The sequence below is a fragment of the Hydrogenophaga pseudoflava genome (assembly GCF_031020795.1).
Taxonomy (GTDB): Bacteria; Pseudomonadota; Gammaproteobacteria; order Burkholderiales; family Burkholderiaceae_C; genus Hydrogenophaga; species Hydrogenophaga pseudoflava_A.
Window position 1 is genome coordinate 1 of the sequence record NZ_JAVHJP010000010.1, and the last position, 56,448, is coordinate 56,448.

The following is a 56,448-nucleotide window of genomic DNA, read 5'->3' on the forward strand; positions in this document are numbered from 1 at the left end:
CTTCTTCAGCACCTCGGCCGGCACGATCTTGATCGGGATGCGCGCCGTCTTGGCCTGGCTCTTCTGTTTGACCGTGGGATCGTAGGTCGGTGCAAGGGGGGTGCTCATCTGATGAACCGGTGAGTGACCAAAGGAGCGCTGTAGCGGCAAGTTCCATGCCGCCGCGCACCCGCCGGAAACCCTGTGCGCAGGTGCGACACCTGTCGCTTGTTCACCGGCAGATGCGACACCTGTCGCAGACAGGTGTCGCATCCACGTTGACTTGGCAGGCCGATACACCGCCCTGTCTCGCCCTGAAACGCCCTCAAACCGGGTTCCGGCACGGTCTCTTAAAGGGTATTCCCGCAGTTCTTCCGCAGATCCTGCTTTTGGCATGGCCTTTGCGCAGATGCACTTGCGAAACGCACCGCAGGTGTGGATCGACACCGGCCCCGGCGACCTCTTCGCCGGGGCGAGACACCCAGCCAGTCAAGGAGACACCACCATGAAACCTTCCGCAGAGCACCAGCTCTGGATGTACGAAAAGATGATCGAGATTCGGGAGTACGAAGAGACGATGGCCCGCATCTATCTCGAAGGAAAGCTGCCCCCACACATACAGAAAGGTCTGGCCTTCGACATCGGTGCGGGACCGGTGCCAGGCGAGATGCACCTGGCCGCGGGACAGGAGCCGGTGGCGGTGGGCGTGTGCGCCCATCTGCACGATGACGACACGGTGGTGGGCGCACACAGGCCGCACCACTTCGCGATCGCCAAAGGCGTTCCCCTCAAACCCATGACCGCCGAGATGTTCGGAAAGGACACCGGACTCGGTCGCGGCAAGGGCGGCCACATGCACCTGTTCGATCCGCTCCACAAGTTCAGCTGCAGCGGCATCATCGGCGCGAGCATGCCACCTGCCTGCGGGGCAGCCTTGGCTGCCAAGAAACGTGGCAAGAACTGGGTGGCCGTGGCCTTCTTCGGCGAGGGGGCCACCAACCAGGGCGCGTTCCACGAGTCCATGAACCTGGCCGCACTCTGGAAGCTGCCGGTGCTGTTCGTCTGCGAGGACAACAAGTACGCCATCTCGGTGGAGAAATCCGAATCGACCGCGGTGGCCTGGAACGCGGACCGCGCCGCCGCCTACGGGATGCCGGGCGTGCTGGTCGACCAGAACGACGCGGTGGCGGTGTACGAGGCGGCCGGTGTGGCCATCGAGCGGGCACGGCGCGGCGAAGGCCCGACCCTTCTGGAGGTCAAGACCGATCGCTACCTGGGCCACTTCCAGGGCGACCCGGAAACCTACCGGCCCAAGGGCGAGGTGGAAGCGTTGCGTTGCAACGACCCCATCCCGCGCCTGGGCGAACGCCTGCGGAGCACGGGCCTGCTCGACGACGCCCGGGACCAGGCGCTCCGCGCCCACGTCAGTGCCCGCATCACCGAGGCCTACGAGTACGGCCGCACCAGCCCCTATCCCCAACCCGAAGACGCCCTGCTGCACGTCTTCAACTGACGCAGCCATCGGAATCATCAGGAGACGACACATGAAAGCCAGGAAATTGACGATGGCCCAAGCCATCTCGGAGGCCATCGGCCAGGAAATGGAACGCGATGCGGAGGTCTTCGTCTTGGGCGAAGACGTGGGCAAGTACGGCGGCATCTTTGGCGCCACCGGCGGCCTGCTCGACAAGCACGGCAAGGACCGCATCATGGACACGCCAATCTCGGAGACCGCCTTCATCGGCACCGCGATCGGCGCTGCCGCAGAAGGCATGCGCCCAATCGCAGAGCTGATGTTCGTGGACTTCTTCGGCGTGTGCATGGACATGATCTACAACCACATGGCCAAGAACACCTACATGGCGGGCGGCAACATCAAGCTGCCCATGGTGCTCATGTCGGCAATCGGCGGCGGCTACAACGACGCGGCGCAGCACTCCCAGTGCCTGTACGCCACCTTCGCCCATATGCCCGGCATGAAGGTGGTGGTGCCCTCCAACGCCTACGACGCCAAGGGGCTGATGGCCCAGGCCATCCGTGACGACAACCCGGTGGTCTTCCTGTTCCACAAGGGCATCATGGGTCTGCCCTGGATGTCCTACTTCGAGGGCAGCACCAACGAGGTGCCCGAGTCGCCCTACACCATCCCGTTTGGTGAAGCCAAGGTCGTCCGCGAAGGCAGCGACCTGACCATCGTGACCCTGAGCCAGATGGTGCAGAAGTCGGTGCTGGCCGCGCAAGAGCTGGCCGAGGCGGGCATCGATGCCGAAGTGATCGACTTGCGCACCATCGTTCCGCTGGACAGGTCCGCGGTGTTGCGCTCGGTGCGCAAGACCGGCCGGCTGTTGATCGCCGATGAGGACTACCTCAGTTTTGGCCTGTCGGGCGAGATCGCCGCCCTGGTGGCCGAGAACCTGGACACGGTCCAGCTCAAGGCCTCCGTCAAACGCCTGGCTGTCCCCGATGTGCCCATCCCCTACAGCCGACCGCTGGAGCAATTCGTGATCCCCCAAGTCCACTCCATCGTTGCCGCCGCGCGTCAGCTGGTGGGCGCTTCACAACTCGAAGGAACCCTGGCATGAAAGACATCGTTCTCCCCCAAGACGCCTGGCAAGACGTCGAGCCCGGCACCGAGGCCTTGGTCGAAGAATGGCTGGTGAAAGCGGGTGACACCGTCAGCGCGGGCCAGGCGGTGGCCAGCGTGGTGGTGGTCAAGGCCAACCACGATGTGCTGGCACCGGAGGCCGGTGTCATCGAGCAGATCCTGGTTGCGGCCGAAGACACCTTCAAGCCTGGGCAGCCCCTGGCTGTGCTGCGGGTGGGCGCATGAACCCTGCGGTCGACCTCGCGCAGCCCTCGACGCCAGTGCTGCTTCCGCTCAAGGGATTGCGCGGGGCCATCGCGCGCAACATGAGCGCAGGCTGGCAGGCCCCCCGCGTGGCCATGGCGGCAGAGGTGGACATGACACGTTGCCTGGAACAGGTGGCGGGCCATGTGATGTCGGGCGACGCCGCCAAGCCCACCGTGACCGCATGGGTGCTGCGCGCTGTGGCGCAGGCACTGCGCCAGCACCCGGCGATGAACGCGCTGATGCGCGAGGGGGGCATCGAGAGGGTGTCATCGGTTCACCTCGGGCTGGCCGTGGCGATTCACGAGGGCTTGTCGGTGCCGGTGATCCGGGACGCCGAAGGCAAGTCGGTCATGGAACTGGCCAGCGAAGTCAGGGCAATGGCTGCTGGAGCCAAGGCGGGCATCTTGCCGCCGCGCGCATACCAGGGGGGCACCTTCACGGTCACCAACCTCGGCATGACGGGCATCGACTGGTTCACGCCCATCCTGAACCCGCCCCAGATCGGAATCATCGGGGTGAGCCGAGTGGCCAAGCGCCCGTTCGTCCGTGATGGGCAACTGGCGGTCGCTCCCATGACCACACTGACGCTGGTGTTCGACCACCGGGCGGTAGATGGCTACCCTGCCGCCCAGTTCCTTGCCTCGGTGCGGGAACGGCTCGAATCGGCTGAAGACCAGTGAGGTGCACCATGGCCGATCTGTCCGTCGCCGTCTGCGAACAGCTGTGGAACGAGGCGCAGCTACAGAGCCGCGTCACCGCGGCGGTGTTCCGGCTGTGGCGCTACCGCCAACCGGTCGTGGTGCTCGGGTGCTCCCAGCGGCGTCTACTGGCCGAGGTGGACGCGCACACCGGCCTGGAGGTCTTGCTGCGGGAATCGGGTGGCGGGGCGGTGTTGACCGGACCGTGGATGCTGGGTCTGTCGGTGGCCTTGCCGCCCGACCATCCGCTGGTCGGCACAAGTCCGGTGGGCAGCTACCGGTGGCTCGGAGAGACCATCGCACAGTCCTTGCAGGCCTGCGGCGTGCCGGCCGAAGCTGTTGCCCCCGAGGATCTGCGCGCCCGGGCCGCAGCCGGTGCTCCGGCGGGTCCCGATTGGGCCTGTTTCGGCGGCCTCTCACCCTGGGAGACCCTGTCCCGTGGTCGCAAGATCGCCGGGCTCGCCCAGGTTCGGCGCGCCCACGGCGTGCTGCTCGTCGGTGGAGTGCTGCTGGACCGGTCGCCCTGGACGCTGTTGTGCGACACGCTGGCGCGCCCGTCACACGACGCACAGAAGCTGGCCGACATCACCACCCACGGCCGCGCCGCGGGCGGAACCACCTTTGACCGGACGAACTTCGAGCGACGTCTGGAGCGCGCGCTTCAGACGTGTCTCCACCGGGAGATCTGTCCGGCCTGAACTTTCCCCACCCTCTTTTGGCACGCATCCCAGTGCCTCATTTGATCCAGAGCAACAGCAGAAGGAGACAAGCATGAACCACTCACCCAAAGAAGCTGCGCGCCACATGCGCGTGGTCGACAAAGTTGCCCCACTTGATCGTCGGGGCTTCCTGCGCGGCAGCGGCTTGGGGGCCATCGGCGTGACGGTCGTTCCGGTGACAGCCCTGGCAGGCCGATCCGCCTCGTCCGTGGAGCAGGCATTCCCCCGTTTGGGAGCTGCCGCCGGCCGCACCCTGGTGCGCATGGCCCGCGACATCTTTCCCCATGACCAGGTGCCGGACAAGTTCTACCTGCAGGCCGTGGCCCCGCACGACCTCGCCTCCGGACAGGATGCGGCGCTGAAGAAGCTGCTGGTCTCGGGTCTTTCGGACCTCGACGAACGTGCCCGCGCCCGATTTGGCAAGCCATATGCAGCGGTGCCCGCCGAGCCCGAACGCGTTGAACTGCTCAAGACCATCGAGACCACGCCGTTCTTCAAGGCGATCCACGGCGGTCTGGTGACTGGTCTTTACAACAACAAGGAGCTTTGGCCGTTGTTTGGCTACGAAGGGTCGTCCTGGCAAAAGGGCGGCTACGTCGATCGCGGCTTTGCCGACATCGACTGGCTCTGACTGCACCCCGGAAAAGGAGACAAATACCATGGCACAACAGGCGAAATTTGCACTCCATGACGACAGCGTCGTCGTGATCGTGGGCTCTGGTGCGGGCGGCGGCACCCTGGCCAACGAGCTGGCACAGCGCGGCGTGAAATGTGTGGTGCTGGAGGCCGGGAAGCACTACACACAAGAAGACTTCGAGAACGACGAGTGGGCGATGTTCAACAAGATCTCGTGGCTGGACAAGCGCATTTCGGCCGGTGGTTGGCACCACACGCAGACCTACCCCAACCTGCCGGCCTGGATCGTCAAGGGGGTGGGTGGCTCCACCGTGCATTGGTCGGGTGTGGCGCTGCGCTTCCAGGCCCATGATTTCCGCACCCGAACCACTTATGGCGAGATCAGTGGCGCGAACGTGCTGGATTGGCCCATCTCACTCAAGGAGCTGGAGCCCTACTACGATCTGGCTGAGAAGAAGATGGGCGTGGCCGGGAGCAAGGCCAGCGGCCTGCCGCCCATGCCTCCCAACAACCACCACAAGGTGATCGAGGCGGGTGCCCGGAAGATCGGCTACCAGCAGATCATCCGGCCGACAGCCGCCAATCCGGTCCCCTACGACGGCCGGCCGGGCTGCATGCAGATCGGCTTTTGCATGCAAGGCTGCAAGATCGGTGCGAAATGGTCCACGCTTTACACCGAGGTGCCCCGCGCGCAGGAAACCGGCCGGGTGGAACTGCGCTCCCAATGCATGGTGTTGCAGATCCAGCACGACAAATCCGGAAAGGCCAATGGCGTGCTCTATGTCGACCGCCAAGGGCGCAGGCAATTGCAGAAAGCGCGGGTCGTCTGCGTGGCGGGCAACTCGATCGAATCGCCACGGCTGCTTCTGAACTCGGCATCCAGCCTGTTCCCTGACGGTCTGGCCAACTCTTCCGGACAGGTCGGCCGCAACTACATGAACCACGCCACCGCTGCTGCGCTGTCCATCCACCGCAAACCTGTCTACATGTACCGGGGTTTCGATATCGCGGCGGTGATTGCCGACGAAGTGGCGCTCAACACCAGGCGAGGCTTCGTTGGCGGCTACTACCTCGAAGGACTTGCCCTGCACCTGCCGTACACGGCGGCATTTATGAGGCCCGGTGGCTGGGGCCGCGACTTCACTTCGGCCATCGACATGTACGACCACATGAGCTGCGTATGGGTCTGCGGCGAGGACCTGGCCCGCGAGCAAAACAACATCACCCTGCATGGCGCCGAAAAGGACCAGTACGGCCTGCCCGTGCCCATCGTGACCAAGACCTACCACGAAAACGACGAAAAAATTGCTGCACACGGCCTTGTGCAATGGCGCAAGGTGTCCGAAGCCGTGGGGGCCACGCGGGTCATCGACATGCCCGCATATCCCGCCAGCCACAACCTGGGCACCAACCGCATGAGCGCCCACGCGCGCGATGGCGTGGTGAACCGCTGGGGCCAGGCCCACGATGTCAAGAACCTGTTCATCTCGGATGGCAGCCAGTTCACCTCCAGTTCGGCCGCCAACCCGACGCTGACCATCGTGGCCCTTGCCATCAGGCAGGCGGAGCACATCGCCGGCGCCATGCAGCGGCGGGAGCTCTGAGCGACGGCCTGCGGTGGGAGAAGGATCGGTGAACCTGGCTTGGCGCTCCTACGGTAATGCGTCATCGGTACAGCCGCCTGTGGTGCTGCTGCACGGCCTGTTTGGCAGCGCGGTGCAGTGGCACCACATGGCCCTGCCGTTGTCTGCGCAACGGCAGGTGTTCACGGTGGACTGGCCCAACCATGGCCGTTCGCCCCATGTGGACAGGATGGATTACCCGCTGATGGCCGATGCACTGCGGTCCTTGTTCGACGAACTGCACATTGACCGTGCCCATGTCGTCGGTCACAGCATGGGTGGCAAAGCAGGCATGGTGTTCGCGTGCCAGTTTGGACAACGCGTGGAGAGCCTGGTGGTGCTGGACATCGCGCCGGTCACCTACACCGACCGCTTCACGCCTCTTGTCTACGCTGCACTGCGCTTGAACCTGCAGCAGATTCAGCGGCGCGAGGACGCCGACATCCATCTCGCCCGCCACGTGCGTTCCGGCCGTTTGCGTGCCATGCTGTTGCAGAACCTCGCTCGCAGGGACACATCCTGGGTCTGGCGCAATCACTGGGCGGGCATTGCCGCTTCCATGAAAGATCTGCTGGCCTTTCCCGCCACCCTGCGCAGCACGCCGTCAGTCACCCCCACGCTGTTCGTCCGCGGTTCGGCGTCCGGCTACCTGACGGCGGCACATCGACCACTGGTCACAGCCATGTTTCCTGCATCCAGGCATGCCGAGATAGCAGACGCTGGGCACTGGATTCACGCCGACCAACCGGCTGCACTGCTGCATTTGCTGCAAACATGGCTCCAGCAGCAGGCCGCTCAGCGATCAAGGATGTGCTGCGCTGCGGCGTGAAGAGATGTCCCCCCACCCGCTCCCGAAACGGTCACGTTCCCGACCTTCAGACCTATCATTGAGAAAGTGGAGACCACGGTGTCGCGGTGACCCAGCGGCAGCGACTGCCAGTCTCCCCACACAGAGACAGATGCGACCGCATTTGTGCGGGCGTCAGGAGACAAAGATGGCATTCAGCAGCCACTGGAGCGCACCCGGCCATGAGGCAGCCTCGGACTTGCCTTGGCGCGCAGACGACGTGATCGAACGCTCAAGGCGGCGGTCGATGGACGTGTACCGGCTCGATCCGGGACGCGCTGACCCGCCGCGCATCCTCACCGCGACGGCCCTGCAAGACCACCGCGTGCCCATGGAGGACCTACTCGATGTCGCCCGCAGCGGTATGGAGTCGCTGTTCCTGCAGATCCGCGACGCGGGATATGTGGTCCTGCTCGCGGATGCCCATGGCGTCGCCGTCGACTTCATCAACAACCCGTTGCTGGACCGCGAGCTTCGGCATGCCGGCCTGTACCTCGGCAGTTGCTGGTCCGAGGACAAAGAAGGCACCTGTGCCGTGGCGCTGGCGAACCTGGAGCATCGGCCCATCACGGTCCACCACGAAGAACATTTCCGCGCGCCCAACCGAGCCCTGACCTGCAGCGCTGCGCCTGTTCTGGGCGCAGACGGCAGGGTGCTGGCGGTGCTGGATGCATCCGCCTTGTATTCGCCGGACGACAAGCGCAGCCAGCATCTGGTGCTGCAAATGGTCAGATCGACCGCACGCATGGTCGAGAACGCCCAGTTTCTGAAACAGTTCGACCGCAACCTGGTGCTGCGGCTGGCGGGCCGGCGCGAGTTTCTTGAAGTGGCCACGGAGGGGTTGATGGCGCTGGATGAGAGGGGGATGATCGTTGCGACCAATCTGGCCTTCCAGCATTCCGTGGGGCGCACACCGGCCATGTTGACCGGCGCCCATGTGGAGGAAATTTTCGACGTGAAACTCGAGCGATTGCTTGGCGCTGCACAAGCCCACCCGGAGCCCCTGGCATTGCGTCTGCTGCATTCGGGCGAGCAGTGCTTTGGCCTGGTTCGGGGGCCACGAACATTCAGTTCCGGGATCGCACTTCAGCGACCGGTGATCCACCCCCCCAATGGAAGTGGTCTGCGCAAACTCGCTGGCAACGATGCCAACATGGCGCGCAACGTCCAGCAGGCCCTTCGTGTCGTTGACAAAGGCCTGGCGATCTTGCTTCAAGGGGAATCCGGCACTGGCAAAGAGGCCTTTGCCAAGGCGATCCATGAGGCCAGCGCGCGACGCTCCAAGGCTTTTGTCGCGGTGAATTGCGCCGCCATTCCGGACACCCTGATCGAAAGCGAGCTCTTCGGTTACAAGGAGGGCGCGTTCACCGGGGCACGCAGCAAGGGGGCGCGGGGAAAGATCCAGCAGGCCCACGGCGGCACGCTGTTTCTTGACGAAATCGGGGACATGCCGTTGGCGATGCAAACCCGCTTGCTGCGTGTGCTCGCCGAGCGCGAAGTCACGCCGCTCGGTTCGGAAACCCCGGTGCCCGTGGACATCCAGTTCGTCTGCGCCACGCACAGGGACCTCAACGGACTGGTCACCGACGGGCAGTTCCGCCTGGATCTCTTCTATCGCCTCAATGGCGTCACGTTGGTGCTGCCCTCCCTGCGCGAGCGCACGGACAGGGAAGACTTGATCTGCGAGCTTCTGCAGGAGGAAGGTCAGCTGCTCTATGCCCGTGCCAGTGTGGCCTCCCCCCAGGCATTGACCGCATTGCAGACCTACCACTGGCCAGGAAACATCCGTCAACTAAAGAACACACTCCGCGCCGCCCTGGCTTTGAGTGGTGGCGATTCCATCGAACTGGAACATCTCCCGCTTGAAATTCAGGGAGCGATGCGCGCCAGTTTGCCTCCATCCCGCATGTCAACGATCGACCTGCCGATGGCATCTGTCGACACCGCTGCGCGTTCGGAGCGGGATGTTCTGCTGCGGGTGCTGCGGGAGCACCAATGGAACATCACCGATGCGGCACGCAGCCTTGGCACATGCCGAGCGACTGTCTACCGCCGAATGCAAAAGCTGGGGATCGTCAGCCCCAACAGACAAGCCTGATGCACGCGACACCCACCTTTTGAGTGGCCTTTTGGCGTGCGACCGTTCCGGGCGACTGTCTGCCTCCGGCACTGGACTGAACCATCGAAGCCTTGGCTGCTGGAGCGGCGAAGGTCGGTCTCGGGCGCCAATTCAATCGAGGGCGGGGGCCGGCTCTGCCAGCAACTCCTTCAGACAGAGGTCGATCTGGGCGATCGCATCTGCGTCAGTGCCGAACAGGGCGAGGTGGCCGTCAAAGCTGGCGATAGGCCTGAATTCGCTGTTCGGAATCAGCTGCTGCTCAGCCTGGCAGTCAGACGGCGGGAAAAACATGTCGGTCGCGATGGGCATCACATAGGTTCTTGCACGGATACGCCCAAGGGCCGCGGCCTTGTCCCCGTTGGTGTGTCGACTGATGTCTCCGCGCTGCCATTTCCAGGCCATGCACAGCAAGTTGTTGGGATCCATCGGAGCGAAATAGCCGGTCATGAAACCGTCCACGAAAGCCTGCATGGACTCGAAGCCCAGCACCCGGTGGCGTCCACCCCGAAAGAACTCGGTGCTCCAGCCCATCACGGTCCACAGCTTGGCGTGGCGCTTGAGGCCGGCTGCGACATCGGCCGACGACCGATAGCGGCCTTCTTGGAATCCGGGGTCGGTGGTGATGGCCTCGACCAGTGTTTCGGTGAAGAGGAAGTCGTGCTCGGTGTTGCAGGCGGTACCTGCGATGGGGGCGGCACGTTCCACCATGTCGGGATGGCGCACGGCCCATTCGTAGGTTTGCTGCGCTCCCATGGAGCCTCCGGTGACCAGTGCCAGGCGCTGTATGCCGAAGTGCCGAGTCAACAGGCGGTGCTGGGCGCGCACGTCGTCGCCAATGCGCACCCTGGGAAAATTCGGCCCGGCCTGTGCACCGGTGGTGTTGTGGGGTGACACCGAAAGGCCGCTGCCAATCTGGTTGACAACGATGATGAAGTACTTGGCCGGGTCCAGTGCACGACCGGGGCCGATGTAGACCTGCTCCATGATCTTGCTGGTTCCCGAGTACCAGGTGGGCACCAGGATGGCGTTGTCCTTCGCTTCGTTGAGCTGGCCATGGGTGGACACGGCCAGTTCGCAGTGCTCCAGAACGCCGCCCTCTTCGAGGTCCAGGCGTCCGATGTCGATCAGCTGAAACGGGCCGTGGTTCTCTTGTGTGTAGTAGGTGTTCATGCTTGTCTCCGTGTTTGTCGTGAGGATGGGGCGGCCAGGAGTGACCGCCCCGGTTTTCAGCGGATGTCGAAGCCGGGATAGCCGGTTCGCGCCAGTTCATCGCATTTGGCGTGGTAGTGGCCCACTCCACCGATGTACGACAGCAGGCGGCGCGGCTTGCCATCCACGTTCGACCCCATGTACCAGGAGTCGGTCTTGACCACAAGCGTCTTGGCCGCGGTTTCATCGTGGTGCTGCACCCAGGCGTCCTCGAAGTCCTTGCTCGCTTCCACCACGGTCTTGCCTTGCTTGCGCAGGTGAGCAATGCAATCACTGATCCAGTCCACCTGCTGCTGCAGGCAGGTGGTCATGTTGCACAGCGCGGCAGACGGTGCGAGCGGCGCGCCAGTGGTGAACAGGTTGGGATAGCCATGCACTTGCAGGCCCATGGCGGTGCGAATCTCCTGTGACCACTGCTCCTTCAGAGAGCGGCCACCGCGGCCGCGGATGTCGATGCGACTGAGCGCGCCGGAACCGGCGTCAAAGCCGACAGCCAACACGATGATGTCCACCTCGTGCACCTTTCCGTCCGCGGTCTGTATGCCTTCGGGCACGATGCGTTCGATCGGGGTCTGCTGGCAGTCCACCGTCTCGACGTTGGGCTGCAGGTACACCTCCAGGTACCTGTTTTCCAGTGGTACGCGGTGGGTGCCAAAGCCGTAGTCCTTTGCAGACGGGATCAACAGCTTGCACAGCTGCGGGTTGTGTTGGAGGCGTTCGCGCATCTTGACCCGGACGAACTCCGAAACTTCTTCGCTCACCTGTTCGTCGAAGAACATTTCGGGGAACGAGGCCAGCCACAGTGCCAGCGAGCCGTCGTTCCACAGTTTTTCCAGCACGGCGGTGCGCTCGTCATGGGTTTTGTCGGCCCACGGACCGGCATCGAAGTCGTAGTCGAAGCCGGCAAAGGTCTCGCGCACGCGCTTCTTGAGTTGGTGGAACTGTGAACCCCACTTGGCCCATTCCTCGGCGCTGTACTTGGGGTTCTTCATCGGGATCACGTACTGGGGCGTGCGCACGAAGACCTTCATCGACCCGACCTCGGGCGCGATGGTCTGGATCACCTGGATGCCCGTGGCGCCTGTGCCCACCACAGCCACGCGCTTGCCCCTGAAGTCCACGGGGGTCTTGGGCCACAGGCCGGTGTGATAGATCTGGCCCTTGAAGCTGGCCTGGCCCGGAAAGCGGTCCGACAGAGGTGCTGAAAGCATGCCGCAGCAGGCAATCAGGAACTGTGCCTGGATCCTCTCTCCCTTGTCGGTGGTGATGTTCCAGCGGTTTTCCGCTTCGTCGAAATGGGCCGAGGCGATGCGGGTGCTGAACTGGATGTCCTTTTTCAAGTCCAGCTTGTCGGCCACATGGTTCAGCCAGCGCTCCGTTTCCGGTTGTGCAGGGAACCGCTCCGAGGGTTGCCATGACTTGTACAGCTCCTCCGAGAACCAGTACTGGTAGATCTCTGCCTGAGAGTCGAAGCGCGCGCCGGGGTAGCGGTTCCAGTACCAGGTGCCTCCCACGCCGGAAGCGGTGTCGTACGCCCGCACCGACATGCCCATTTCGCGAAGGCGGTGCAGTTGGTACAGGCCGGCCACGCCGGCTCCGATGACGACCGCGTCGTAGGCTGCAACGGCGGATTTCGACTGGCCTTGCCCGGCCTTTTCCAAAGTGATGGTGCCCATCTTGTCTCCTGTGACGTTCATGTTGGCCGGCAGTGCTGGCCGGCGGGTCCGGTACCCAAGCCTCAAAGAGCTTGTGTGATACCGAGAACGAATCTTGGAGACACCCGTTTCCCGGGTCTTGTCGATTTCAGGCGATTCTTTGTACCTGACGGTGAACCGGACGCAAGGTCTTTCGATGAGCGTCGGCTAGTCAGCCTTTTTCAGGCGTGCTGGTGTGACGCCAAGCCGGGCGCGGAAGACGCGTGTCATGTGCGCCTGATCTGAAAACCCGCATGCAAACGCCACTTCCTTGATGGCCATTAGTCCTTGGGACAGAAGACGACGGGCGCGTTCAACTCTTCGATCCATGACGTACGCATGAGCCGAGCGCCCGGTGCTGGTCTTGAAGTGTTTGGTGAAGGTCCACACGCCGAGTTCTGCCACCTGGGCCAATTGCTCGATGGTGATGTTCTCGTGCAGATGCACTTCAATGTACTCATCCAGTCGGCGCAAGCGACCTGGCGGGAGCGCTCCGGCCACGAAGCAGTCCTTGTAAGTCACGGCTGCATAACGACGCAGGAGATGCACCGTGAGTTGCATCGCCAAGGCCTCCGCGTACAAAGCCCCACCCAGTCCGCGCTGCTGCGCCTCCTGGGTGATGGCGTCGGTGATGTTGGTCACGAGGGGGTCCTGCGCGCGCAGCAGGTCCAGGAGTCGGACCTCGGCCACCGGCCGCTCCATGACATCCGAGGCCACCCTGCACATGAGGGCTTCCGACAAATAGGTGTGAGACACGTCGATGCACTGCGTCCAGTACCAGTGTGACGGCTCCGAGTGTGTCAGCAATGAAAAGACGCCGGGTTCACATGCGGCCTTGCTCCACTTGCCGTCCAGACAACGCTCCATGGGCGTCTGACCAGATCGATAGCGGACGATCATGACGTGATCCATCGGCGGGATCGGCACGTCCAGACCTGTGTACCGGTACGAACGGTGGGAAACCCCCTTCCAGCCGAGACCATCGCTCGCAGACATGACTCTGCCAGGCACCCAATTGGGCAGGTCCGGAGGGGATATCAACACTGGCATTTCGATATGGTTCAGGATTGCCTGCACCAAACATACCAGTGGAATCCTCAATAGGGTAAACCACTACGAAGCGGATCACCTGTGGTCGTCAGAACCGCCCTCTCCGCTTCGCCGATGGCTCATGGCACAACGATTGGCAGGCCAATCAGGTTCTGGAGGTCCTCATGCGCCATCCCATCGACAGCATCCACCAGTTTCAGTCCACGGGGAGTGCAGTCGAAGGTGGCCAGGTCTGTGTAGACACGCTTGACGCAGGCCAGTCCCGTGAGCGGATAGGCGCACCGCTCGACCAGCTTGCTGGCCCCTTGCTTGGTGAGAAGATCCATCATCACCCAGGTCTGCTTGGCGCCGATGGCCAGGTCCATCGCGCCGCCCACGGCTGGAATGGCACCCGGCTCGCCGGTGCTCCAGTTTGCGAGATCGCCGGTCGCCGAGACCTGGAAGGCGCCCAGCACGCAAATGTCGAGGTGGCCGCCGCGCATCATCGCGAAGCTGTCGGCATGGTGGAAGTAGGCGCCGCCGGGCAGCAGCGTGACCGGCTGCTTGCCGGCGTTGATGAGGTCGTAGTCCTCGTGGCCGGCAGCCGGTGCCGGCCCCATGCCGAGGATGCCGTTTTCGCTGTGCAGCACCACCTCCATCCCGGCCGGGATGTGGTTGGCCACCAGCGTCGGCATGCCGATGCCAAGGTTGACGTAGGCGCCGTCGTGGATGTCGCGGGCGACGCGCCGCGCGAGTTCGTTCTTGCTGCGGGGCTGGTAGGGTGTGCTCATGGGTGACCTGCTCAGGCAGCCTGCTTGAATCCGCCGGCCTGCGTGGCCACGCGTTCCACGCGCACGATGCGGCTCACGTGGATCCCGGGCGTGACGATGGCTTCGGGGTCGAGTTCGCCAAGCGCCACGATCTCGTGCACCGTGGCCACCGTGCGGCGGGCCGCCGTGGCCATCACCGGCCCGAAGTTGCGCGCGGCCTTGCGGTACGTGAGATTGCCCCAGCGGTCGCCGCGCTCCGCTTTCACCAGCGCAAGGTCGCCACGGATCGGCAACTCCAGCACGTAGTGCCGCCCGTCGATCACGCGCGTTTCCTTGCCGGCCGCGAGCTCGGTGCCATAACCGGTGGGCGTGAAGAAGGCGCCAATACCGGCCCCGGCGGCGCGCAGGCGCTCGGCGAGGTTGCCCTGCGGCACCAGTTCGAGTTCGATGCGGCCCGTCCGGTACAGCTCGTCGAACACCTGCGAATCGGCCTGGCGCGGAAAGCTGCAGACGATCTTGCGCACGCGGCCGGTCTTCAGCAGACGGGCCAGGCCCGTATCGCCGTTGCCGGCGTTGTTGTTGACGACGGTCAGGTCCCGGGCCCCCTGTTCGATCAGACCGTCGATCAGCTCGTTGGGGATGCCGGCGGTGCCGAAGCCGCCGACCAGCACCGTGGCGCCGTCGGGCGTGCCGGCCAGCGCTTCGGCGATGGAAGAAGCAATCTTGTCGATCATGGTGCCTCGTGGCGATGGAGAACGAAGTCGAAGCGCAGTTCGCGCCGGCCTTCTGCAGAGCCGGGCCAGGACGAGACGAGCGACGGGCGCACGCCGAACACCGGGTCGGATTCGAGGTGCGGATCGCCAGCGCGGAAGACGTGCGTGATCAGCGTGTCATGGCCGGGCGCGACGATGCGCACGTGCAGGTGCGCCGGCCGCCATGCCGACCGCCGCGATGCGTCGAGCAGGCGCCCGACGGGGCCGTCCGTCGGAATGGGGTACGGCACCGGCACGACGGACGTGAACCAGAACCGGCCCTGCGCATCGGTGCGCAGCACGCCCCGACCCTGCGCCGCCGGCAGGCCGGGGCGCTGCACGTCGTACAGGCCGTCGTCGTCCGACTGCCATACGTCGACCTCGGCGTCGGCGACCGGATCGCCGTCGCTGTTGCGCACCGATCCGAACACGGTGCACGGTTCTCCGCGCGCGCCGTTCGCGATGTCGCCACCGTTGGCGATGCGGGATGCCCCTTCCACGTGGAAGGGGCCGAACACCGTGGACTCGGTGCACCCGGCGGGCCGCTCGCTCTGCACGGCCACGACCTGCATCGACGCGCCGAGCACGTCGCTCAGCAGGATGAACTCCTGGCGCTTGTCGTCGCAGGTCTGGCCGACCGCGGTCAGGAACTCGATGCCCTGCATCCACTCGCGCTCGGTCAGCCCGGTCTCGCGGATGAAGCCGTGCAGGTGGCGAACCAGCGACGCGAGGATCTCGCGCAGGCGCGGGTCGGGCGTCGCCGCGAAGCTGTCGGCGACCTGTTGCAAGAGTGCATCGGAACCGGGGTTGTTCATCGTTGTGACTCCAATGTTGTATCGGGGTGGTGCGGCGAGGCGCGTTCGAAGTCGAGCTGGCTTCGCGCGCTGCGCAGCGGCCCGACCATGGCCTTCAGGTCCAGGTGGATGGGGTGCGTCTGGTAGGCGTCCAGATGGGCCCTGCTGGCGAACACCATCACGGCCCCGACGTCCCAGGCGTCGGCCGCGTCCACGACGTTGCGGCCGGTGTCCAGCGACAGCAGCCCGGGTATGCGCCCGCGCGTGGCCTCGACAGCCGCCACCACGGCCTGCGCCTGCGCCAGCCGCGCGGCTTCGTCCGTACCGTTGAGCCGCCAGGCCACGATGTGCACGATCGCCGTCATGGGTGCACCTTCAGCCGGCGCATGATCGGGAAAAGTGTCCAGCCCCAGCGTTGCTGGGCCCATCCCCACAGGCCCTGCTTGAAGAAGATGGTCACGACGATCGCCAGCGCGCCCAGCCCGAGCAGGTACCAGGTGCCATAGTCGCTGAACAGCTTGTTCAGCGCCCAGAAGATCAGCGCGCCGACGATCGGCCCCTCGATGCGGCCGATGCCGCCGATCACGACCATGAAGATCGCGAACGCCGTCCAGTTGACGCTGAAGGCGGCGTCCGGGCTGATGCGCAGGTTGCCGACGAAGTACAGCGCGCCCGCCAGCCCGGCGCCGAGCGCGGCCACCACGTACACCGCGAGCTTCATGCGCTGGACCGCGATACCCTGGCTTTCGGCCGCGACCTCGTTGTCGCGGATCGCCAGCAGTGCCAGCCCGCGCTTGCTGCGCAGGAAGAGGTACACCAGCGCCACCGACGCGACGACGCAGGCCAGTGCGGTCCAGAAAGTGACGCTCTCTCGCGTGGCCTTGTCGATGCCGCGCAGCGCGGTCAGGCTGGTGCCCGAGCCGCCGCCGACGAAACTGGCGTTGGCGAAGCTCAGCCGGAAGACCTCGGCGATCACCCAGGTGCCGATCGCGAAATAGCCGCCTTGCAGCCGGAACGCGATGCGCGACACCGGCACCGCGACCAGCCCGGCCGCCAGCGCCGCCAGCGGAATCGCGACGAACGGGTTCACGCCGGCGAAGTTGCCCAGCATCAGCATCACGTAGCCGCCGAAGCCGAAGAAGGCCTGTTGCCCGATGCTGACCATGCCGCCGTAGCCGGCCAGCAGGTTCCACATCATCGCGAAGATGAAGTAACAGGCAATCTCGACGAATTCGCGCAGCCAGCTCGATTCGGCCCAGAAGGGCATGCTCGCCGCCACGGCCACCAGCACCACGCTGGTCAGTGCGGCAGCGCGGCTGGCCGACCCGGAGCGGACGACCTCGTAGTGCATGTGTGCCATCTTCATCTCAGCCTCGGGTCTTCGGGAACAGGCCTTGCGGGCGCACCAGCAGCACCGCCAGGAACATCAGGTGGCCGAACCAGATCCCCCAGCCGGGGTCGATGCGGAACCCGATCTGCTGCGTCAGCCCCAGCACCATCGCGCCGACGAAGGTGCCCCAGAACGAGCCCATGCCGCCGATGATCACGGCCTCGAACGCGAACAGCAGCAGGAGCGGTCCATCGGCCGGCGAGACGGTCGTGCGCGTCGCCTGCAGCAGACCAGCCAGCGCGATGACGAGGAAGGCAATGCCGGTGGCCAGCGCGCAGACCTTGCGAGCGTCCAGGCCCATCAGTTCGGCGATCTCGCGGTCGTCCGACACGGCGCGAAACGCCCGCCCGACGGCGGTGCGCTGGAACAGCTGCTGCAGTGCCACCGTGCAGCCCACCGCGAGGCCGAAGATCACCAGCGGCAGCACGCCCAGCGACAGATCGCCCGGCAGCTGAACGCTCTGCAGGTTCAACCCGCCGGATTCGAGGGAACGCGGGTCGGCCGAGAACAGCTCGAGCAAGGCGTTCTGGATCACGATCGACAGGCCGAAGGTCACCACCAGCGACGGCAGCGGGTCCTTGCCCAGCGTGCCGTTGAGCACCCAACGCTGCACCGCATAGCCAAAGCCGAACGACAGGGGCAGCAGCACCAGCGCCACCCCCAGCGGCGACCAGGCCAGCGCCGCCGTGGCGGCGATGGCGCCGAAGGCCGCCAGCACGACGAAGTCACCGTGCGCCGTGTTGGTCAGCCGCATCACGCCGAACATCAGCGACAGGCCGAGTGCGAACAGGCAGTACAGGCCGCCGAGCAGCAGGCCTTGCAGCAGCACCTCGATCATGCGGTCACCTCCTCGGCCGGGGCATCGAGGCCGAAGTAGGCCTGCGAAATCTGCCCGGGCGTCAGCGCATCGCTGGCGCCTTCAAGCGAGACGCGGCCTTCCTGCAGACAGTACAGGCGCTGCGACACCCGCTGCGCGACCATCACGTCCTGCTCCACGATCACCACGCTCATGCCTTCGGCGGTGATGGCCGGCATCGCGTCGTAGATCTCCTTGATCACGATCGGCGCCAGGCCCAGGCTCAGCTCGTCGCACAACAGCACGCGCGGGTTGCTCATCAGCGCGCGGCCGATGGCCACCATCTGCTGCTGCCCGCCGGACAGCGCGGTACCGGGCTGGTGCCTCTTCTGCTCCAGCACCGGGAACATGCTGTACAGGCGCCGCAGCGACCACGGGCCGGTGCGGCCAGCGAAGGCGCCCATCAGCAGGTTCTCCTCGACCGACAGCGATGGAAAGAGCCGCCGCCCCTCCGGCACCATCGCCAGGCCCATCTTGACGATCTGGCCCGGCGCAAGGCCGCCGATGGCCTGGCCTTCGAACTGCACAGCGTCGCGCGCGACCTTCACGAGGCCAGTCAGGCTCTTCAGCAGGGTACTCTTTCCCGCGCCGTTGGCGCCGATCACGGCGACGAGTTCACCTTCGCCCAGCCGGAAGTCGATGCCGAACAGCGCCTGCGCGTCGCCGTAGTGCGCCTGCAGCGCACGCGTCTCAACCAGGCTCATGCTTCCATCCCCATGTAGACGCGGCGGACCACGGGATCGTTCATCACCGCGTGCGGCTCGCCTTCGGCCAGCTGCTGGCCGAAGTTGATGACGAACAACCGGTCGGCGATGGACAGCAGCGCGTGCACCACGTGCTCGATCCAGATCATCGTCACGCCGCTGGCCTTGATGCGGCGCAGTTCGTCGACCAGCTCGCGCGCCTCGGGTTCGGTCAGCCCGCCGGCGATCTCGTCCAGCAGCAGCAGCTTTGGCCGCGTGGCGAGCGCCCGGGCCAGCTCCAGGCGCTTGCGGTTCAGCAAGGTCAGCTTGCCGGCCGGCGTGTTGGCGTGCGGCATGAGGCCGGTCTGCTCCAGCACCTCGCACGCGGTGTCCCAGGCCTCGGCCTCGGACTGCCGGGCGCCGAAGCAAGCGGCCGTCACCAGGTTCTCGAACACCGACAGGTTGCCGAAGGGCTGCGGTACCTGGTAGCTGCGCCCGATGCCGGCCTGGCAGCGCTGGTGCGGCTTGCGGCGCGTCACGTCCTGGCCTTCGTACTCGATGCGGCCCTGGTCGGGCCGCACGTCGCCGGAGATGAGATTGAACAGCGTCGTCTTGCCGGCCCCGTTGGGGCCCAGGATGCCCAGCGTCTCGCCCTCACCAACCGCCAGCGAGATGCCGTCGGTCACCCTGACGGCCCCGTAGGACTTGCTGACGTTGTGCAGCACCAGCAGCGGCATGGCGGTCTCAGATCGGCTTGAGTGCGCCGCCGGTCGGGACGCTTGGTGCCGCCTCGTTGTTGACGACGACCAGTTCGACCTTGTTCTTCGTGCCCTTGACCCATTGGCCCAGCACCAGCGGCGTCTTGCTGACGTTCTTCATCGGGCCTGCACCGCCCCACTTCACCGGGCCCACCACCGTATCGAGCTTCGTGGCAGCGACGGCGTCTCGCACATCGGAAGCCTTCAGCGACCGGGTGCGCCTCAGCGCATCGGCGGCGACCTCGAACAGCGCGTGGGCGAAGCCGATCGGCTGCGTCCACTGCTTCTTCGTGCCCGCTTCATAGGCCTCGGCCAGCGCCTTGGCGCTCTGCCTGGTCAGGGACGAGCTGAAAGGGTGCGACGGGGTCCACCACACTTCGGTGGTCAGGCCGTAGCCGAGCTCGCCCAGCGCCTCGATGGCCCCGGGGAACAGCAGCGCCTTGCCCAGCGTGATGACCTTGGGCTTGAATCCCTGTTGACGGGCCTGGGTCAGGAACGTCTTGGCGTCCGGCGGGATCACGACGCCGGTGACGATCTCCACGCCGTCGCGCTTGAAGGCGGCGATCTGCGCGCTGAAGTCCTGCGTGCCGTTCTGGAAACGGCCGGGGTCGGTGAGGCTGTAGCCCATGCCGGCCAGTGGCTTGGGGAAGCCCAGCTCCTTGTCGCCCCAGGCGTTGCCGTCCCCGTCGTTCGGGAACAGGCCGCCCACCTTCTTGTTCGTCGCCACGCTCTTCCAGCCGTTGGTGAAGTTCGCGATGACGTCTTCCAGGCCCCAGAACAGGTGATAGGTGTAGCTGAAGCCTTTGGCCGGGTCGCCCTTTCGGCCGAAAAACCACGGTTGCCACGGCACGACGGAACTGATGCAGGGCACCTCGTTGAGCTCGCAGGCATCGCTCACCGGATTGGCCGTCTCCGGCGTGCCAGCCGTCAGCACCAGCGCGACCTTGTCCTTCAGGATCAGGTCGTTGGCCACCTCACCGGCGCGATTGGGGTTCGACTGGCTGTCCTTCAGCACGATCTGCACGTCGACCTTCTTCCCGCCGATGATCAGGCCATCCTTGAACGCGGCCTTCATCTGCTCGATGACCCACTTGTCCGCTTCACCGAAGGGGGCCAGCGGGCCGGTCTGCGGCGACACGTAGCCGATCTTCAGCGTGTCGGCGGCCAAGGCGCGCGACGTGGCTGCTGCGGTGGCCAGCGCGGCGGTGGCCTGGACGAAGGTGCGGCGATTGAGCGTCATGGTTGTCTCCTGGTTATCGGTCGGCGAAATTCAGGCGTCGGGCGGTGTGCCGTCGAAGGCGCGCTGCAGCAGTTGGCGCAAGGCATCGCGCTCCAGCGGGCGCGGGTTCGGGTACGGCGTGGCGGCCGCGAGGTCCGCCGCGCGGTCCAGGCCTTCGGCCGACATGCCGATGGCCGCGAGCGAGGTCGGGGCGTTGTGGCGGCGCGCGAGCTCGAACACCGCGCGCGGCGCGCTCGTCCCGCCCAATGCGCGCGACACGCGGGCCATGGCCTCGGGCGCCGCGGCGGCGTTGTAGGCCAGCGCGTGCGGAAGGATCACCGTGTGCACCTCGGCGTGTGGCAGGTTGAAGCTGCCGCCCAGCGTGTGGCACAGCTTGTGATGCAGGCCCATCGCCACACTGCCGAGCACCGAGCCGCACAGCCAGGCGCCATACAGCGCATCACCCCGCGCCGCCAGGTCCTGCGGGTCGGCCTGCAGCGGGGCCAGGGCGGCCGCGCTGGCTCGGATGCCCTCCTCGGCCATCAGTGCGACCACCGGGTTGCCATCGTGCGCGTACAGGCCTTCGGCCGCATGGGCGATCGCGTTGAGCGCGCTGGTGACAGTCAAGCCGTAGGGCAGCGTGAGCGTCAGCTCCGGGTCGTAGATGACCGTACGGGGCCGCACGCGGTCGTCGCGGCCGGTCTTCTTGACGCCGGCCTCGGTGATGCCCCAGATGCTGGTCATCTCGCTGCCGGCGTAGGTGGTGGGCACGGCCAGGATCGGCAGCGCGCTCTCCAGCGCGATGGCCTTGCCCAGGCCGGTGGTCGAGCCGCCGCCGATGGCCACCGCACAATCGGCACCCAGGCGTTCTGCCTCCTCGCGCGCCGCGCGCGCCGTCTCCACGGGCACATGCATCACGGCGCGGGCAAAGATGCCGGCCGCGCGCTTGCCCAGCAGCCCGGCCACGTGTTCGGCCGAAGCCACCTGCTCGGGGGTGGCCAGCACCAGGGCGCGGCGCGCCCCGAGGCGGTCGATCTCGGCGGCCAGCGAACCCAAAGCACCGGCACCGAACACCACGCGCGTCGGCGCCGCCTGGTAGGTGAAGGTTTTCATGCGGCGGGGCGCGGATACCACGGCGGGATCTGCGCGTCGACGTTGACCCAAACGCTCTTGACCTGCGTGTACTCGCGCATCGCGTCGAAGCCCATCTCGCGGCCGTAGCCGCTCTGTCCCACGCCGCCGAATGGCGAGCCGGGATTGACGCGCTTGTACGAATTGATCCAGACCATGCCGGCGTGCAGGTCGCGGGCGAAGCGGTGCGCGCGCTGCAGGTTCGACGTCCACAGACCCGATCCCAGACCATAGTCGGTGCCGTTGGCGATCTCCAGGGCTTCGGCGTCGTCCTTGAAGGTCAGCACGGTGACGAAGGGCCCGAAGACCTCTTCCTGCGCCACGCGGTCGCGCCAGCTGCGGGCCTTCACGATGGTCGGCTCGACGTAACAGCCGCGCGCCAGTTCGGCCGCGACGGGTGCGCGGCCGCCGGCCACGATCTCGCCACCCTGCTCTGCGGCCACCTGCGCATAGGACAGCACGCGGTCGCGGTGCAGCGCGCTCGTCAGCGGGCCCATCTCGGTGGCCGCGTCGAGCGGGTTGCCCAGCCGGATGCTGCGCGCCAGCGTGGTGAAGCGTTCGAGGAACTCGTCGGCTATTGCGGAGTGCAGCATCAGCCGGCTGCCGGCGATGCAGGCCTGGCCCTGGTTGTGGAAGATGGCCCACGCGCTGCCATTGACCGCGGCCGTCAGGTTGGCGTCCTCGAACACGATGTTCGGGCCCTTGCCGCCCAGCTCCAGCTGCACCTTCTTGAGGTTGCCGGCGCTGGCCTGCACGATGCGCTTGCCGGTGGCGGTGCTGCCGGTGAACGCGACCTTCGCGATGCCTGGGTGCTCGGCGATGTACTGGCCGGCCACGCTGCCCAGGCCCGGCACGATGTTGACCACGCCTTCGGGGATGCCGGCCTCGGCCATCAGCTCGGCGATCTTCAGGCTGGTCAGCGGCGTGATCTCCGCCGGCTTCATCACGATGGTGTTGCCGGCGGCCAGCGCCGGCGCCATCTTCCAGCTGGTGAACATCAGCGGGAAGTTCCACGGCACGACTTGGCCGACCACACCCACCGGCTCGCGCAAGGTGTAGTTCAGGAAGCCCGCCTCGACCGGAATCGTCTCGCCCTGGAACTTGTCGGCCATGCCGCCGAAGTAACGGTAGCAGGCCGCCGTGCGCGGCACGTCCAGCGCGCGGCTGTCCTTGATCGGATGGCCGGTGTCCAGGGACTCCAGCCGTGCCAGCTCCTCGGCGTTGGCCTCGATCAGGTCGGCCAGCTTGAGCAGGATGCGGCCGCGGTCTGCGGCCGCCATGCGGCTCCACTTCGGAAAGGCACGCTGCGCAGCCGCCACAGCCAGGTCCACGTCGGCCCGGCCCGCCATCGCCACGTCGGCGATCGGCGTGTTGTCGTGCGGGTTCAGCGTCGGCTGCGTCTCGCCCGAAAGCGCATCGACAAATTGCCCGCCGATGAAGAGTTGGTGCCGGATGGGCGTGCGCAGCCCTGCCGCGGCCTGGATGTCCGCGAGATTCATGGAGAACTCCGAAGGGAAGAGAGAGAGTGGCACGGCGATGGCCGCGCCGCGGAAGCTCAGAACTTGACCGGCACTTCGGGTGCTTCGCCCTTCTGGATCTCGTAGACCAGATTCGGGCTGCCGTTCTCCCACACCAGCAGCATGCTGCGCTTGGGGCTGTAGCCCTGGTGGCGGCAGTAGGCGGGCATGGCGGCCATGTCACCCGCCTTCATGATCACGCGGGCCAGCGGCTTGCCGGTGGTCTTGTCCGCGCAGTCCCAGTGGATCTCGTCGCACATCTGGAAGAACCACTCCACGCGATCGTTGGCGTGGATGATCGGCAGGATGTGCTCTTCGGTGGTGGGGCACATGTAGCTGTGCTTCACGACGCTGGTGAACGAGGGGTTCCACGTCACCTGGCTGCGCGAGAGGAAGGCGAACAGGTTGAAGGCGTGCACCTCGTTCTCGAAGCCGGGCTCGGGGTGCAGTTCGGGCGCGTCCTGCGGCACGTCGGCGAAGGCGCGGTTGACCGGCGCTCCTCGCTCGTCGGTGCGCAGCGCAAGGTCGCCCTTCAAGCCGACACAACGCGTGGCCAGTTCCCGTGCGCGCGTGATGGCCGGCCCGTTGTGTCCGCTCTTGCGGCCATAAGGGGTTCCGGTTTCCTGCGGAGCGGCGAACGGATCGAAGCCCTCATTGGTCCAGTCGTCCAGCATCTGCTCGAAGGTGCTGCGAATCTGGTCGGTCGGGAAGTTCTCGATGAGGTCCACGCCGGCGGCCTTCATCGTCGCGTTGTAGGTCCCCGCGTAGAGGTCGACGGACTTGTAGTGGTTGGTGGTGCCGAACACCGCGTCGAAGTTCACGCCGCCGTAGAAGAAGCCCCAGGCCACGTCGCGCATCAGGGCGCGCAGGAAATTGCCGATGTCCATGGTGTGCGACAGCGGCCGGCCGTCCCGCGTGGTCCAGCGGATGTGCGCGAAGTACTCGTCGCGCGCGAAGCTGAAGCTGCCGAGAGAGAAGTCCCGGTAGCCCAGCGTGGCGTCGGGTTGGGACGCAATGACAGTGGCGAGTTCGGTAGGTGCGTTCATTGGGATCTCCTGGTTCGCTCTGGTTTACTTCGTCTGGCAGATATCGGCCCACTTTTCCACCGACAGCTGTCCCTTGCACGTCTGGAGCACGAGGACGCCGGGTTGGGCCGCGCGGAATTGATAGGCCGAGTTCTTGGGCAACATGCCCTGGTGGCCTCGCCTGAGCTTCATCCACCCCATCCGCGCGCCACGCGGCTCGCCCTCGACCAGCACCGCGCCGTCGTGATCCGCGTCGGGCACCTGCTGCGCGGCATCGAGCTTGACCAGATGCACTTCAACCTCGCCGTCCATGCACAGGGCGAACTCGTCGTGCGCACAGGTGTACCACGGCGAGTCACTCTCTGCGCGCGCCACTTCAAGGACATAGATCTGGTTCTGTCCGAACACCACGCGCTCGTACGGCTTGCTGCCGGCGGCGATCTCGAAGCAGTTCGAGAAGGCGTAGTTCTTGACGTCGTCGTCGATGACTTCGACACGCCCTTTTTCGAAACTTGAAAGCGAGCCGAATTTTGTCTGGTAGGCCACGGTCATGGGATGTCTCCTGTGGTTCGTCTTGCAGCGGGTGCTGCGATGCAGGCGAACTTTAGGCAATGAAGCCGCTGGCCGGTAGGCGCTCGCCGACAATCGGATTGTTCGGTGTTGCAGAACAATCCCCCGGGTAAACCCGAGGACATTCAGACCGCGACCAGCTCGGCCGGCAGCAGGCCCCTGGCGATCAGCGCCGCATCCCAAGGGGGTATCTGCGAGAAAGCGGCAGCAATGTGCTGCACGAACAGCCTGAGCTTCAAGGATCTGCGCGAGGTGGCCGCGTACACCGCACTCAGCGAGAACGACGACAGCTGGTACGACGGCAGCACCACCTTCAGGTCGCCGTTCAATATGTCGGCCCCGGCCACCAGCGTAGGCAGGCAGACGATGCCCGCGTGCTCAAGTGCGTACTCGCGCAGCAGGTGCACGCTGTTGGTCAGGAGCGCCGCGGAAAGATACATCGTGAGTTCTTCGCCGCCCTGATGGAAAGTCCAGCGGTCGCGGGTCGGATAACCGGAGTACAGGCCTAGCGTGTGGTTGTGAAGATCCCTGGGCTCCTTGGGCGTGCCATGCGCGCGCAGGTACTTGGGCGTGGCGCAGAAGACGCGCCGCACGGGAAACAGCGGCCGCGAGACCAGTTCCGTCGAGGTGGCCGGAAATATCTGCAGCGCGCAATCGACGCCCGCCTTGACCGGGTCCACCACCGCGTCGCTGACGATCAGTTCAAGCCGGATGTCCGGGTAGCCGGTCTGGAATTCGCGCAGCAGCGAAGCGAAATGCCCCAGCACCAGCCCGGTCAACGCATGGACTCGCAACGCACCGGCCGGCTTGGCGCGCACGTCGCGCATCTGGTCGACGACGTCGTTGGCGCGTCCGACCAGATCGGCGCAATCGTGCAGGAAGGCTTGCCCCAGCTCGCTCAGACGCACGACCCGCGTGCTGCGGTGGAACAGCGGGGCGCCCAGGTAGTCCTCCAGCTGCTTGATCCGGGTCGTGACCACCGACTTGGCTACGCGCAGCTGACGCGCAGCCTCAGCAAAGCTCTGCGTCTGGGCCACACGGACGAAAGTCTCGATGTTTTGAAGGCGATCCATCAGGCCACCAGGCTCGCGCCAGCGTTCAGCGCGAGAAGCAGGGTCCATTCAAGTCTGTTGAAGCGCATCTCCACGGGTCCTTGATTCTTCGATGGGACTGGACCGTCGAACGGGCCTGCTGGAAGAACAGCGTGACAATGATAGGTCGAACAGTTGCGAGGCGCCCTCGTCGGGTCGTCGCCGATCGCTACCTGCCCAAAGATAGTTGTCGCAGGCCAGACAGGCACCCATAGTGGCGCGATGAATACCGATTCGCCAAACAAAGTCCCCGCCACAAGCGATCCGCGCGCCCTGCGCGATGCCTTCGCCACGTTCACCACCGGCGTCACGATCGTGACCACCCGCAACACCGAAGGTGCGCCATTCGGTGTCACCGTGAACAGCTTCAACTCCGTCTCGCTCGATCCGCCGCTGGTGCTGTGGAGCCTGGCCAAGACATCGCGCAGTCTTGAAGCTTTCCAGAGCGCCGAGCACTGGGCCGTGCACATCTTGTCTGCCGAGCAGGAGGCGCTGTCGACGCGTTTTGCCCGGTCCAGCGAGAACAAGTTCGAAGGCATCGAACTGGAGTCCGGCATCCAGGGCACGCCTCTGCTCCCCCTCTGCACAACGCGGCTGCAATGTCGCACCGCCTTCCGCTACGAAGGCGGAGACCACATCATCTTCGTTGGCCAGATCGTCGCCTTCGACCGCTCGGACCGTGCCCCCCTGGTCTTTCATGGTGGCAAGTACGCGGTAGCGACCCGCAAGACGCCACCGCTCACACTGGCCCCTCGGGAAGGCGCACCCATCGACACCCGTTTCGGCGAAGAATTCTTCGGCTACCTCCTGTGGCGCGCCAGTCAGCAGTTTCATCTGCGCATGCAGCCCACGCTGACGGCGCGCGAGCTGACGCAAGAGGAGTTGTTCGTGCTCATACCCCTCTTTCACAAGGACGGCCGCAGCGCCGACGCATTCTGCTCAACGCTGGCCGACCTCGGCCTCGGCGCGGCGACGTCCGCCATCGACCGCCTGGCCGACCGTGGGTTGATTCGCGTCGAGACCGAGACCCGACGGCTGTTTCTCACCGCACGTGGCCGCGACGAGGTTCTTCAGGTCTTCGCAATGACCAAAGCGATCGAGTCGGAATGCCTCGGCCAGTTGGGCGACTGGGACAGCGTGTCGCTGAAGAACCTGCTCAAGCAGTTCATCGTGCTGACCAATCCCGGTCTGCCCCACCCCTGGGACGCGGAAGAGACCGAGCCGCAGGCGTGAATCAGTTGACGTAGCCCAGCGCCCGCGCCTTCTCCAGCGCACCCAGGCGCCGGCGCACGCCGAGCTTGTCGTAGATCTGCTGCATGTACCACTTGACCGAACCTTCGGTCAGGCCCAGTCGATCACCGATTTCCTTGTTGAGCAAGTTGCGCGAGACAAAGCGCAGGATGTCCACCTCGCGTGCGGTCAACGGCTCGATCGGCGCCGCGCTGTCCCGGATGTCGCGGCCCGACAGTTCGATCGCCGACGCGGCAAGCGACCTCCGGTTGGGCTGCGAGTTCGGCACCGGAGCGCCCAGGGCCTGGCACAGGCGCCGGCGCAGGTCGCCAATGGCCACATCGGTCTCGTCCTCGGCGTCGAGCGCCTTGAGCACCAGGGAGCGGATGGGCTCGCCTTCGATGACGAAGGGGAACACCATGCCGCCGATGGCCGCCTGGCCAAGGGCCTGCCGGATGGTGCGCAAGGCCCCTCGCCCGTCGCCGCCGGCGTATTGGGCCCGCGCGGCCAGGATGCCCAGTCGCACCTGGGAGGCCACCGCACCGCGCGATTCCGCGAAGACCAGCCAGGCGCGCATCAGCCTCAGCGCCTCAGCGTGGCGCCCAGAGGCCATGGCGAGCCGCGCCCACGCCATCGCCATCACTTCGTGCCTCGTGGTCACCGCGTTGCCGGGACGCAGCAGTGCGATGTCTTGTGGCAGCCCTGTGTCCGAAGCGACCCGCTGAGCACCCAGTATGTCGCCGGCCACCACGGCCTGGCGAATGCGCTCGTGCACGACATGCCAGCGCAGGCGCTCGTACCCGCCCGCCTGCGCCTGCCCCAAGCCCTCACGCAGCAGCGCCTGCGCCTTGGCCTGGTCGCCATCGTGGGCACACAGGCGAGCCCGGGTCACATACGAGGCGACCAGATCGTCGATCAGGCCGACACCATGGCCCATGGGCTCGGCCCGCTCGTAACAATCGCGCGCCTCGGGCAGGTCGTAGCGCTCCTGCAGCGCCTCGGCCAGCAGTGCCAAGGGCATCGCGGCCATGTCCTGGTCTCCCATCACCGCGACGCGCGTGACCAGGGCGAGCGATGCTCGATACTGTTCGATCGCGGCATCGATCTCGCCGCGCTGCAACAGCGCGGGGCCGAGAATGCAGCCGTGCCAGATCAGCGTGGGTTCGTTCGCCGAACGCAAGATCATCGCGCGCGATCCGACGCTCAATGCCTCGCAATCGCCCAGGCGGTATTGCTCGCGCCTGGCCAGAAGCAAGGCCATTTGCGCCGTGCCTTCCAGGTAGTAGTCCGCCGATTCGGCTGCCTGCTGCTGCAACTCGGCGGTCAGCCGCTCGATGCCCGGGATGTCGTCGCTGAACTGCGCAAGCGTCAGCTTGCGATGCAGCAACAAGTACTGCCACTGGCGCAAGCGCAGCGGATCGACCGACGGATCCTGCGCCATGAGCGACAACTGCGCCGTCACCCCTTCGATCAGCAGCCGGGCTTCGTTGAAACGGCGCTCGCACAGCAGATAGAGCGCGCGCCACAACTGTACGCCCGGGTATTCGTTCAGCACTTCGGCCGGCAATGCCTCTGCCCAGGCCACGCTGGCCGAGTAGATGCCGCGGCGGTTGGTCGTGCTCCAGAAGCGGTCAAGCATGCCTGCGGCCAGGTGGTGGTCCTCGCTGCTCAGGGCATGCCGGATGGCCTCGACGACCAGTCCGTTGTCCGAATACCAGATGCTGGCGCGCCGATGCAGCTCGCGTTCAAGCCCGGGCTCACGCTCGCGCAGTTGGCGCTGCAGGAATCCTGCGAACAGGTGATGAAAACGGTACCAGTGCCGTTCTTCATCGAGCGAGAAGATGAACAGGCTGGACGCTTCCAGCTCATCGACCATTGCACGACCGTCATCACCTTGCGTCAACGCATTGCACAAGGCCGGACAGAAGCGGGTGAGAACGCAGATGCGCAGCAGGAAGGACTGCACCGCCGGATCAAGACGGCCAAACACGTCTTCGGACATGAAGGCCGCCACGTCGCGCTGATCGCCGGTAAGACGGTCAACGAAGCTGCTCTCATCCTCCGCACGCTGAAGCGCGATCGACATCATCTGCAGGCCGGCGGCCCAGCCTTCGGTGCGCTCATGCGTCAATTGGGCCAGCCGCTCCGAGACCATGCGACCACTGTCTTGCGAGAGCAGCCTGCGTGTGTCCTCCAGCGTGAAACGCATTGCATTGGCGTCGACCTCCGAGACCCGTCCCAGTGCTCGCAGCCGCGCCAGAGGAAACCCTGGGGCGCTGCGGCTGCCGACGATCCAGCGGACATTGTCTGGCCCCTCTTTCACCAGCATCGCGAGCAAGCGTTCCGCGGCCGACCCGTGAATGGCGTGCAGATCGTCAAGGAAGACATACACCGGTTCGGCGTGCGCACGCAGTGCGTGGTCGAACATGGCTGTGACACGACCGAACCAACGGCTCTCGATCACACTGCCACCGGATTCGATCAGCTCCGGCACGCCCACACCACGGGCGATCAGGACCGCACGCAGGTGACCTACCAGTTCGGCGACCGATCCGTCGAACTCGTTCAGGCTGAGCCATACCGCCGTGCGTGACCGCTGCGTCAGGCTCCAATAGCACTCCACCATCAGCGTGGACTTGCCATAGCCCGCTGGCGCCTTGATCAGCACCAGCCGCCGCGCCTCGATATCCCGCAGCACGGTCTGGCTGGCGCTGCGGGAGATCAACTCGCCTTCACGGCGTGGCGGAAAAAGTCGCGTTTCGAGCACATCCATAGTTGTCTCCAGGGGCACGTGCGATTCGCCGGTGACGTCTCTCGCATCAGCGACGACGTCGATCTCGTTTTGATTTTTGTCAACCTCGCTTGATTATTATTGGTAACGAATCTCGGGTTTGCCATGCTCGTATTCCCTCACCCCATCGGTCTGGAGGGCATGCTGCGGACGTACTTCGTGCTGCACTGGTTCAACCCGGCCGGTCAAACCCGCGGGGAGACACTGCTGAACCGTTCACAAAGCCTGTGCTGGGGTGGGAGCCTGATAAGCGCTCCGGGCAGCCCGCACCTGCTCGTGGTGGGTCTGCGCCCATTGAAGCAAGCCGTGCAACGGCACCAGGAAGGATTTGCCCAGGGCAGTGAGCTCGTAGTCGACACGGGGCGGAACCGTGGGGTGCACGATTCTCAGCACCAGTCCGTCCTGTTCAAGCCTGCGAAGCGTTTGGGCGAGCATCCGTTGAGAAATGTCCTGCACTTTGGAGCGCAGGACGGTGAACCTCAGCGTTCCCCATTCTTCGAGGGTGAAGAGGACGAGCAGGGTCCACCGGTCTCCGGTGCGCTCAAGCACATCGCGAATCGGGCAGCGTTCGGCGTAGGGGTCTTTGGACTTGTGCAGGCTCATACCGGTTCCTCTGTTCAATGGTTACTCGCAGGTAACCTGGTGACGTTCAGCTCCCTTCTTGCGCTCCGTGGACAGGATGATGCAACATTTGGGAACCAACTTACAAGTTGGAATCAACTCTCAAATAGTAACTATCAATACGGCCTGCTCGGCGGGTCGACCATGGAGTGATACATGTCTCAAAAGCTTCTCGTGACGGGTGCATCAGGTCAGTTGGGTCAGCGGGTCCTTCACCATCTCCTGAACACCATTGGTGTTCAGCCAGCAGACATCGTGGCGACCACCCGCAAACCGGAGTCGCTGGCTGCTCTGGCAGCCAGGGGAGTCTCGGTGCGCGCCGCCAACTTTGACGACGCCCAGTCGCTGGAACAGGCGTTTGCAGGCGTCGACCGGTTGCTGCTCGTCAGCACGGACGCACTGGATCGCCCAGGCCTGCGGCTCACGCAACATCGCAATGCGGTGAATGCGGCGAAAAAAGCCGGCGTGAACCACGTGGTCTATACCTCGATGCCGAACCCCGAGACCTCATTGGTCCTGTTTGCTCCGGACCACGCCGGAACGGAAGCAGCACTCGCTGCCAGCAGCCTCCCCGGCTGGACGGTGCTGCGGAATCACTGGTACTTCGAAAACCTGTTCCAGAGCTTGCCATCCGTTCTTGCCGCAGGCGGGCAATGGTTCAGCGCCGCTGGTGACGGAAAGCTGGCGAACATCTCCCGCGACGACCTTGCCCGCGCCGCAGCGGTCGTCCTGGCGGGTTCTGCAGGGGGCAAGAACGTGTACACCCTCAGCGGAGAAGAGGCCCTGACGACCGCCGAACAGGCAAAAGCGATCGGCGCTTCGATCGGCCGGAACATCGCCGTCATTCCGGTGCCGGTTGAAGGACTGGTGCAGGGAATGATGGGCGCTGGCTTGCCAGAGCCGATCGCCAGGCTGTTCGCATCGTTCGATGCCAACACCGCCGCAGGCCAGGTCGGGAACGTGACAGAGGACTACCGCCGCATCACCGGCCTTGCACCACAGACCTTCGCGGAGTGGCTGGCAGCGAACAAGCCCGCGCTTGCAGGCTGATGCTCGCCGGCAGTGGGCCAGCTTCCGCGGGTCCACTGCCCTGCCTTCCAGGCCAAGCATGGCGACGTCGCCGTGCAGACCATGGGTGATGCGTGCGGGCGCCGGACTCAGCCGTCCTGCTTCAGGCTGGCCTTGGCCGCCGCGACGGCCTGGCGCCGGCCGTTTTCGATGGCCAGCCGGGCCGCCGCCTCGGGGCCGGGGGCGGGCGGGAATGCCGCCAGGATCTCGTCAAAGATTTCAGCAAGCTCGTCGCGGAACTCGCCATGGGTCAGGATGTAGGCCTCGTTCGCGGCGATGCCCTGCAGGGCGCGCCGGCCGATCACGATCGGATCGACCCCGGCGTCGAACAGGTTGACCGGCGGGGCCCCGAACGGCGTGGCTCCTTGCGCGCCAGCCGCCACCGGCGACAGCTCGGCGCCGGTCTGGATCATCCCGGTCTTGACCAGGCCCGGGCACAGCACCGACACGCCCACGCCGCTGCCGGCCAGCGCGATGCGCAAGGAATCGCTGAAGCCGCGTGCGGCGAACTTGCTCGTCGCATAGATGCCGCCGGGGGCAGGCATCGGAATCAGTCCGGCCATCGACGAGGTGTTGAGGATGTGCGCCCCCTCGCCGTGCGCACGCAGCTTCGGCAGGAAGCTCTTGACGCCGTTGATCAGGCCGAACAGGTTGACACCCAGCACCCAGTCCCACTCTTCGTAGCCGGCCTCGTGCATCGGCGTGATGCCGCCGACACCGGCGTTGTTGCACAGCACGTGCACCTTGCCGAACACCTCGACCACCTCATCGGCGGCGCGGGCCATCTGCGCCCGGTCGGTGACGTCCACCTCCATCAGGTGGTAGCGCCCCGCGGCCGGACCGAGCCCGGCTGCGGCGGCTTCCAGCGCAGCGCGGCGCACGTCGGCCAGCACCACTTTCATGCCGGCTTCCAGAAAGGCCTGCGCCAGCCCCAGGCCGATGCCGCTGGCGGCGCCGGTGATGAAAGCCACTCTGCCTTGCATATTTCTCATTCGAAACTTCCTTGTGTAGGGATCATCGGGTGGATCGTCCTTGAGGCCCGCGTTGCGCGCGATTCAACGCACGTTCGCGGGCCGGGTCGGGTGTGGCCCGAGCAGGGACTGTTGCTGCCATGGTGAAGGGCTTGAACGTCGGGTGCACCTATCCAAAGGCAGGTGGCGACGGCACGCTTGCCGCCTAAGGTCTTGTTCATGAGGAGACTTCACATGAACCACATCGAAGGCGCCGTGCGGGTCTTGGCCCTGAGCTTCGCACTGTGCGGTCCGGCGGCGGCCCAGTCGGCCGGCCAGTGGCGGTCCGCCGAAGCCATCTACGGCAAGGTCTGCGCCCGCTGTCACGAAACGCACGTGGCGCCGCGCCTGCTCGGGCGCAAGTTGCCGGCGGCGTACGTGCGCCAGACCGTGCTGACGGGTATGCGGGCCATGCCGGCGTTCCGGCCCACCGATTTCAGCGAAGAAGAGTTGGCGGCGCTGGGCCGGCTGGTGGAGCAGCAGCCCGCGCCCTGGACCGGGCGCGACCATCTTCCCGCCAAAGAGCGGGCCGTATCGGGAGCGCAGCCGTGACACTGACACGCCGCCACTGTTTGCTCGCCGGTGCCGCCATCGCGCTGCCCCTGCCCTGGCTGCCGTCCTCGGCCATCGCCGCCACCCGCTTGCGCTGGGTCGCCCACAGCTGTGCGCCGGCGGCGGCGTTTGCCCGGGGCATCGCGGCCACGGCCGGCCCCGTCCGCGCGCTGACGCTTCCCGGGCTGGACGGCCATGCAGCCTGGCGCCTGGACGCCTCGGTCGATCGGCTGCACGGCGCTCGCGGCGACGTGCTGCTGGGTTTGCTGCCACTGGCGCAGGCCTGGCGCTTTGAAGCCGCCGTGCTGGAGCTGGCCGGCGCCTGGCTGAGCCGCGACGAGCACGTGCTGCCAAGCAGCGAGGCGAGCGGGCCGGCCCGGCTCGGCGCCAACCTCGCTCAGCTCGCCCTGCACCCGGGCGAACCGCGCGCCGCACAGCCGGGCGCCGACCTGTTCATACCCCACCCGCCGCAAAGCCGCTTCCTGAGCTTTGCTGTCCGAATCTGACCCAACGCATAGAGCCTGCACCATGCCACTGCAACCTGCCGTTCTGCCCCCCGGCGTTTCCAAGGCCCGTTTCCAACAAGCCTTGGCCGAGTACCGCGCCGCCCTCGGCGCCGACCGGGTGATCGTCGAGATCGAACGCCTGCTGTCGTACACCAAGGTCATGCTGACCGAGGACGAAGGACTGCACCAGCCGTCCGGCGTGTTGATCGCCACCACCGTCGAAGAAATCCAGAAGGTGCTGGCGATCTGCAACCGCTACGGCATCCCGGTCTGGACCATCTCCACCGGCCGCAACTTCGGCTACGGCTCGGCCGCGCCGGCGACACCGGGACAAATGGTGCTGGATCTGCGGCGCATGAACCGCATCCTGGAGGTCGATGCCGAGATGGGCACCGCCTTGGTCGAACCCGGCGTGACCTACCAGCAGTTGCAGGACTACCTGGATGAACACCAGTTGCCCTACTGGCTCAACTTTCCCGGCCCCGGGCCGATCGTCGGGCCGGTGGGCAACACGCTGGACCGCGGCGTGGGCAACAACCGCTATGGTGAGCAGATGGCCCACTTCTGCGGCATGGAAGTCGTGCTGGCCGACGGCCAGGTGGTGCGCACCGGCATGGGCGGCGTGAAGGGCAGCAACACCTGGCAGAGCTACCGGTGGGGCTACGGCCCCTGGCTGGACGGGCTGTTCTCGCAGTCGAACCTGGGCGTGGTCACCAAGATGGGCTTCTGGCTGATGGCCAAGCCCGAGACCCACCTGACCATCGTCACCGCATTGCCCGACGAGGACAGCTTCGCCAAGGCCGTCGATGTGATGCGGCGCCTGCGGCTGCAGAGCGTGATCGACAACGGCGTTGCCGGGGGCGCGCTCTACGGACTGTCGATGACCACGCGCCGCAGCGAGATCCACCAGGGCAAGGGCGCCATCCCCGACAACGTGATGGCCGACTTCCTGGTCAAGCACCACGCCGCGCCGTACGTGATCGTCAGCACCTTGTACGGCAGCGCGGAACAGGTGGAAGCGAATCTGTCCGTCGCGCGGCGCGCCTATGCCGGGCTCGGCGCCTTCGTCACCTCGCGCGAGCTGGGCGAACGCATGCCGCCGGATCTCAAGCACCTCATCCATACGCAGACCGGCCAGCTCAACCTCGACGAATTCGGCGTCTACAACTACCGCGGCGGGGGCGGTTCGGTGTGGTTTGCCCCGGTGGTGCAGGCCAAGGGCAGCGAGGTGATCAAGAACATCCGCCTGTGCACCGACGTGTACCGCTCGTTCGGCTTCGACTATGCCGGCGGATTCCTGATGGGGTACAGCGGCCGCCACTTCGACCACATCACCGAGCTGACGTTCGACCGCACCGATTCCGAAGAGATGCAGCGCGCGCACGCCTGCTTCGGCAAGCTGATCGAGGTGAATGCCGCGCATGGTTACGCGCCCTACCGCGTCAACACCGCCTTCATGCAGCAGGTGTCGCAGGTCTACGGCCCGGCCCAGCGGGCCCTTCAGCGCAAGCTGAAGCGCGCACTCGACCCGCGCGGCATCCTGGCGCCGGGCAAGTCAGGCATCACCGTCACCTGACTGCCCCTTCGCACCAGGCTCTGGGCTCCGTGCCCGCCACCCGGCCCGCATTCTGGCGGGCGCCACTGGCCAGGGCGCTGGCCTGCTGGCGTGTGCGCTGCACCGCCGGGCTTCTCATCAGAAATCTTCAGGGATTCATCATGGCCGCAGCGGGAAGCGGCTCCGCCGCGTCCGCCGGGCGACTGGCAGGCTTGAGAAGAAAGTGCGCCAGCGCGGGCAGCAACACCAGCGCGCCGAGCATGTTCCAGACGAACATGAAGGCCAGCAGCACCCCCATGTCGGCCTGGAACTTGATCGGCGAGAACACCCAGGTGGCCACCGCGATGCCCAGCGTGATGCCGGTCAGCACCACCACCCGTCCGGTGAACAGCAGGGCGCTGTAATAGGCTTGCGAGAGCGACTGGCCGCTGCGCAGACGCGCCAGGGTGACGGTCAGCACATACAGCGCGTAGTCCACGCCGATGCCCACACCGAGTGCGATCACCGGCAGGGTGGCGACCTTCACGCCGATGTTCAGCGCCACCATCAACGCCTCGCACAGGACGGATGTCAACACCAGGGGCACGACGGCGCACACCACGGCGCGCCAGGACCGGAAGGTGACGAAGGCCAGCGCGATCACCGCGACGTAAACCAGCAGCAGCATCTGCCGGTTGGCCTGCTCGACCACGATGTTGGTGGCGGCCTCGATGCCGGCATTGCCGGCGGCCTGCTGGAACTTGACCTCGGCGCCGTCGTACTGGGCGGCAAAATCCTCGACGGTGCGCACCACGGCCTTGAGCGTGTCCGCCTTGTGGTCCTTCAGGAACACGTAGACGCTCAGCAGGTCACAGTCCTGATTGAAGAGCTCGCGCGGCGCACGCGAAATGATGGAGCCGATCATGTCCTGGCTGCGCGGCAGGCCGAACCACTTGAAGCTGCCTTCGTTCATGAAGGCAGCCGCGCCCTGGGCCATGCTGGCCAGCGAGCGCGTGCCTTCGATGCCGGGCAGCTGCTGCAGGCGCCACTCCAGCGCATCGACCTTCAACAGCGTGTCGTAGGCGCCGCACTGCTGCTTGGGCGTGCGCACCATCGCCACGAAAACGTCGCTGCTGGCCGCGTAGTGGGCCGTGATGTACGCGTTGTCGAGGTTGTAGCGCGAGTCGGCCCGCAGCTCGGGCGCGCCGGCATCGAGGTCGCCGATCTTCAGCTGCTGGCTGCCGATGAAGCCCGCCACCCCCAGCAGCAGGCCACCGACGATGGCGGCGCTTGCCCAGCGGCGCTGCGTGAAGCGGTCCAGCAGCGCCCACAGCCACGGCTTGCGGGACACATCAGCGGCTTCGGCGCGCAGGCTGCGTTCGGCGGCCTTGGGGCTCACGCCGATGAACGACAGCACGATCGGCAGCAACACCAGATTGGTGAAGATCAGCACGGCCACGCCGATGCTGGCCGTGACGGCCAGGTCCTGGATCACGCGGATCTGGATCACCATCAGCACCGCGAAACCGACCGCGTCGGCCAGCAAGGCCGTCAGGCCGGCCAGGAACAGCCGCCGGAAGGTGTAGCGCGCGGCCACCAGCCGATGGGTGCCGCGGCCGATGTCCTGCATGATGCCGTTCATCTTCTGGGCGCCGTGGCTCATGCCGATGGCGAACACGAGGAACGGCACCAGCACGGAGTAAGGATCGAGCTCGTAGCCGAGCAGCGCGAGCAGGCCGAACAGCCACACCACGGCGATCACCGAGCTGACCATCACCGCCAGGCTGCTGCGGAGGCACCGGGTGTACCAGAACAGCACCCCGCTGCAAATGGCCAGCGCCAGCGCGAAGAACAGCAGCACCTGGTGCAGGCCATCGATCAGATCGCCAACCACCTTGGCGAAGCCGGTGATGCGGATGTCGATGGCGTCCGAGGTGTATTTGGCCCGCACCGCTTCGAGCTGCTCGGACAGGCGGTGGTAGTCCAGCCGCTGGCCGGTGTCATCGCGTTCGAGCAGCGGCACCAGGACGATGCTCGACTGGAAGTCTTGCGCCACCAGCGTGCCGATTTCGCCCGACCGGGCCACGTTGGCCTGGACCTGGCGCAAGCTGTCCGCGGAGCCATCGTAGTTGTCCGGGATCACCGGGCCGCCGTCCAGGCCCTCCTCGGTGACGCCGATCCAGCGCGTGGCCGGCGTCCACAGCGACTTCATGAAGGGCCGCTCGACGCCGGGCAGCAGGAACACTTCGTCGTTGATCTTGCGCAGCGTCTCCAGGTAGGCGGCGTCGAACACCGTGCCCTTCTTGGCGACCACCGCGATGCGCACCGAATTGCCCAGGCCCGCCAGCTCGCTGCGGTTGGCCAGGTAGTTGGCGATGTACGGGTGCTTCGTGGGGATCATCTTCTCGAAGCTCGCGCCCAGGCGCAGCCCGGTCGCCTGCCAGGCCAGCAACACCGAGACGATCGCGCACAGGACGATCACGATGATCCGGTGGTTGAACAGCGCCCGCTCCACGCGCGAGCCCGACTGCTGGTCGAAGTCGGCAAGGTCGCGAACGACGGGATGTTCGGCCAAAGATGTATCCATGCTCATTTCACGGTTCCCGCCGTCACAGGCGCGGCCTTGTCCAATGCGATGCCCGCAAGCCCGCGCACGCCACCGACCACCAGCCGGCCATCGCTGGCCTGCGCCACACCGGCGAGGGGCGCTCCCCCCGGCACCGCCAAGGCCTCGAAGTGTTTCCCGGCATCCCGGCTCAGCAGCACACGGCCAGCTTCATCCGTCAGCACCAGCGCACCGTCGGCCAGCCGCGCGCCCGCAGTCAGCGTCGCCGGCCCGGCGGTCGCGATGCGCTGCCAGGTCTTGCCGCTGTCCCCGGACCCGAAAGCGTTGCCGCGCAGGCCGAAGACGATGAGCTCTCCCGCCGAACCGGTCAGGGCCCCGAAGAAGGTTCCCTTGTAAGGCGAGGGCAGGCGCGCGAAGCGCTGTCCGCCATCGTCAGAGCGCAACACCGTGCCCTGCTCCCCGACGATGAACCATTCATTGCCGCGCGCGGCGATGGCATAGAGGTGCATGCCGCGCGGGTTGTCGATCACGTCCATGCGCGACTCCCAGTTGCGCCCGCCGTCGCGCGTGGCCAGGGCCAAGCCGTAGGCGCCAACCACCAGCCCGTTTTTCGAGTCGGCAAAGCGCACGTCGAACAGCGGCTTGTCCGGCCCATCGGCGACCAGCCGCTCGGCGGCCTGCTTGCGCTGGGCCGCGTCCGGCTGGCCGGCGCTTTCAGCGGTGGCGGCGGCCGCGAGCGCGATCTGCGCGGCGCGCTGGCCATCAAGCTGCAAGGTCCATTGCTCGCCGCCGTCCTGCGTGTGCAGCACGACGCCGCCATGGCCCACGGCCCAGCCCTCGCTCGGCGACGCGAAGCACAGCGCGGTCAGCGTGACCGACACGGGCACCTTGGCCTGCCGCCAGCGTGCGCCGTTGTCGTCGCTGAACACCGCGATGCCGCGTTCACCGACCGCGACCAGCCGGTCGCCGGCACGCGCGACCGCCAGCATGACGGACTGTGCCGCCTGCGGCGCGACGTGAGCCGGCCGCACCAGCAGGTCGAGCGCAGCCACGCCCTGACCGCTGGCCTGCGCAGCGCAGGCTGTGGCGGCCAGCAAGGTGGCCGCGGCCCAGCAGAGTGTGTGTCTCATCATCAGCGCTGGGCGTCCGACGCAACCGCATCGGGGCCGTAGAAGTCATCCGGCTTGGGTGGAATCGACTTGAAATAGCCGCCAAAGAAGCCCAGCACCGCCGACATGGTCGAGGCCTGCAGGTTGTAGACGAACACGGAGTCCTGTGTGAAGCCGGAGGCGTCAGGCAACAACGCGTTGGGCACCTGGGAGGCGCGCCAGAGCTTGCCGCTGGCGTCATAGCCGTCCACCAGCATGACCGTCCAGCTGTCCTCATCGATGTACAGACGGCGCTTGGGCACCACATGGCGTTTTCCCGCAGCGACAGTCGCTTCGAGCACCCACACGCGATGCAGTTCCCAGCGCATCAGGCTCGGGTTGACGTGGTCCTTGACGATGGCCTCGCTCACCTTCGCGTTGAACAGGCGATGGTTGTTGTATGGCACATACATCTCCTGCTTGCCCACCAACTTCCAGTCGAAGCGATCAATGGGGGCCAGGAAGCCGCCGATTTCGTCGAAGTAGTTGGTACCCGAAGCAATGAAGTCGGGCGTGTCGTAGCCCACATTGGGCGCACGGCGCACCCGCCGCTGGCCCACCAGGTACTGCCAGGCGGCGCGCGAAGAGGCCGCTGGGGCGACCTTGTCGGTGATCAGCAGGGCCTCGCCCGCCTTGTAGCTCGGCCCCTCGATGGCGTTGCGCGTCAGCGCCCAGATGCGATCCGGGTTGGGCTTCTGCTCGGCACAGTAGTAGGGGAACTGATTCCACGTCTTGCCGCTGGATGCCACCGAAGAGGCGCCATTGGACGAGATCACGACGTTGTTGAACGAGGTCTCGGACGCGCAGGGCCGCGGATGGTATTGGTGATTCAGGATCACCTCGTTCCCACTTTTAGGAATCGGGAACGGCACACCGCCGACATAGTTTTCCACGTAGGTGCCGTCGGCACTCAGGGTGGTCTTGAGTGCGTTCTGCGCCGTCCGTTCATAGATGAACGGCTGGTACACCGCGGTGCGGTGCGTCGGATAGACCTGCACCTTGTAGGTAGGGAACTTGGCCAGCAAGGCGAGCGTGCCTTCGCTGAGCTTGTCCTTGTGTTGCGCCGCGTTGGCCGCGGTGATTTCGAGCACCGGCTTTTCCTGGGGAAACAGGTCCGGGAAGGCGCCGCTCGATCCGGCCGGCGCCTTCACGACGCTGCCGTTCCAGGCGGGAATGGTGCCGGCCTGATTGCCAGCCCGCTCGGCACCCACGGGAGTGAGCGTGGTCTTGAGCTTGTCAGCGTCTTCGGGCGTCGCGGCCGCGAATGCGGCGCTGGCCGCAGTGCACAGCAGCGCTGCCGCAACGCGGGAGGGAGAGATTTTCATCATGATGGTGTCCTCGAATGTTCTAGAAAGTACGTTGGATCGACAGCGACACGAAGTCGCGGTCTTTCATCGTTTGCCTGAAGGACAGGGCGCCCCCCACGACGAGCGGTGCGGCTTTGCCGAAGAAGTGAGTCAGCTGCAGGCTTGCGCGCCAGGTCTTGGCATACTCGGCCTTGACACCGATCGTGAAGTCGCCGCCGTGCCGCGGGCCGAACGAGAACACGGAAGACTGACCATCGATGGCGTAGCCCAGGCCGATCGGCACGCTCAAATCGAGTTGCGGAAGCACCTGGAAGTACTGCGGCTCGAACGCCACGCGCAGGCCGGATGCATCGCGGGTGGTGTTCGGGTCCACCGGGTTGAGCGGGTGATTGACCTTGTAGCTCAGGCGGCGATTGAACGCGAGTTCACCGATAACGGTGGCGCCATCCCAGAGCGGCGAGGCCGGCAGCAAGGTGACCGCCGACACCTGCGCATGGAATGAATTGCCGGTCGGGTAAGCCGGGTTGTTGCTGCCATTGAAGGCGGGGCTGAACACCGCCACGGCGCCGCCGGGCGGCGTGATCGGCGTGTTGTGGCGGTAAGAGACTTCCCCTGAAACGTTCGTGTCGCTGACGACCGTGCTGAAGCTCGCGCCGTAGGTGGTCACGCGTTGCGGGTAGACAAGGGAGTATCCCGTGGGCACGGGCCCGACGCCGGGCAAGATGCCGAGCGCGATCATCGCGATAGGCAGCTTCTCGTGGTACCGGGCCGCGTAGAGACCGTATTCGGTGAACGACCCCGGAAGCTTGAACTTGAACTGCGCCCCGAACTCGCCGTGGTTGGGCGCTTTCTGGTCGGGCGTGCGCGGCGCGACGCCGCCAGGGAAGAAGCTCTCCGCGCCGGCGTCGACGGCGTCGACGGTGGAGAAATACGTGTTGGCACCGGGCAGCCGGTACTTGCGCCACTCCAGGTGGTAGTACGCGCCCAGGGACATGTCCTTGCTCAGCTGCCATTGCGCCGAGAGCTGACCGACCGGCATACCGATTTCCTTGAACTGCGAGTTCGGCACCGATACCGCCTTGATCACGTCAATGGGCACTTGCGCATTGGCAATGCCGTTGCCGCCGAAGAACAGGCTCTCGCCGTACATCAGCGTGTAGCGACCGAGCCGGAACGACAGGGGCATGCCGGCCGCGTCCACCTTGCCGAAGACGTACGCATCCAGCACCTCGGCCTTGCGGCCCTGCAGCTTGCGCACGTCGTCCGGGTACTCGTTGTCCGCCACGCTCGAGTGGTTCGGCGGCACGTAACTGCCGGCGAACGGTGCTGATGTTTCAAAGTCGTTGCTGCGGTTGTAGACGTCGTCGTACCAGGCGGCGCCGCTGACGCGCAAGCCAAAACTGCCGCGGCGTACGTCAAGCTCGCTGAAGAGATCGAAACGGTTCGAGATCAGGCCGCCGCGCTTCGTGCTTCGGTCGCCGTCGTCGAAGCCCGGATCGGCGAGCAGCGCCGCATCGGGCTTCTTCAGCCGCACGGCGGCGCCGTACTTGACCGTGGTGTCCCACCGCACGCTGATGTCGGGATTTCCGGTGTCGATTTCCATGGCTCCTGCCGTGCCGCCTGCAAGCGCGATGCCCGCTGCGGCCGCCACCGGCAGAAGGCGCATCGCGCAGCGCCTCGGCGCCAGGTCGAGCTGTCTCTCTGTCTTTTTCACGCTGGTCTCCTGGTGATGAACTTGTCGATTGCGCGATTCATCGGATCGTCCGAGCACTCGTGCCGCCGCCCCTACCGGGCCCCCTCCCCCGCTCATTCAATGGCGTGTCTTCGCGCTCGTGCATGGTGTTGACAAAAAGCAAGCGGCACACCTGCAGAAAGATAGGTTTCCTGGCACGGCACGGCGGGCACAGTCGCTGCGATGAAAACAATGGGCTCCATCAGGAGACTTGGATGAACAGCGTGGCAACCATGGCCCTGCGCCCTTCCTCTCGACGATTGCTGGCCTCGTTGGCGTTTTCCCTGGGTCTGTCATGGGGGCACGCCGAACCCATCGTCATCGGCCAGTCGCTCCCGCTGTCCGGTGCCGGCGGTTTCGCCACCGGCAACCGTGTCCACGCAGGCGCCCTCGCCTACATCAACTTCATCAATGAGAAAGGCGGCGTTCACGGACGGCCGCTGAAGCTGGTCACACTGGACGATGGAAACGACCCGAAAGTGCACGCCGGCAATGTGCGGCAACTGGTCGCCAAGGAGGGCGCGGTCGTGATCGTCAATTGCCTGGACGACACGGCCTGCAAGTCCGGGGCGACCGCCGCCGCCGAACTCGGCGTGCCACTGGTGGGCCCTCTGGCCGGCAGCCGCGAACTGCGCCAGCGCGCCGCACGGCACGTCTTCAGCGTTCGGCCATCGCACGAGCGGGAGGCGGAACTGCTGGTGCGCCAGCTGCAGTCCATGGGCCTCACGCGCGTGGCGCTGCTGTCCGACGGCAATTGCGGTGGCGAACGCGCGGCGGCACTGGCCACCGCGCTGGGCGCGGGAAACATCCACATGGAGCGCTTGGCGGCAGACGGCGGCGCCGACAAGCTGATCGCCGCCCTGCGCGATATCGGCAAGGCATCGCAGCAGGGAGTGGTGCTCGATCTCGGCCTGAACTCGATCGATGTGCTGGGACAACTCCCGCCGGAGACCTTGACGGCCATCCAGGACGGACTGCCTGGTGTCGTGGCGACCACTTCCGCACCGGGGCTCACGCAGCTGTCTCGCCTGTTTCGCGGCCGCGTTCTGGGATTCACCATGGTGGTTCCGAACCCGGAGACATCCAACCTCGCATTGATCCGCGATCTGAACGTGCAAAGCGAGCGGGCATCCAGCGCCGATGCCATCACCTTCGAAGGCCTGGAGAGTTACCTGCACCTGCGCCTGGTGGTGGAAGCGCTGCGCCGCGCCGGCCCCAGGGTGGATGCGACCAAACTCCAGAAGACCTTGGCAGAGATCACCACGCTCGACCTGGGCGGCTTCAAGCTCAGCTTTCGTGAGGAGCCACGCAACGGCTCGGATTGGATGGAAATCGGCATGCGGTCACGGACCGGCCGCATGCTGCGTTGAGTTCGACGCCGCTTTTTTTAAACGCCCTATTCACCGCGCCTATCTTTGGTGAGGTGACGTGAATGCGGCGCGTGCCCATAGTGCGCCGACCCAAATGAAATTCATGAAAGCGAGCCAACAAATGAACATGCAAGCCGCCCGATTCCATCGAACGGGACCGCCCGAGGTCTTGCAGATCGAAGAAGTGCCGACTCCAGCGCCCGGTCCCGGGCACGTGCTGGTGCGCGTCGAGGCAGCAGGCGTCAACTATGCGGACGTCGTGCGTCGGCGGGGCGACTTCTATCCGGTGCCCACGCCGCTGCCGCACATCAGCGGCGCGGAGGTCATCGGCCGCATTGAAGCCGTGGGCGAAGGCGTGGATGCGGCGATGCGCGGCAAGCGCGTGCTGGGTGGTTGCGACGGCGGTGCGTATGCCGAATACGTGTCACTGCCTGCGCGGGGCGTGTACGAAGTACCCGAGGACATCGACGCGGCCGATGCGGTGGCGCTCTTCGTGCAGGGGCTCACGGCGGCACTGACTCTGAAGGAATCCGGCGCGCTGCAGCCGGGCGGCAGCGTTTTCGTCGAAGGCGCCGCTGGCGGCGTCGGATCGCTGGCGCTGCAACTGGCGCGCCTTTACGGCGCGGGCGTCGTCGTCGCCGGTGCCGGCAGCGAGGCCAAGCTCGCTTTCGCGCGGCAACTCGGGGCCGACGCCGCAGTGGACTACATGCGGCCCGGCTGGGCTGCGGAGGTGCGCCAGGCGACCGGCGGCCGTGGCGTCGACGTGGCACTCGAGATGACCGGTGGAGATACGTTGCTCGAATGCCTGGATGCGCTGGCGCCGGGCGGCCGGATGGTGGTTTTCGGCGCAGCCAGCGGCACGCTGCCGGCCGTGCCGGTTGACAAGCTGATGGCGCGCGGCGCCGGGGTGCAGGCCTTCTTCCTCGGCGCATACCTCGCTCGTCGTCCGGTCATCGAGCATCTGTTGGCCGAACTCTTCGGTTGGCTGCGGGAGGGAAAGCTCCTGGTGCACGTGGGCGGACGCTATCCACTCGCGAAAGCGGCCGAGGCGCATCGCGCCATCGAGTCACGGGCGACGACCGGCAAGCTGGTCGTGCTCCCATGAGCCGTCGGGCCGCCCCAAGGCTCATGGCCCCGCAGCGCGCAGTGCGGAGGGTCGTCCAGCGAGCGTCCCGCACAGGACTGCATTCGATCACTCATTCAGGAAATCACATGAAGCCCGCATGGCTTGAACACTATTCGCCTGGCGTGCCGGCAACCATCGACGCCCATGCGGCCGCTTCGCTGGCCGAGGTCATCGACAAGGCTTGCGCCCGGTTCGCCGACCGCCCCGCCTACTCTCAGGGCGGAACGACGCTCTCGTATGCCGAGTTCGATGCGCATGCGCGTCATTTCGCGGCCTGGCTGCAGCAGGTGTCCGACCTGAAGCCGGGCGACCGGATCGCGCTGATGATGCCCAACCTCCTGGCCTATCCGGTCGCGCTGGCCGGCGCCTTGCGCGCGGGCCTGGTCGTGGTGAACGTCAATCCGATGTACACCGCGCGCGAACTCCTGCATCAGCTGAAGGATTCCGGTGCGACGGTGATCGTCGCGGTCGAGGCCACGCTGCCCCTGGTGCGGCAGGTTCGCGAGGCAGGGGGCCTGCGCCGGGTGATCGCCGTCGCCATGACCGACCTGCAGCGCGAACAGGCCCCTGGCGCCGCGGCGCTCGAGCATGGAGAGGATCGCTTCACCCAATTGCTGGCCGTAGGCGCCGGCCTTGATTTCGACGCGCCGCGCATCGGCCGCGACCACCTGGCCTTCCTGCAGTACACCGGCGGCACCACCGGTGTGTCCAAAGGCGCGATGCTGACCCACGGCAACATCGTTGCCAACCTTCAGCAGGGTGCGGCGTGGTATGGCAGCGCGCTGGGCGAGGGCGCGGTCGCCGTCACGGCGATCCCGCTGTACCACATCTTCGGCCTGACCTTCAACTGCCTGGTGATGATCCAGGCCGGCGCGCTCAACCGGCTGGTCGCCAACCCTCGCGATCCGGCGCAATTGTTTGCGGCGCTGGCGCCGGGATTCACCATCCTGTCGGGCGTCAACACCCTGTTCAATGGCTTGCTGAACGCCCCTGAGATCGAAGGCGTCGATTTCAGCACCCTGAAGCTGGCCGTCAGCGGGGGCGCCTCCACCCAGGCCGCCGTGGCCGAGCGATGGCTGCGCGTCACCGGCTGCCGCATCGGCGAGGGGTACGGCCTGACCGAGACCTCGCCCTTCGCCCTGGCCAATGCCATGCACGCGGGCTTCGGTGGCGGCCTGCTGCCCTTCCCGTCGACCCAGGTGGCGATCCGCAACGAGGCCGGGGTCGAGCTGCCGGTGGGCGACGTCGGCGAAATCTGCATCCGCGGGCCCCAGGTGATGCGCGGCTACTGGCAGCAGCCCGCCGAAACCGCGGCGGTCCTGGACGCCGATGGCTGGCTGCGCACCGGCGACGTCGGCCACATGGATGCGCGTGGCGCCGTCACCGTGACGGATCGCAAGAAGGACATGGTGCTGGTGTCCGGCTTCAACGTGTTTCCGAACGAGGTGGAAGCGGTGCTCGCGGCCCATCCGAAGGTGCTGGAGTGCGCCGTGATCGGCGTGCCCGACCCGACCAGCGGCGAGGCCCTGAAGGCCTTCGTGGTCGCGCGCGACGCCGGCCTGACGGCCGAGGCCCTGATCGAGCACTGCCGCGCTTCATTGACCGCGTACAAGGTGCCGCGCCAGTTCGCCTTCACCGACCAGCTGCCCAAGAGCCCGGTCGGCAAGATCCTGCGGCGCAGCCTGCGCGCCTGAAACCATCCACACGAGGAAACCCATGTCCGACATTTTTGTGCCCGGCCTGCTGAAGGACCGGACCGCGTTCATCACCGGCGGCAGCAGCGGCATCAACCTGCACATCGCCCTCCGCTACGCCGCCGCGGGCGCGAAGGTGGCGATCGTCGGCCGCGATGCCGCCAAGGCCGAAGACCAGGCGGCGGGCATCCGCGCGGCGGGTGGCCAGGCGCTGGGCCTGTCGGCCGACGTGCGCGACTACGCGGCCGTCGAGGCCGCGCTGCGCCATACGCACGACACCTGGGGCGAGATCGACATCGTCATCGCGGGCGCCGCCGGCAACTTCGTCGCGCCGGCGCTGGGCATGTCGAGCAACGGCTTTCGCACCGTGGTGGACATCGACTTGAACGGCACCTTCAACACCGCGCGGGCCGCGCACGCCTTCCTGCGCAAGCCGGGCAGCAGCTTCATCGCGATCTCGGCCGGGCATGCGACCATGCCGGTGGCCGGCCAGTCCCAGGTCTGCGCCGCCAAGGCCGGCATCGAGATGCTGGTGCGCTGCCTGTGCATCGAATGGGGCGGCGACGGCGTGCGCTGTCTGGCCATTGCCCCCGGCCCCGTCGACGGCACCGAAGGCATGCGCCGCCTGGCGCCCGAGGGCGCACGCAGCCTGGAGCGCATGCTGGCCACCGTGCCCTCCGGCCGGCAGGCCAGCCTTGACGAACTGGCCGACCTCGCGCTGTTCCTCGTCAGCGGCGCGGCCAGCTACATCAACGGCGCGGTGATTCCCATCGACGGTGGGCTGACCAACCTCGGCTCCCATGCCTTCGGGGAGATGCTGCTCGATTCGGTGCGTGCGCGCGCCGCCTGAACACCCGCCTGGTCGTGGCAGTCTTCAGCGCACTCGGCCCTGCAGCGACAGGCGTCCCAGCAGGGTCTGGGCATAGTCCTGGTCCCGCGGGCTCTCCAGCTCGACCTCCACCTGCACGCCGCGGCCTTCGTCGCGGGCACTGACATCGCGCACCGCGATGCCGGCTGCACCGAGCAGCTCGCGCACGGCGCGCTCGGCGGCGCGTGCGCGCAGCCGGTTGCGGGCGAGCTTGCCGACCGCCGTGGCCGGCAGTTCGGGCAGCGGCTCGATCCAATCGGGCAAGGCCGCCCGCTCGATCGTCTGCTGCCGCAGGTGCGCCTGCAACGCTTCGGCGTCGCAGGATTCGCCCCGGCGCAGCTTGACGTAGGCCACCGGGATCTCGCCGGCATGGGCGTCGGGCCGTGCGACGACGGCGGCCGCTTCGACCGCCGGATGGCGCAGCAGGGCTTCCTCGACCGGCGCCGGGTCGATGTTGTGGCCGCCGCGGATGATCAGGTCGCGTGCCCGTCCGACCAGCCAGACGAAGCCGTCGGCGTCCTGCCAGCCGAGGTCGCCGCTGTCGTACCAGCCTTCGGCGTCAAAGGGCTGCTGCGGGCTCCCGAGGTAGCCGCCGAAGACGTGCGGCCCCTGGAACAGCAGATGGCCGACCTCGCCGGGAGCGCAATCGCGCGACGGCGTACCGGGCAGCGCCACGCGCACCCGCGTGTAGGGCAGCCGCAGGCCGATGGAACCCGGTTTGCGGTGGCCGTGCAGCGGGTTCTGCGTCGCCACGCAGTGCAGCTCGGTGCAGCCATAGCCCTCGATCACCGGCACGCCGGCGTGGGCCTCGAAACGCGTGAGCGTCGCGCGCGGCAGCGGTGCCGCCCCACACCACACCAGTTCGAGCGATGAGATGTCGGCATCGACGGGCACGTCCAGCAGCGAGCTCAGAACGGTCGGCACCGTCGAGACATGCGTCACGCGGTGCTGCGCCAGCAACTGCCAGAAGCGCGGGTACAGCGCCTTGTTGCGCCAGCCGCCGCCCACCAGCAGCACGGCGGCACCCGCCGACAGAGGCGCCAGCCCGGTGAGCGTGAGGCCGGCGACGTGGAACAGCGGCATCGCGCCCAGGACGAGATGGCCCGGCCGCAGACCGTACATCGCCGCCAAGAGCGCGTTGTCGAACACTTGACCGAGATGGTGCTGCGCGGCGAGCTTGGGCCGGCCGGTGGTGCCACCGGTGTGGAACCACGCGCAGAGCTGCCGCGGGTCGGCCGGCGCCGTGGCGTCCAGGGGCACATCCGCATCTTCACCGGCCAGCGCCTCGTCCCAGTCGAGCACAGGCACGCGTAGCGGGTAGGCCGGCTGCGTAGGCGCGCAGGCCTCGTCGCGGACCGCCACCACCGCACGGAGCCCGGGCACCAGTTCCAGCAGCCCGGGCACCTTGGCCCAGATCTGCGCATCGGCGCGACTGGCCACCAGCACATGGGCATCTGCCGCGCGCAGCAGGCCGGCGATGTGCTCGGTCTCCAGCATCGGGTTGACCGGCAGTGCGACGCCGGCACATTCGGCGCTCCAGATGGCATGGTGGGCCTGCGGCCCATGGTGAAGCAGGCAGGCCACGACGGGCGTGGCCCGGCCATGCTGCGCGGCCAGCCGGCGCCACAGTGCGGCGGCGCGGCGCAGCGTCGCGTTGAACTCGGCATGGCTCTGGCGGCTCGCCGGTTCACAGCGGGAGTCGCCTGGATGTGGCAGGTAGATCCAGGCGGTCGCGTCGGGATGTGCCGAGGCGGCAGCCTCCAGCAGCGCGCCCACGCTGCGCCACGGCAGGCGTTGCTCCAGCGGCATGCGCTCGATGCGCTCGATGTCGGCCTGGCTGGCGATGGTCAGCATGTCCATCGGCATGGCTCAGGCCATTTCCTGCAGGGCCGCGGCGCCTTGGCCGCCACCCACGCACATCGTGACCTCCACCTCGGCGTTCTCGAGCATCGGCCTGTAGATCGACGGCGCGGTGGACACGATCACGACTTCGTTCATGCGGGCGTCTCCTGCGTATCGAGGGCCCGTGCCCGGCGCAGGCTGCCGCCGGAGGCGGCCAGATTGTCGATCAGGGCCGCGGGTCGCCAGAAGTCAGCCTGCGCGGCATCGCCGCCGGCCCGGCTGGCCTGGTCCCGCAGCAGCCGCAGCACGTTCACCAGGCCCATCTCGTCGGCCTGGAACATCGGGCCGCCCTTAGGCGCAGGGAAGCCGTAGCCGGCCACGTAGACGACATCGATGTCGGAGCCGCGCTGCGCGATGCCTTCACCGAGCACGCGCGCGCCTTCGTTGATCAGCGCGAGCAGGCAGCGCTCGACGATCTGCTGCGCAGCCACGCTGCGGCGCACGATGCCCCGCTCGGCCGCGAAGGCCTCGATCAGCGCATGCACTTGCGGCGCGGGTTGCGGGCGTTTCGCGCCCTCGGCATGCCGGTACCAGCCCTGCCCTGTCTTCTGGCCGAACCAACCCTGCTCGCACAAGGCGTCGGCAATGCCGTCGCGCTCGGCCACGCCGCGTGCGCGGCGGTGGCGGCGGGCGGCCCAAGGCACATCGTTGCCGACCAGGTCGAGCATGCGGAAGGGGCCCATCGCAAAGCCCCAGGACTCGAGCGCGGCGTCGACCTGCTCCGGCCAGGCGCCTTCTTCGACCAGGCGGCAGGCCTGGTCGATGTACGCCTCGAGGATGCGGTTGCCGATGAAGCCGTCGCACACGCCGGCCACCACCGGCGTCTTGCGCAGGCGCGATGCCAGCGCCATCGCCGTGGCCAATGCGGCGTCGCCGGCATGTGCCGTGCGCACGACCTCCAGCAGCGGCATCACCTGCGCGGGACTGAAAAAATGCAGGCCCACCACGTCGGCGGGGCGCGCGGTGCCGGCAGCCAGGGCATCGAGATCGAGCGTGGAGGTGTTGCTCGCGATCAGTGCTGCCGGATGCGCCAGCGCGGCCATGCGTTGCAGCAGCGCCTGCTTCAGGCCGAAGTCTTCGAACGCGGCCTCGACGAGGACATCGGCTTCGCGCCAGGGGCGCTCGTCGAGCGTGAAGGCAAAGTGCTCGCGCAGGGCCATGGCTCCGGCCTCGCCGATGCGCCGGGCCTGCGCCGTGCAGTAGGTTTCGATGGTCGCCCGGCCCCGGGCCAGGCCGGCCTCGTCGCGGTCGGTCAGCGTGACCGGAATGCCGGCCTGCGCGAAGCAGATCGCGATGCCGGTGCCCATCAGGCCGGCACCAATGATCAGCGCACGCTCGATCGGTCGCGCTGCAGCACCGGGGGCGAGCCCGGCCAGCTTGCGCGCCTCGGCTCGGGCGAGAAAGCCGTAGCGCAACGCGCGCGCCGGCTCCGTCGCGGCCTGGGCGCGGAAGTGCTCGATCTCGAAGCGCATGCCGGCCTCGAAGTCCGCGAGGCTGCGCTCGATGGCGTCGATCGCCAACGCGGTGCCGGGCCAGGCACGCCGGTCCGCGGCCGTGCTGCGGCGGGCGAACTGCAGCAGCGCCTGCGCCGACGGATGCTCGACGCGGCGGTCACGCAGGCGCGGCAGCGGCCGCGCCTCGGCATGCTCCAGGGCGAAGGCCACGGCGCATTCGAGCAGGTCACCGTCGGCGAGGGCGCTCACCAGCGCGGTGCCGGCCCACGCCGAAGCGGGCACCGTGCGTCCGCTGAGGATGAGGTTCAGCGCCGCTTCGAGCCCGATGGCACGCGGCAGCTTCTGCGTGCCGCCTGCTCCGGGAAAGAAGCCGAGCGTGATCTCGGGCAGCCCAAGCTTGGCATCGGGCATGCAGAGGCGGTAGTGGCAGGACAGCGCCAGCTCCAGCCCGCCGCCCACGGCGCTGCCGTGGATGGCCGCGACCACGGGCTTGTCCATCGCCTCGATCTGCTCGTTGATCGTGGCGTGCAGCGAGGGCTCGTCCAGGCCGTCGGTGTCGAAGTCCGCCAGCTCGGCGCCAGCGCAGAAGGCCTTGCCGGCGCCGATCAGCACCGCCGCGCGCACGGCGGGGTCCCGTGCCGCCTGTTCCAGGCAAGCCGACAACGCGATGCGCAGCGGCTTGGCCAGCACGTTGACGGGGGGATGGTTCAGCGTCAGCACGGCGACCTCGCCGTGGCGTGCGTAGGAAACGAGGCCGTTCATGGCGCACACCTTCGCGCTGGGTCGCAAACTGCCAGCGTGGCAGAGGAAGTATTTTTGTCAACCATTGTTGATGATTGTTCATCAACAATGTCAGGCCGCAATCGGGGGTTTACCCGGAGATACAGAGATCACCGTGAACCATCGATCGATGAAAATGTCTCCATGGCTTCAAGAAAGACTTACTTGAGAAACCTGCTGCTGCAGCGTTTCGACTGGATGGAAGAGCGCGTGCTGGAGCGCGCCGTGGCGAGCGGCTATGCCCACATCACGCCCGCGATGAACCGGCTGTTCGCCCACATGTGGGGGCAGCCTGTGGGCTTGTCAGAGCTCTCGCGGCGGCTGGGCATCTCGCGCCAGGCGGTGCACAAGCTGGCGAGCGAGGCGGCGCGGCACGGGTTGGTCGAGTTCGTGGCCTCGACCGAGGATGCGAGGGTGGTGATGCTGCGCTTCACCGATGAAGGCTGGGCGATGTCCGCGAGCGCGGCGCGCGACTTCGAAGCCATCGAGACTGCGATCACAGCGAAACTCGGGAAGGCCAAGGTGGCACAGCTCAAGGCCTTGCTGGCCGAGCCCTGGGGCGACGAAGGAGCCTGACATCGCCTTCGCATGTCAGCCCACGACCAGCAAGGTCGATTTGGCGCTGGCGACGGGCTCGGCACCGGGCTGGAACAGCCGGCCTCGGGTGAAGATCAGGTTGCGGCCCTTGCGCTCGATCTCACCGATCGCCACGTAGGTGCCCGCCTTGGCGGCTCGCAGGAAGGCCACGTTGATCGTGGCAGTGGCGATCGTCTGGCCTGGCCCGACCGCGGCAAGTCCGGCAAAGCTCATTGCGAAGTCGAGCATCGCCGTGACGGCGCCGCCCTGGATCACCTGCGCGCCTTGCAGGAATTGTTCGCCGGGCGTGAAGTGCAGCTCGATCATGCCGCGCTCGCGGTCCAGCCGGTGCAACTGCGCGCCGAGCGCGAGCGCGAGCGGGCTGGAATCGATGGCCAGTGGTTTGCCGCAGGCGGGGTCGAAGCTGCGCAGCAAAGCTTGATCCGGGTTGGTCATGAGGTGACTCAGGTGCGATAGCCCGGGTTGATGCGATCGAGCCTGCGCAGCAGCGCCGGCCAGACGAAGCCACCGCCCCGGCCTTCCGTCTGCACCTGGGTTGCCTCTTGATTGACGGCGATGATGGAAGGATCGACGGGGATCAACTCGATGCCGCCCGACTGCGCGGCAATCTGGATCTGGCAGGCCGTCTCGAAGATGTACATGTCCAGAAAAGCATCGGCAATGGACGGAGCCGCCGTCAGCAGCCCGTGGTTGCGCAGGCACAGATGCCTCTTGTCGCCGAGATCCGCCTGCAGGCGCGGCTTCTCGTCCGGCCGGAAGGCGATGCCTTCGTAATCGTGGTAGGCCAGGGACGCCAGCACCACCGTGCTCTGCTGGGAAATCGGCAATAAGCCGTTCTTCTGCGCGGCCACAGCCACGCCCGCCCGTGTATGCGTGTGCATGACACATTGCGCGTCTTCGCGCACCTCGTGGACGGCGCTGTGGATCACGAACCCAGCCGGGTTGACCGGGAAGGGCGAGTCATCGAGTTTGTTGCATTGCAGATCCACCTTGACCAGCGACGAAGCGGTGACCTCGTCGAACATCCAGCCGTAGGGGTTGATCAGGAAATGGTGCTCCGGGCCAGGCAGGCGCGCGCTGAAATGCGTGAACACCAGGTCGGTCCAGCCATACAGCGCAGCCAGCCGGTAGGCTGCGGCCAGGTCGCAACGCATGCGCCATTCTTCAGCGCTCACGCGGCCTTCGAGACTTTGCGTGTTCATCGATCTCTCCCTGTTTCAAAAGTGTCGGGTTGAGCAGTCATGTCGGCGTCTTCTCCTAGGTTGGGCGGCTGGGCGTGAACCCACCCGGCCGGGCAACAACCGCCATCGTCGTCCGGACGGATGGCCGGCGCACCTGTCCAAAGACAGGTGCGCCATCTTCTTGCGCATTCGATGCTTATCAACCATGGTTGACACTTAGGAGACTGAAACATGCCCACTCGCCGCCAATTCGCCAGCCGACTCGCAGGAATCGCCGCGCTATCCGCAGCGCCGTTCCGTCTCGCGCAGTCCCAGAACCTGGATGTCGCAAAAATCCTTGTCGGATTTCCGCCGGGTGGAGCCACCGACGCAGTGGCCCGTCGAATCGCCGAGAAAATGCGAGGCGGCTATGCCAATGCTGTCGTGGTCGAGAACAAGCCCGGCGCTGCCATGCAGATTTCGATTTCGACGCTCAAGGACAGTCCACCGAACGGCAGCACGTTCTTGTTGAGTCCTACCGCGCCTTTCTCGATCTATCCCTTCACCTACCGCAAACTTCCGTATGCCCTGGAAGACGTGGCGCCGGTCTCGACGGTTTGTGCATTTGATTTCGGGTTCGCCGTGGGCCCCGCCGTCCCGGCGAGCGTGCGCGGGATCAAGGACTTCCTCTCGTGGTGCAAGGAGAATCCGGCAAAGGCCAACTTTGGCTCCCCAGCGCCGGGCTCCACACCCCATCTTCTTGGCATCATCTTGTCCAAGACTTCAGCCGTGGACTTGCTGCACATTGGCTATCGTGGAGATGCACCAGCGCTGCAGGACTTGATGGGCGGCCAATTGACCGGATTTTCCTCGACCATCGGCAGCTTCCTGCCGCACCTCAAGAGCGGGAAGGTCCGTCTCCTTGCTGTGTCGGGCGTTGGCCGCAACGACTTCGTGCCTGACGTGCCCACCTTCCGTGAGCAGGGGTATCCGATCACCGCAACGGAATCGTATGGCTTGTTTCTTCCGGGCAAGACACCCCAGGACGTCGTCCGCCGCGCGGCGGCCTATCTTCAGCCCGTTCTGGCACAGCCCGATGTGGTGAGCGCCCTGGGTGACATCGGCATGACCGCGAGGTCGAGCACACCGCAAGCCCTGTCTGATCTGTTGAAAGCGGACACAGAAGTGTGGCGCCGCTTGATCAAGGACATTGGATTCACGGCGGATTCCTGATCACACCGGCATGGGATGTCCTTCCGCATCGAAGAAGGACATGACGATGGCCCGTGCAATGTGCGGGTTCTCGCGGGCTGCGATGAGCATCCCAAAGTCCTGCGCACGCCGCACGGGGCTGGGCTCGCGCAGGCGACGCTTGTGCTCCGTGGAGGTGGAGTTGGTCACCTCCCAGTACACGCGGCGGCGGTCGGCGTCGTAGAAGTCGAGCACCTTGTCGTCGGAACGGCCCTGGATCACTGCGCCCAGCGCCGTGGCGACGTGGGCAGCGTCCAGCGCGCCGGTGTTCAGCCCCATGCCACCCACGGGATTGGTGATGTGCGCGGCATCGCCGGCCAGCAGCACGCGGCCGACGCGCAAGCGGTCGGCGCAGCGCTGATGCACGCGATACGGTGCGGCCGACTCGATGTCGTATGCCGCCCGATGCGCGCTGGCAGGCAGGATGCGCCCGTACCGCTCGGGGATGCGACGCAGGACTTCGTCCTCGGGCAGGCTCGCGTCTTCGCCATAGGTCACGCGCCACAAGCCTTCCCTGTTGATCTTCACCGTGACGGCCCAGTCGACCGGATGGTGCACCAGCGTGGTCTTGCCGAAACCGTGTTCCTCCAGGTCGAGCCAGACGTTGGTGGCGACGAAACGCTCCGGCCAGGTGTGACCTTCGAAGGTCGCGCCGATGCACCTGCGCACCGCGGAGCGGGCACCGTCCGCACCCACCACCCAGTCGCTGCGGAAGGTCTCGGTGCCCTGTTCCGACTGGAGCGTCGTCGTGACGCCGGTCGGGTCCTGCTCGAGGTCGAGCACCCGACGACCCCACAGCACATTCACATGGGGCAGCTTCGCCAGATGCTCGAGGATCACGCTGGCCAGCGTGTGCTGGCCGCATTGCACGCCGTAGTGGTACGGCGTCAGGTCCTTGACCACATCGAAGCACACCGGTACGCGCTGGTCCTCCAGCTTGTAGTACTGCCAGAAGGTGTCGTTCTTCAGCGCCACCTTCAAGACGTCGTCCAGCACACCGAAGCTGTCCAGCACCTTCACGACGGGTGGCATGTAGTTGGTGGCGCGCGGCGCCTTCGACGGCGAAAGTTCCTGGTCCACCACGGTCACGGCAATGCCCATGCGGGCCAGTCCCAACGCGGCCAGCAGGCCCGTCGGTCCGGCGCCCACCACCAGCACATTGGCGTCTGCGTTCATCGTTGGTTCTCCTATCGTTTGTCTGTGAATCACGCGTCAGTCGGCCACGCCGATGCTCAGCGCGCCGTCGATCACGAACTGGGCGCCCGTGGCGTAACTGGACGCCTTCGAGGCGAGGAACAGCGCCAGGCCCTTCAGTTCGTCGGGACTTCCCATGCGGCCCAGCGGCACCTGGCGACCCATCGCGGCCTGCGCCTGAGGGTCGTGCATCCAGCCGCCGCCGATGTTGGTCACGAACATGCCGGGGGCGATGGCATTGACGCGGATGTTGTAGCGCGCGAGTTCCAGCGCGGCATTGCGCGTCAGGTGCGCCACGCCGGCTTTGGCCGCCATGTAGGCCATGCCGAGGCTGCCTTCAACGCTGATCGCGGCAATCGATGTGGTGACGATGATCTGCCCGCGCTGGCGCACCTTCATGTGCCGGGCAGCCGCCTTCAGCGTGGTGAAGACGCCATTGAGATTGATGTCGATGACCTTGTCCCAGCGCGGGTCCTCGTAGTTCTCGAGCGCGTATTCGGGCGGGCGACGGCTGCGGTCAGGGGTGACGTAACCCGGTCCCGGGTCGATGCCGGCGTTGGCGAATACCGTGTCAATCTTTCCGTGCCGCGCCATGACGCCGTCGAACGCGCGGTCCACGCCAGGCCGGTCGGTCACGTCGAGCGGCACGCCCTCGACCCGCCAGCCCAGGCCCTGCAGGCGGGTCCGCTCGGTCTCTAGCGCGGCAGCGTTGCGGTCCATCATCACCACGGTCGCGCCGTTCTCGGCCAGCGCTTCGGTGAAGGCCAGGCCCAGGCCACTGGCCGCGCCGGTGACCACGGCCACCTGGCCCTTCACACTGAACAGGTCCTCGATCTTCACAAGGCCTCCTTGTTGGCGAATCCGGGATTCAACGCAACCGCGGCACCGGTTTCCCGGCTCCGCCGGGACGGTGCGGTTTCGATCAGGAACAGCGCCAGCGCCGCCGAAAGCACCGCCGCACCCGCTCCGAAGTAAAGCGGCAGGGCCGGTCCCCAACGGTCGGCTGCCGCGCCGGCCAGCACCGGTGC

Annotated in this window: 52 protein-coding genes and 1 pseudogene (1 of these 53 only partly in view); 20 read left to right on the plus strand and 33 right to left on the minus strand. The window is 66.4% G+C overall.

The features are described 5' to 3' along the window. Positions 1-108: pseudogene (locus RCO38_RS23035) on the minus strand (lipoyl synthase); the annotation flags it as partial. Positions 109-484: 376 nt separating this feature from the next. Between RCO38_RS23035 and RCO38_RS23040 the strand changes: the two are divergent. From RCO38_RS23040 to RCO38_RS23080, 9 genes are all read left to right on the plus strand, one after another. Beyond that, positions 485-1,492 (plus strand): thiamine pyrophosphate-dependent dehydrogenase E1 component subunit alpha, encoded by a 1,008-nt coding sequence (locus RCO38_RS23040; protein WP_308330867.1) that lies wholly within the window; start codon positions 485-487, stop codon positions 1,490-1,492. Positions 1,493-1,523: 31 nt separating this feature from the next. After that, positions 1,524-2,561 carry an alpha-ketoacid dehydrogenase subunit beta gene (locus tag RCO38_RS23045; RefSeq protein WP_308330868.1) on the plus strand — a complete coding sequence of 346 codons (1,038 nt, stop codon included), beginning with the start codon at positions 1,524-1,526 and terminating at the stop codon, positions 2,559-2,561. Beyond that, positions 2,558-2,809, plus strand: a complete 252-nt coding sequence (locus RCO38_RS23050; protein WP_308330869.1) for a lipoyl domain-containing protein — start codon at positions 2,558-2,560, stop codon at positions 2,807-2,809. Before RCO38_RS23045 ends, RCO38_RS23050 begins: the two co-directional genes overlap by 4 nt. Next, positions 2,806-3,510, plus strand: a complete 705-nt coding sequence (locus tag RCO38_RS23055; RefSeq protein WP_308330870.1) for a 2-oxo acid dehydrogenase subunit E2 — start codon at positions 2,806-2,808, stop codon at positions 3,508-3,510. Before RCO38_RS23050 ends, RCO38_RS23055 begins: the two co-directional genes overlap by 4 nt. An 8-nt stretch (positions 3,511-3,518) precedes the next feature. After that, positions 3,519-4,226: a lipoate--protein ligase family protein gene (locus RCO38_RS23060; protein ID WP_308330871.1), complete on the plus strand. Its 708-nt coding sequence runs from the start codon at positions 3,519-3,521 to the stop codon at positions 4,224-4,226. A gap of 73 nt (positions 4,227-4,299) precedes the next feature. Beyond that, on the plus strand, positions 4,300-4,878 hold the full coding sequence (locus tag RCO38_RS23065) for a gluconate 2-dehydrogenase subunit 3 family protein (protein ID WP_308330872.1): 579 nt from the start codon (positions 4,300-4,302) through the stop codon (positions 4,876-4,878). Between the two features lie 28 nt (positions 4,879-4,906). Further along, entirely contained in the window at positions 4,907-6,487 is a 1,581-nt protein-coding gene (locus tag RCO38_RS23070) for a GMC family oxidoreductase (protein WP_308330873.1), read from the plus strand. Positions 6,488-6,515: 28 nt separating this feature from the next. Next, complete coding sequence (locus tag RCO38_RS23075; protein WP_308330874.1) at positions 6,516-7,334, plus strand: alpha/beta fold hydrolase; 819 nt, start codon at positions 6,516-6,518, stop codon at positions 7,332-7,334. Between the two features lie 166 nt (positions 7,335-7,500). Then, positions 7,501-9,450 carry a sigma-54-dependent Fis family transcriptional regulator gene (locus RCO38_RS23080; protein WP_308330875.1) on the plus strand — a complete coding sequence of 650 codons (1,950 nt, stop codon included), beginning with the start codon at positions 7,501-7,503 and terminating at the stop codon, positions 9,448-9,450. Positions 9,451-9,582: 132 nt separating this feature from the next. Here RCO38_RS23080 and RCO38_RS23085 read toward each other — a convergent pair whose 3' ends face one another. The 17 genes from RCO38_RS23085 to RCO38_RS23165 all read right to left on the minus strand — a co-directional run bounded on the left by RCO38_RS23085 (position 9,583) and on the right by RCO38_RS23165 (position 25,941). Continuing rightward, a complete protein-coding gene (locus RCO38_RS23085; protein WP_308330877.1) occupies positions 9,583-10,641 on the minus strand; it encodes an alpha/beta fold hydrolase in 1,059 nt (352 codons plus the stop codon). A 56-nt stretch (positions 10,642-10,697) separates the two neighbouring features. Further along, positions 10,698-12,356, minus strand: a complete 1,659-nt coding sequence (locus tag RCO38_RS23090) for a flavin-containing monooxygenase (protein WP_308330878.1) — start codon at positions 12,354-12,356, stop codon at positions 10,698-10,700. Positions 12,357-12,542: 186 nt separating this feature from the next. Beyond that, on the minus strand, positions 12,543-13,274 hold the full coding sequence (locus RCO38_RS23095; RefSeq protein ID WP_308330880.1) for an AraC family transcriptional regulator: 732 nt from the start codon (positions 13,272-13,274) through the stop codon (positions 12,543-12,545). A 269-nt stretch (positions 13,275-13,543) separates the two neighbouring features. Further along, positions 13,544-14,194 carry a 3-oxoacid CoA-transferase subunit B gene (locus RCO38_RS23100; RefSeq protein ID WP_308330881.1) on the minus strand — a complete coding sequence of 217 codons (651 nt, stop codon included), beginning with the start codon at positions 14,192-14,194 and terminating at the stop codon, positions 13,544-13,546. A gap of 11 nt (positions 14,195-14,205) precedes the next feature. Beyond that, positions 14,206-14,907 (minus strand): 3-oxoacid CoA-transferase subunit A, encoded by a 702-nt coding sequence (locus RCO38_RS23105; RefSeq protein ID WP_308330882.1) that lies wholly within the window; start codon positions 14,905-14,907, stop codon positions 14,206-14,208. Continuing rightward, entirely contained in the window at positions 14,904-15,740 is an 837-nt protein-coding gene (locus tag RCO38_RS23110) for a dioxygenase family protein (RefSeq protein ID WP_308330883.1), read from the minus strand. Before RCO38_RS23110 ends, RCO38_RS23105 begins: the two co-directional genes overlap by 4 nt. Beyond that, the gene (locus RCO38_RS23115) at positions 15,737-16,084 is read right to left on the minus strand and encodes a Dabb family protein (protein WP_308330885.1); all 348 of its coding nucleotides are present in this window, start codon (positions 16,082-16,084) and stop codon (positions 15,737-15,739) included. Before RCO38_RS23115 ends, RCO38_RS23110 begins: the two co-directional genes overlap by 4 nt. Continuing rightward, a complete protein-coding gene (locus RCO38_RS23120; protein ID WP_308330886.1) occupies positions 16,081-17,079 on the minus strand; it encodes a branched-chain amino acid ABC transporter permease in 999 nt (332 codons plus the stop codon). The genes RCO38_RS23115 and RCO38_RS23120 overlap by 4 nt, the downstream gene beginning before the upstream one ends. 7 nt (positions 17,080-17,086) lie before the next feature. Continuing rightward, entirely contained in the window at positions 17,087-17,947 is an 861-nt protein-coding gene (locus RCO38_RS23125; protein WP_308330887.1) for a branched-chain amino acid ABC transporter permease, read from the minus strand. Further along, on the minus strand, positions 17,944-18,669 hold the full coding sequence (locus RCO38_RS23130) for an ABC transporter ATP-binding protein (RefSeq protein WP_308330888.1): 726 nt from the start codon (positions 18,667-18,669) through the stop codon (positions 17,944-17,946). Before RCO38_RS23130 ends, RCO38_RS23125 begins: the two co-directional genes overlap by 4 nt. Next, positions 18,666-19,385 carry an ABC transporter ATP-binding protein gene (locus tag RCO38_RS23135; RefSeq protein WP_308330890.1) on the minus strand — a complete coding sequence of 240 codons (720 nt, stop codon included), beginning with the start codon at positions 19,383-19,385 and terminating at the stop codon, positions 18,666-18,668. The genes RCO38_RS23130 and RCO38_RS23135 overlap by 4 nt, the downstream gene beginning before the upstream one ends. A 7-nt stretch (positions 19,386-19,392) precedes the next feature. Continuing rightward, entirely contained in the window at positions 19,393-20,646 is a 1,254-nt protein-coding gene (locus RCO38_RS23140; protein ID WP_308330892.1) for an ABC transporter substrate-binding protein, read from the minus strand. Positions 20,647-20,676: 30 nt separating this feature from the next. Continuing rightward, positions 20,677-21,738, minus strand: coding sequence for a maleylacetate reductase (locus RCO38_RS23145; RefSeq protein WP_308330893.1), 1,062 nt, complete (start codon positions 21,736-21,738; stop codon positions 20,677-20,679). Next, entirely contained in the window at positions 21,735-23,210 is a 1,476-nt protein-coding gene (locus tag RCO38_RS23150; protein WP_308330992.1) for an aldehyde dehydrogenase family protein, read from the minus strand. Before RCO38_RS23150 ends, RCO38_RS23145 begins: the two co-directional genes overlap by 4 nt. A gap of 101 nt (positions 23,211-23,311) precedes the next feature. Next, positions 23,312-24,319 carry a hydroxyquinol 1,2-dioxygenase gene (locus RCO38_RS23155; protein WP_308330894.1) on the minus strand — a complete coding sequence of 336 codons (1,008 nt, stop codon included), beginning with the start codon at positions 24,317-24,319 and terminating at the stop codon, positions 23,312-23,314. 24 nt (positions 24,320-24,343) lie between these two features. Next, on the minus strand, positions 24,344-24,850 hold the full coding sequence (locus RCO38_RS23160) for a hydroxyquinol 1,2-dioxygenase (protein WP_308330895.1): 507 nt from the start codon (positions 24,848-24,850) through the stop codon (positions 24,344-24,346). A 143-nt stretch (positions 24,851-24,993) separates the two neighbouring features. Beyond that, the gene (locus tag RCO38_RS23165) at positions 24,994-25,941 is read right to left on the minus strand and encodes a LysR family transcriptional regulator (protein WP_308330896.1); all 948 of its coding nucleotides are present in this window, start codon (positions 25,939-25,941) and stop codon (positions 24,994-24,996) included. Positions 25,942-26,181: 240 nt separating this feature from the next. On the opposite strand from RCO38_RS23165, the gene RCO38_RS23170 reads away from it, so the two are divergent. After that, positions 26,182-27,192 carry a flavin reductase gene (locus RCO38_RS23170; protein ID WP_308330898.1) on the plus strand — a complete coding sequence of 337 codons (1,011 nt, stop codon included), beginning with the start codon at positions 26,182-26,184 and terminating at the stop codon, positions 27,190-27,192. 1 nt (position 27,193) lies between these two features. Here RCO38_RS23170 and RCO38_RS23175 read toward each other — a convergent pair whose 3' ends face one another. Both RCO38_RS23175 and RCO38_RS23180 read right to left on the minus strand, forming a co-directional pair. Continuing rightward, positions 27,194-29,962: a LuxR C-terminal-related transcriptional regulator gene (locus tag RCO38_RS23175; protein WP_308330899.1), complete on the minus strand. Its 2,769-nt coding sequence runs from the start codon at positions 29,960-29,962 to the stop codon at positions 27,194-27,196. A 234-nt stretch (positions 29,963-30,196) separates the two neighbouring features. Beyond that, a complete protein-coding gene (locus tag RCO38_RS23180) occupies positions 30,197-30,583 on the minus strand; it encodes a winged helix-turn-helix transcriptional regulator (RefSeq protein ID WP_308330900.1) in 387 nt (128 codons plus the stop codon). 174 nt (positions 30,584-30,757) lie between these two features. Between RCO38_RS23180 and RCO38_RS23185 the strand changes: the two genes are divergently transcribed. Then, positions 30,758-31,651, plus strand: a complete 894-nt coding sequence (locus RCO38_RS23185; RefSeq protein WP_308330901.1) for an SDR family oxidoreductase — start codon at positions 30,758-30,760, stop codon at positions 31,649-31,651. 107 nt (positions 31,652-31,758) lie between these two features. On the opposite strand, the gene RCO38_RS23190 is transcribed toward RCO38_RS23185, so the two are convergent. Then, positions 31,759-32,640 carry an SDR family oxidoreductase gene (locus RCO38_RS23190; protein ID WP_308330902.1) on the minus strand — a complete coding sequence of 294 codons (882 nt, stop codon included), beginning with the start codon at positions 32,638-32,640 and terminating at the stop codon, positions 31,759-31,761. 234 nt (positions 32,641-32,874) lie between these two features. On the opposite strand from RCO38_RS23190, the gene RCO38_RS23195 reads away from it, so the two are divergent. From RCO38_RS23195 to RCO38_RS23205, 3 genes are read left to right on the plus strand one after another with little or no spacing between them, the layout of a single operon-like run. Next, on the plus strand, positions 32,875-33,231 hold the full coding sequence (locus RCO38_RS23195) for a c-type cytochrome (protein WP_308330903.1): 357 nt from the start codon (positions 32,875-32,877) through the stop codon (positions 33,229-33,231). Beyond that, entirely contained in the window at positions 33,228-33,737 is a 510-nt protein-coding gene (locus RCO38_RS23200) for a hypothetical protein (RefSeq protein WP_308330905.1), read from the plus strand. Before RCO38_RS23195 ends, RCO38_RS23200 begins: the two co-directional genes overlap by 4 nt. Positions 33,738-33,759: 22 nt before the next feature. Then, a complete protein-coding gene (locus tag RCO38_RS23205; protein WP_308330906.1) occupies positions 33,760-35,313 on the plus strand; it encodes an FAD-binding oxidoreductase in 1,554 nt (517 codons plus the stop codon). Positions 35,314-35,440: 127 nt separating this feature from the next. Here the strand turns inward: RCO38_RS23205 and RCO38_RS23210 are convergent, their stop codons facing one another. From RCO38_RS23210 to RCO38_RS23225, 4 genes are read right to left on the minus strand one after another with little or no spacing between them, the layout of a single operon-like run. Next, a complete protein-coding gene (locus tag RCO38_RS23210) occupies positions 35,441-37,864 on the minus strand; it encodes an efflux RND transporter permease subunit (RefSeq protein WP_308330907.1) in 2,424 nt (807 codons plus the stop codon). Further along, positions 37,861-38,967, minus strand: coding sequence for a WD40/YVTN/BNR-like repeat-containing protein (locus RCO38_RS23215; protein WP_308330908.1), 1,107 nt, complete (start codon positions 38,965-38,967; stop codon positions 37,861-37,863). The genes RCO38_RS23210 and RCO38_RS23215 overlap by 4 nt, the downstream gene beginning before the upstream one ends. Positions 38,968-38,969: 2 nt before the next feature. Next, complete coding sequence (locus RCO38_RS23220; RefSeq protein ID WP_308330909.1) at positions 38,970-40,313, minus strand: DUF1329 domain-containing protein; 1,344 nt, start codon at positions 40,311-40,313, stop codon at positions 38,970-38,972. A 19-nt stretch (positions 40,314-40,332) separates the two neighbouring features. Beyond that, positions 40,333-42,006: a DUF1302 domain-containing protein gene (locus RCO38_RS23225; protein ID WP_308330911.1), complete on the minus strand. Its 1,674-nt coding sequence runs from the start codon at positions 42,004-42,006 to the stop codon at positions 40,333-40,335. Positions 42,007-42,257: 251 nt separating this feature from the next. Here RCO38_RS23225 and RCO38_RS23230 point away from each other — a divergent pair, with 251 nt between their 5' ends. The 4 genes from RCO38_RS23230 (at position 42,258) to RCO38_RS23245 (ending at position 47,064) form a co-directional block, all read left to right on the plus strand. Continuing rightward, on the plus strand, positions 42,258-43,394 hold the full coding sequence (locus RCO38_RS23230; protein ID WP_308330912.1) for an ABC transporter substrate-binding protein: 1,137 nt from the start codon (positions 42,258-42,260) through the stop codon (positions 43,392-43,394). A gap of 94 nt (positions 43,395-43,488) precedes the next feature. Beyond that, a complete protein-coding gene (locus tag RCO38_RS23235) occupies positions 43,489-44,499 on the plus strand; it encodes a quinone oxidoreductase family protein (protein WP_308330913.1) in 1,011 nt (336 codons plus the stop codon). 107 nt (positions 44,500-44,606) lie between these two features. Beyond that, complete coding sequence (locus RCO38_RS23240) at positions 44,607-46,214, plus strand: AMP-binding protein (protein WP_308330914.1); 1,608 nt, start codon at positions 44,607-44,609, stop codon at positions 46,212-46,214. A 22-nt stretch (positions 46,215-46,236) separates the two neighbouring features. Then, positions 46,237-47,064 carry an SDR family oxidoreductase gene (locus RCO38_RS23245; protein WP_308330915.1) on the plus strand — a complete coding sequence of 276 codons (828 nt, stop codon included), beginning with the start codon at positions 46,237-46,239 and terminating at the stop codon, positions 47,062-47,064. A 24-nt stretch (positions 47,065-47,088) separates the two neighbouring features. Here RCO38_RS23245 and RCO38_RS23250 read toward each other — a convergent pair whose 3' ends face one another. Genes RCO38_RS23250 through RCO38_RS23260 form a run of 3 tightly spaced genes read right to left on the minus strand, consistent with a single transcriptional unit; the run spans position 47,089 to position 51,200 of the window. After that, positions 47,089-48,942: an AMP-binding protein gene (locus RCO38_RS23250; protein WP_308330916.1), complete on the minus strand. Its 1,854-nt coding sequence runs from the start codon at positions 48,940-48,942 to the stop codon at positions 47,089-47,091. Positions 48,943-48,951: 9 nt separating this feature from the next. Continuing rightward, the gene (locus tag RCO38_RS23255; RefSeq protein WP_308330918.1) at positions 48,952-49,080 is read right to left on the minus strand and encodes a hypothetical protein; all 129 of its coding nucleotides are present in this window, start codon (positions 49,078-49,080) and stop codon (positions 48,952-48,954) included. Then, positions 49,077-51,200, minus strand: a complete 2,124-nt coding sequence (locus tag RCO38_RS23260) for a 3-hydroxyacyl-CoA dehydrogenase NAD-binding domain-containing protein (protein WP_308330919.1) — start codon at positions 51,198-51,200, stop codon at positions 49,077-49,079. Before RCO38_RS23260 ends, RCO38_RS23255 begins: the two co-directional genes overlap by 4 nt. A 162-nt stretch (positions 51,201-51,362) precedes the next feature. Here RCO38_RS23260 and RCO38_RS23265 point away from each other — a divergent pair, with 162 nt between their 5' ends. Further along, entirely contained in the window at positions 51,363-51,794 is a 432-nt protein-coding gene (locus RCO38_RS23265) for a MarR family winged helix-turn-helix transcriptional regulator (protein WP_308330920.1), read from the plus strand. Positions 51,795-51,809: 15 nt separating this feature from the next. Here the strand turns inward: RCO38_RS23265 and RCO38_RS23270 are convergent, their stop codons facing one another. Together RCO38_RS23270 and RCO38_RS23275 are read right to left on the minus strand one after the other, a co-directional pair. Then, positions 51,810-52,250 (minus strand): PaaI family thioesterase, encoded by a 441-nt coding sequence (locus RCO38_RS23270; RefSeq protein ID WP_308330921.1) that lies wholly within the window; start codon positions 52,248-52,250, stop codon positions 51,810-51,812. Positions 52,251-52,258: 8 nt separating this feature from the next. Beyond that, a complete protein-coding gene (locus RCO38_RS23275; RefSeq protein WP_308330923.1) occupies positions 52,259-53,017 on the minus strand; it encodes a class II aldolase/adducin family protein in 759 nt (252 codons plus the stop codon). 210 nt (positions 53,018-53,227) lie between these two features. On the opposite strand from RCO38_RS23275, the gene RCO38_RS23280 reads away from it, so the two are divergent. Further along, entirely contained in the window at positions 53,228-54,208 is a 981-nt protein-coding gene (locus RCO38_RS23280) for a tripartite tricarboxylate transporter substrate-binding protein (RefSeq protein WP_308330924.1), read from the plus strand. On the opposite strand, the gene RCO38_RS23285 is transcribed toward RCO38_RS23280, so the two are convergent. The 3 genes in view from RCO38_RS23285 to RCO38_RS23295 are tightly spaced (at most 36 nt apart) and all read right to left on the minus strand, a layout consistent with a single transcriptional unit that may run on beyond the window. Beyond that, positions 54,209-55,402 (minus strand): FAD-dependent oxidoreductase, encoded by a 1,194-nt coding sequence (locus RCO38_RS23285; RefSeq protein ID WP_308330925.1) that lies wholly within the window; start codon positions 55,400-55,402, stop codon positions 54,209-54,211. Positions 55,403-55,438: 36 nt separating this feature from the next. Further along, positions 55,439-56,260, minus strand: a complete 822-nt coding sequence (locus RCO38_RS23290; protein WP_308330926.1) for an SDR family NAD(P)-dependent oxidoreductase — start codon at positions 56,258-56,260, stop codon at positions 55,439-55,441. Beyond that, positions 56,257-56,448 carry the 3' end of an MFS transporter gene (locus tag RCO38_RS23295; protein ID WP_308330927.1) on the minus strand. Its footprint extends 1,083 nt past the window's final position, so the window shows 192 of its 1,275 coding nt (coding positions 1,084-1,275); its start codon lies off the right edge, out of view; it ends in the stop codon at positions 56,257-56,259. The genes RCO38_RS23290 and RCO38_RS23295 overlap by 4 nt, the downstream gene beginning before the upstream one ends.

Coding starts and splice junctions, on each gene's coding strand:
- RCO38_RS23040 (WP_308330867.1), top strand. CDS start 485: ATGAAACCTTCCGCAGAGCACCAGCTCTGGATGTACGAAAAGATGATC.
- RCO38_RS23045 (WP_308330868.1), top strand. CDS start 1,524: ATGAAAGCCAGGAAATTGACGATGGCCCAAGCCATCTCGGAGGCCATC.
- RCO38_RS23050 (WP_308330869.1), top strand. CDS start 2,558: ATGAAAGACATCGTTCTCCCCCAAGACGCCTGGCAAGACGTCGAGCCC.
- RCO38_RS23055 (WP_308330870.1), top strand. CDS start 2,806: ATGAACCCTGCGGTCGACCTCGCGCAGCCCTCGACGCCAGTGCTGCTT.
- RCO38_RS23060 (WP_308330871.1), top strand. CDS start 3,519: ATGGCCGATCTGTCCGTCGCCGTCTGCGAACAGCTGTGGAACGAGGCG.
- RCO38_RS23065 (WP_308330872.1), top strand. CDS start 4,300: ATGAACCACTCACCCAAAGAAGCTGCGCGCCACATGCGCGTGGTCGAC.
- RCO38_RS23070 (WP_308330873.1), top strand. CDS start 4,907: ATGGCACAACAGGCGAAATTTGCACTCCATGACGACAGCGTCGTCGTG.
- RCO38_RS23080 (WP_308330875.1), top strand. CDS start 7,501: ATGGCATTCAGCAGCCACTGGAGCGCACCCGGCCATGAGGCAGCCTCG.
- RCO38_RS23085 (WP_308330877.1), bottom strand. CDS start 10,641: ATGAACACCTACTACACACAAGAGAACCACGGCCCGTTTCAGCTGATC.
- RCO38_RS23090 (WP_308330878.1), bottom strand. CDS start 12,356: ATGGGCACCATCACTTTGGAAAAGGCCGGGCAAGGCCAGTCGAAATCC.
- RCO38_RS23095 (WP_308330880.1), bottom strand. CDS start 13,274: ATGATCGTCCGCTATCGATCTGGTCAGACGCCCATGGAGCGTTGTCTG.
- RCO38_RS23100 (WP_308330881.1), bottom strand. CDS start 14,194: ATGAGCACACCCTACCAGCCCCGCAGCAAGAACGAACTCGCGCGGCGC.
- RCO38_RS23105 (WP_308330882.1), bottom strand. CDS start 14,907: ATGATCGACAAGATTGCTTCTTCCATCGCCGAAGCGCTGGCCGGCACG.
- RCO38_RS23110 (WP_308330883.1), bottom strand. CDS start 15,740: ATGAACAACCCCGGTTCCGATGCACTCTTGCAACAGGTCGCCGACAGC.
- RCO38_RS23115 (WP_308330885.1), bottom strand. CDS start 16,084: ATGACGGCGATCGTGCACATCGTGGCCTGGCGGCTCAACGGTACGGAC.
- RCO38_RS23120 (WP_308330886.1), bottom strand. CDS start 17,079: ATGGCACACATGCACTACGAGGTCGTCCGCTCCGGGTCGGCCAGCCGC.
- RCO38_RS23125 (WP_308330887.1), bottom strand. CDS start 17,947: ATGATCGAGGTGCTGCTGCAAGGCCTGCTGCTCGGCGGCCTGTACTGC.
- RCO38_RS23130 (WP_308330888.1), bottom strand. CDS start 18,669: ATGAGCCTGGTTGAGACGCGTGCGCTGCAGGCGCACTACGGCGACGCG.
- RCO38_RS23135 (WP_308330890.1), bottom strand. CDS start 19,385: ATGCCGCTGCTGGTGCTGCACAACGTCAGCAAGTCCTACGGGGCCGTC.
- RCO38_RS23140 (WP_308330892.1), bottom strand. CDS start 20,646: ATGACGCTCAATCGCCGCACCTTCGTCCAGGCCACCGCCGCGCTGGCC.
- RCO38_RS23145 (WP_308330893.1), bottom strand. CDS start 21,738: ATGAAAACCTTCACCTACCAGGCGGCGCCGACGCGCGTGGTGTTCGGT.
- RCO38_RS23155 (WP_308330894.1), bottom strand. CDS start 24,319: ATGAACGCACCTACCGAACTCGCCACTGTCATTGCGTCCCAACCCGAC.
- RCO38_RS23160 (WP_308330895.1), bottom strand. CDS start 24,850: ATGACCGTGGCCTACCAGACAAAATTCGGCTCGCTTTCAAGTTTCGAA.
- RCO38_RS23165 (WP_308330896.1), bottom strand. CDS start 25,941: ATGGATCGCCTTCAAAACATCGAGACTTTCGTCCGTGTGGCCCAGACG.
- RCO38_RS23170 (WP_308330898.1), top strand. CDS start 26,182: ATGAATACCGATTCGCCAAACAAAGTCCCCGCCACAAGCGATCCGCGC.
- RCO38_RS23175 (WP_308330899.1), bottom strand. CDS start 29,962: ATGGATGTGCTCGAAACGCGACTTTTTCCGCCACGCCGTGAAGGCGAG.
- RCO38_RS23180 (WP_308330900.1), bottom strand. CDS start 30,583: ATGAGCCTGCACAAGTCCAAAGACCCCTACGCCGAACGCTGCCCGATT.
- RCO38_RS23185 (WP_308330901.1), top strand. CDS start 30,758: ATGTCTCAAAAGCTTCTCGTGACGGGTGCATCAGGTCAGTTGGGTCAG.
- RCO38_RS23195 (WP_308330903.1), top strand. CDS start 32,875: ATGAACCACATCGAAGGCGCCGTGCGGGTCTTGGCCCTGAGCTTCGCA.
- RCO38_RS23205 (WP_308330906.1), top strand. CDS start 33,760: ATGCCACTGCAACCTGCCGTTCTGCCCCCCGGCGTTTCCAAGGCCCGT.
- RCO38_RS23210 (WP_308330907.1), bottom strand. CDS start 37,864: ATGAGCATGGATACATCTTTGGCCGAACATCCCGTCGTTCGCGACCTT.
- RCO38_RS23215 (WP_308330908.1), bottom strand. CDS start 38,967: ATGAGACACACACTCTGCTGGGCCGCGGCCACCTTGCTGGCCGCCACA.
- RCO38_RS23220 (WP_308330909.1), bottom strand. CDS start 40,313: ATGATGAAAATCTCTCCCTCCCGCGTTGCGGCAGCGCTGCTGTGCACT.
- RCO38_RS23230 (WP_308330912.1), top strand. CDS start 42,258: ATGGCCCTGCGCCCTTCCTCTCGACGATTGCTGGCCTCGTTGGCGTTT.
- RCO38_RS23235 (WP_308330913.1), top strand. CDS start 43,489: ATGAAATTCATGAAAGCGAGCCAACAAATGAACATGCAAGCCGCCCGA.
- RCO38_RS23240 (WP_308330914.1), top strand. CDS start 44,607: ATGAAGCCCGCATGGCTTGAACACTATTCGCCTGGCGTGCCGGCAACC.
- RCO38_RS23245 (WP_308330915.1), top strand. CDS start 46,237: ATGTCCGACATTTTTGTGCCCGGCCTGCTGAAGGACCGGACCGCGTTC.
- RCO38_RS23250 (WP_308330916.1), bottom strand. CDS start 48,942: ATGGACATGCTGACCATCGCCAGCCAGGCCGACATCGAGCGCATCGAG.
- RCO38_RS23255 (WP_308330918.1), bottom strand. CDS start 49,080: ATGAACGAAGTCGTGATCGTGTCCACCGCGCCGTCGATCTACAGGCCG.
- RCO38_RS23260 (WP_308330919.1), bottom strand. CDS start 51,200: ATGAACGGCCTCGTTTCCTACGCACGCCACGGCGAGGTCGCCGTGCTG.
- RCO38_RS23265 (WP_308330920.1), top strand. CDS start 51,363: ATGGCTTCAAGAAAGACTTACTTGAGAAACCTGCTGCTGCAGCGTTTC.
- RCO38_RS23270 (WP_308330921.1), bottom strand. CDS start 52,250: ATGACCAACCCGGATCAAGCTTTGCTGCGCAGCTTCGACCCCGCCTGC.
- RCO38_RS23275 (WP_308330923.1), bottom strand. CDS start 53,017: ATGAACACGCAAAGTCTCGAAGGCCGCGTGAGCGCTGAAGAATGGCGC.
- RCO38_RS23280 (WP_308330924.1), top strand. CDS start 53,228: ATGCCCACTCGCCGCCAATTCGCCAGCCGACTCGCAGGAATCGCCGCG.
- RCO38_RS23285 (WP_308330925.1), bottom strand. CDS start 55,402: ATGAACGCAGACGCCAATGTGCTGGTGGTGGGCGCCGGACCGACGGGC.